Raw genomic sequence first — 57,671 nt, 5'->3', positions numbered from 1 at the left:
CAGGCCGTACTCGGCGGCGCTGCGCGAGCCGACCAGTTGCTCGCCGGCCTTGCCTTCGATGATCAGTTGCAGGTCGCTGCGCGGATAACCTTCGCCGGAAAACGTCGGGCTCAGGGAGTCGCTGACTTTCTCATCGAGGGACACCAGCGGGCTGAACGCCTGATCGCCGGCATAGAGTTTTTGCAGCGGACTGCTCTTGCTGGCAATCGACTGCGCGGAGAACCCGCCCCAGCACAACATGCCCATGATTTCTTCCAGCGCAGCCGGTGCCAGATAGGCGCGGTATTGTCCCGGCGGCAAGGTGCGCAGCGGTCGGCCGAGGAACGCCAGTTGCTCGCGGGCCTGACGGAAGCGCTCGGCGAAACCCTCGCTGCTCCAGTCGTGCCCGGCGTAGCTGGCCTTCACCGCTTCGCCGTTTTCGTGGAACAGGCTGAAATCGAAATTGAAGCTGTTGGCCTGATGCCAGCCGAACGCCCCCGAAGAACTGGCGAAACCCCGGGCGATCGGGCCGGCCGCGTAGATGCCGACCAGATCAAGACCTTCCGCTGCCTGGGCGATCTCGGCGACCACTGCTTCGGTGTCCGGCAGCGGATGGGTCTGCACATCCTTGCTCTGCCAGCCGCTGTGGTTGAGCAGCAGATACGGATCCTGCGGCAGCAGCGGCAGGGTTTCACGCAATTGCTGCAGGCCCTCGGCGAGGCGTTGCAGATCGGTTTCCGGCTCGCCGGACAAGGTGATTTGCAGGTCGGCGTGACGACCGTCGTCGATCAGCTTCAGGCTGATGCCGGCCTGCTGCACTTGCCCGGCCTGACGCACCTTGGCGTGGTTGAAACGCACGAATGCCGAAGACTCGCCGGCATAGCTGACGGTGAACTGTTCCGGCTCGCGGATGCTGTCGCGCAGCCAGTTGACCAGAACCTTGAATGCGTCGCTCTGACTCTTCACGCTAGCCATCAGGCGTCTCCCCCAAATACATCAACATGACTGAACACGCAGGCCGGCGAAGCGTGGCCGACGCGGATCACCTGATTCGGTTCGCCCTTACCGCAGTTCGGCGTGCCCAGCACCCGGGTGGTGCCGGCGTTGCCGACCGCGCGCAGGCTCTTCCAGAAGTGCGCGGAGATGCCCCGGTAGTTGGGATTTTTCACCACGCCCTTGAGTTCACCGTTTTCGATCAACTGGCCCCATTCGCAGCCGAACTGGAATTTGTTGCGCGCGTCGTCGATCGACCACGAGCGGTTGGTGCTCATCAGAATGCCGTTTTCGATGCCCTGGATCAGTTGCTCCAGCGGCTGGTCGCCCGGCTCGATGTTGAGGTTGGCCATGCGGTCGATCGGCGCGCGGTTCCAGCTCGAGGCGCGACTGTTGGCGACGCCGTCGAGGCCGGCGCGGAACTGCGACAGCGCGCCGCCGAGCGGGCGCAGCAGCAGGCCTTCGCGGATCAGGAATTGTTTGCTGGCGGCGCTGCCGTCGTCGTCATGGCCATAACTGGCGAGCTCTTCGGGAATGCCCGGATCGAAGGTCACGTTGAGCAGTTTCGAGCCGTATTGCAGGCTGCCGAAGTCGCTGGTTTTGACGAAACTGGTGCCGGCGTAGTTACGCTCATCGCCGAGAATCCGGTCGAGTTCCAGCGGGTGTCCGATGGACTCGTGGATCTGCAGCATCATCTGATCGGGCATCAGCAGCAGGTCACGCGGGCCTTGCGGGGTGTTGGGTGCGAGCAGCAGTTGCAGCGCCTGATCGGCGACTTGCGGACCGGCGCCAATCAGACCGCAACGGCTGATCACGTCGGCGCCGCCCTGCTGGCCGAAGTTCTCGCGGCCGAGGCTGCGGGTCTGGCTGTCATTGCCGTCGTAGGCGGTGACGTCCAGGCCCGGATAGACAAAGCGCTGGGCCTGGCGCAATTCGGCCCCGGCGCTGCTCAGGTAGATCTGCTCGACGTGGGTGATGCCGATGCTCACTTCCCAGTTCACCAAGCGCTCATCCTTGGGCACCGAGGCGGACTCCGCGCCGAGCAGCTCGAAGCATTCGCTCAGGGACGGGAAAGGTTGTTCGACGTTCGGTGAAAAGTAATCGGCGCGGTCGCTGGAGACGGGCTGGTCGCGCAGGTCGAGCAGGGCGTGGGGCTTGATCCGCCGGGCCTGCTGTTCGGCACGCTCGAGGGCGGCCTGCAGGCCTTGCTGCGACAGGTCATTGGTGGCGGCGTAGGCTTCGACGCCGTTGACCCGCACCGTAAGCATCGCACCTTCGTCGCGGCTCAGGCTCGGAGGTTCGGCGACGTTCTTGCGCACCGACAGATACTGCCCGGACTCGCGCACATACCGCAGGGAAAAAAACTCGGCGCCCGTGCGCAAGGCAGCGAAGCGCTGCTTGAGCTGGGGGTGAAAATCGAACATTCGGGGGAACCTCCTTGTAATGGAGTGGCGGCAGAGCGACAGCGGGGAGAGGTGGAGCGATTGCGCGAGGACTAGAGTAGGCCTGCGTAGGGGTAGGATCAAGTGAAGAGGCGGTGTAGGAAGGTTTACTGCTGAGGGCGGGAAGAGGTGGGCTGATTTCGCTGGCCCGTTCACGAGCAAGCCCGCTCCCCCAAGAGATTCGTGTCGTTCACGAATCAAATGCGGGAGCGGGCTTGCTCGCGAAGGCTGCGCCTCGGTGTTACGACTTACTGAGCAACAGCGCTCACATCACGCAACGCCTTGCCTTTGACCGGTGCATCGCCGGCCACGTAGTAGGCGGCCTTGCTGCGCGGCAGCGGCTGGCGGCCACGGATCTTGTCGGCGATTTTCTCGGCCATCATGATCGTCGGCGCGTTCAGGTTACCGGTGGTGATGATCGGCATGATCGAAGCATCGACCACCCGCAGACCCTGCATGCCATGCACGCGGCCCTGACCATCGACCACGGCCATGTCGTCGGTGCCCATCTTGCACGAGCAGGACGGGTGGAACGCGGTTTCGGCGTGCTCGCGGATGAACTTGTCCAGTTGCTCATCGGTTTGCACTTCGATGCCCGGGCTGATTTCGCGGCCACGGAAAGCGTCCAGTGCCGGCTGCTGCATGATTTCACGGGTCAGGCGGATGCCGTCGCGGAATTCCTGCCAGTCCTGCTCGGTGGCCATGTAGTTGAACAGGATGCTCGGGTGCTGGCGCGGATCCTTCGACTTGACCTGGATGCGGCCACGGCTCGGCGAACGCATGGAACCCATGTGCGCCTGGAAACCGTGTTCCTGCACGCCGTTGCTGCCGTTGTAGTTAATCGCCACCGGCAGGAAGTGGTACTGGATGTTCGGCCATTCGAACTCTTCGCGAGTGCGGATGAAACCGCCGGCTTCGAACTGGTTGCTGGCGCCGATGCCGGTGCCGTTGAACAGCCATTCGGCACCGATGGCCGGCTGGTTGTACCAGAGCAGCGACGGGTACAGCGAGACCGGTTGGGTGCAGGCGTATTGCAGGTACAGCTCAAGGTGGTCCTGCAGGTTTTCGCCGACGCCCGGCAGGTCGTGAACCACCGGAATGTCGAGGCTTTCCAGCAGTTTCGCCGGGCCGACGCCGGAGCGTTGCAGCAGTTGTGGCGAAGCGATCGCGCCGGAGCAGACGATGACTTCCTTGCGTGCCTTGACTTCGACACGCTCTTCGGCCGCGCCCACCAGATAACGCACGCCGACCGCACGCTTGCCTTCGAACAGAACCTTGTCGGTCAGGGCGTGGGTGACGATGGTCAGGGTCGAACGCTTTTTGGCGGTGTCCAGGTAACCCCGGGCGGTGGAAGCACGACGGCCCTTCGGCGTCACGGTGCGGTCCATCGGGCCGAAGCCTTCCTGCTGGTAGCCGTTCAAGTCTTCGGTGCGCGGGTAACCGGCCTGCACGCCGGCTTCGACCATGGCGTGGAACAGCGGGTTGTTGCCGGCTTTCGGCGTGGTCACGCTGACCGGGCCTTCGCCACCGTGGTAGTCGTTCGGGCCGATGTCGCGGGTTTCCGCCTTGCGGAAGTACGGCAGGCAGTCGAGGTAGGTCCAGTCTTCCAGGCCTGGCAGTTTCGCCCAGCCGTCGTAGTCCATCGCGTTGCCACGGATGTAGCACATGCCGTTGATCAGCGAGGAGCCGCCCAGGCCCTTGCCGCGACCGCACTCCATCCGGCGACCGTCCATGTGCGGCTCGGCATCGGTTTCGTAGGCCCAGTTGTAGCGACGGCCTTGCAGCGGGAATGCCAGGGCGGCCGGCATTTGCGTGCGGAAGTCCATGCGGTAGTCCGGGCCACCGGCTTCGAGCAGCAGGACGGTGACGCCTGCGTCTTCGGTCAGACGGGTCGCCAGGGTGTTACCGGCCGAGCCGGCACCGACGATGATGTAATCGAATTCTTGGGACATTGAATGCACCCTCTTTGAAAGTTGGTCAGGTCAGACAGCCGGCGCTTCCCGAGCGGGAGCGGCGATCAGACATGCCCGCGAAGGCGGCTTCGCGGGCAGCGCACGATGGCGGGTCTTAGAACACCGAGACGTAATCGCCCAGTTCGACCTGTACCGATTTGATGCGTGTGTAGTTGGTCAGCGAGCTGATGCCGTTCTCACGACCGACGCCCGACTGCTTGTAACCGCCGACCGGCATTTTCGCGTCGGATTCGCCCCAGGCGTTGATCCAGCAGATACCGGCTTCCAGTTGATGAATCACGCGGTGGGCGCGGTTCAGGTCGCGGGTGACGATACCGGCGGCGAGGCCGAAGTCGGTGTCGTTGGCGCGACGGATCACTTCTTCTTCGGTTTCGTAGGTCAGGATCGCCATGACCGGGCCGAAGATTTCTTCACGCACGATGGTCATGTCGTCGGTGCAGTCGGTGAACACGGTCGGCGCCACGAACGCGCCCTTGGCGAATTCGCCATCGGTCAGACGTTCGCCGCCGCACAGGACGCGGGCGCCTTCTTCTTTACCCTTGGCGATGTAGCCCAGCACGCTTTCCATGTGCGCGAAGCTGACCAGCGGGCCGAAGTTGGTGTTTTCGTCTTCCGGGTTGCCGATGCGGATGCGTGCAACGCGCTCGACGATCTTGGCTTCGAAAGCGGCTTTCAGGTGGCTCGGCACGAACACGCGGGTGCCGTTGGTGCAGACCTGACCGGAGCTGTAGAAGTTGGCCATCATCGCGGTGTCGGCGGCGCGATCCAGGTCGGCGTCGTCGCAGATGATCAGCGGGGACTTGCCGCCCAGTTCCATGGTCACGTCTTTGAGCGAGGACGCCGAAGCGCTGGCCATGACTTTCTTGCCGGTGTCGGTGCCGCCGGTGAACGAGACTTTCTCGATGCGCGGGTGCTCGGTCAGCCAGGTGCCGACTTCACGGCCGCTGCCGGTCAGGACGTTGAACACGCCGTTCGGCAGGCCGGCTTCGGTGTAGATCTCGGCCAGTTTCAGGGTGGTCAGCGAGGTGACTTCGCTTGGCTTGAAGATCATCGCGTTACCGGCGGCCAGGGCCGGTGCGGATTTCCACAGGGCGATCTGGATCGGGTAGTTCCACGCGCCGATACCGGCCACCACACCCAGCGGCTCGCGACGGGTGTAGACGAATGCGGTGTCACGCAGCGGGATCTGCTCGCCTTCGATGGCGGGCACCAGGCCTGCGTAGTATTCCAGCACGTCGGCGCCGGTGACGATGTCGACGTATTTGGTTTCGGAGTAGGCCTTGCCGGTGTCCAGGGTTTCCAGGGCGGCCAGCTCATCGTTGCGCTCGCGCAGGATGTCGACGGCGCGACGCAGGATGCGCGAACGCTCCATGGCGGTCATCGATGCCCAGATTTTCTGGCCCTTTTCGGCGCTGACGACAGCGCGCTCGACGTCTTCCTTGGTCGCACGCTGCACTTGTGCGAGGACTTCACCGTTAGCCGGGTTGATGGCTTCGAAGGTGGCATCGCTGCCAGCGTCGGAGTACGCGCCATCGATGTAGAGTTTTTGCAGTTCGAAACGGGCCATAAAGTCCTCGCAAGTGCATAAGTGGTTGGCGTTTACCACTGAGGGTGAGGCCGTTGCAGCGAAGGCTTCACCGGTCGGTGGCGGTTCAGGGGCCGAGCGTTTTCTGTGTGCTCTAGCTCACCTTCTTGGCCAATTGGAAATCCATGTATTCGTAAGCGATCTGTTGCGCCTGCGCCGTGTCGAAAGCGTCTCCCGACAGCGCGCCACGCAACCACAAGCCATCGATCAAAGCTGCCAGTCCACGGGCGGCGCTGCGCGCTTGTTCGAGCGGCAACACACGGCGGAACTCGCAGCACAGGTTGGAATACAGACGGTGATCGTTGATCCGCTGCAACCTGTGCAAAGACGGCTGGTGCATGCTGGTGGCCCAGAAGGCCAGCCAGGTTTTCATTGCCGGGCCATTGACCTGGCTGGCGTCGAAGTTGCCTTCGATGATCACCTGCAGATGAGCCCGGGGGCTGTTGTCTGCCAGCGCCTGACGGCGCGCGGTGACGTTCTCGCTGAGGACGCTCATCAGATACCGCATCGTGGCGGCGATCAGGCCATTCTTGTCCTGAAAATAGTGACTGATGATGCCATTCGAGACACCGGCCAGACGGGCGATCAGCGCAATGCTGGCGTCCCCCATTCCGACCTGATCGACGGCCAGCAAAGTGGCTTCGATCAGTTGTTGGCGGCGGATGGGTTGCATACCGACCTTGGGCATCTTGCACATCTCCTTAGGCCTTCCGGCAGACGAAAAACGGCTACCGGATTGAGGGCCAGTCTATTTTGTTTTGATTGAACGTTCAATCAACAAAGAATAAGATCTGCGACAAATCGTCGCTGCCTACAGATTTTTCCCACTTGTAGATGGCGATAAACCGACATCCGAAAATGCTCGAAACCTGCGCGGGGCAAGGCGCGGTTCGACGTTCGATGGACGTGTTGAAAGGGCAAGACGCTCGCGGCCAGGTTTCGGATGAACGTCCCGACCTCGGCCACGACGACGATTCGCGACGCCATCTCTGCAGGTTCGGGCTTTTTTCGGGGTGTCTTTATATCACCCGCCGGTCGGCTGCCAACTAACCGATTGGTCGGGTTCCGTGTTGCCTTGTGTTCTTCTCTCGCACTGCCTGGAGCATTTGTGCCATGAGTTCTGCCTCGCTAATAAAGACCCCGCCCGAGAAGGTGACGGTCAACGGTTGGGTGTTTTACACCTCGACCGCGCTGATTCTGTTGTTGACCGCCATTCTGATCATCGCCCCGCAAGAGGCCGGCAGAATGCTGGGAGTGGCCCAGGCCTGGTTGTCCCGCAGCTTCGGCTGGTACTACATGGTGGTGATCGCCGCTTACCTGGTGTTCGTCGTGGGCCTGGCGTTTTCTTCCTACGGCAAGCTCAAGCTGGGCAGCAAGGATGACACCCCGGATTTCAGCTACGGCGCCTGGGCGGGGATGCTGTTCTCGTCGGGTATCGGCATTTCGCTGCTGTACTTCGGCGCTTCCGAGCCGCTTGACCACTACTTCAACCCGCCGGAAGGCGCGTCGGCCACTAACCTGGCGGCACGTCAGGCGGTGCAACTGACTTTCCTGCACTGGGGTCTGCACGGCTGGGCGATCTATGCTCTGGTCGGTCTGGCCGTGGCTTATTTCGCTTACCGTCACAACCAGCCGCTGGCGCTGCGTTCGGCGCTGTATCCGCTGGTCGGCGAGCGTTGGGTCAAGGGCGGTGCCGGTCACGCGGTGGACGGCTTCGGCATGTTCGTGACCCTGCTGGGTCTGGTGACCAACCTGGGGATCGGCTCGCTGCAAGTGTCGTCGGGTCTGGAAAACCTGTTCGGCATGGAGCACAGCAACACCAACCTGCTGATCGTGATCATCGTGATGAGCACCGTGGCGACCATCGCTGCCGTGTCCGGCGTGGAAAACGGCATCCGCCGTCTGTCCAACCTGAACATCATTCTGTTCAGCGGCCTGCTGATTTTCGTCCTGCTGTTCGGCCCGACCCTGCACCTGCTCAACGGCTTCGTGCAGAACATCGGCGACTACCTCAACGGCGTGGTGCTGAAGACGTTCGACCTGTACGTGTATGAAGGCGACAACGCCAAGTCCGACCGCTGGCTGGGCCTGTGGACCCTGTTCTACTGGGCATGGTGGATTTCCTGGGCACCATTCGTGGGCATGTTCATCGCGCGGATTTCCCGTGGTCGCACCGTGCGTGAACTGGTGGCCGGTGTGCTGCTGATTCCGCTGGGCTTCACCCTGGCGTGGCTGTCGATCTTCGGTAACTCGGCGCTGGACCTGGTGATGAACCAGGGCGCGGTGGAACTGGGCAAGACCGCGCTGGAACAGCCGTCGATGGCGATCTACCAGTTGCTTGAGCATTACCCGGCGTCGAAGGTGGTGATCGGTGTTTCGATCTTCGTCGGTTTCGTGCTGTTCCTGACCCCGGCCGACTCCGGCGCGGTGATGATGGCCAACCTTTCGTGCAAGGGCGGCAACGTCGACGAAGACGCCCCGCACTGGCTGCGGATCTTCTGGTCGGTGGTAATCACCCTGGTGACCATCGGTCTGTTGTTCGCCGGTAACTTCGAAGCCATGCAGACCATGGTCGTGCTGGCCGGCCTGCCGTTCTCGGTGGTGCTGGTGTGCTTCATGTTCGGCCTGCACAAGGCGATGCGCCAGGACGTGCAGATCGAACAGGAGCAGGCGCAACTGGCGGAACGCGGTCGTCGTGGTTTCAGCGAGCGTCTGACGCAACTGGATCTGCAACCGAGCCAGTCGGTGGTTCAGCGTTTCATGGACAAGCATGTGACGCCGGCACTGGATGACGCGGCGGCGCAGATGCGTGCGCAGGGGCTGCAAGTGCAGACATTGCTGGGCAAGTCCAAGCGCTGCATGGGTGTGCGGGTGGAGATGGAGGAGGGCAACCCGTTCGTCTACGAAGTGAGCCTGGACGGCTATCTGGCGACCCCGACCGAATCGGCCCAGTCCGATGAAGCGCGCCAGCGTTACTACCGCGCCGAGGTGTATCTGCACAACGGCAGCCAGGATTACGACCTGATGGGCTTCACGCAGGATCAGATCACGCGGGATGTGCTCGATCAGTTCGAAAGCCATCGGCAGCTCCTTGGCCGGGTCTATAGCTAAAGTCAAAAGCCCCCTCACCCCAGCCCTCTCCGGGGGGAGAGGGAGCCGATCGAGGTGTCTGGTGTTGCGCATCGACCTGAAAGATCGAGTCGATTATGGATTCGGTGAAGCAAGATCAGGTCGACGTATATCTGCAGCATCCCCCCAATCAGTTCCCTCTCCCTCCGGGAGAGGGCTAGGCGGGCGGCGTTCCGATGAGGGGCTTTTCCCTGACCCAATAAAAAAGGGATCGCTCACCGCGATCCCTTTTTTTCATCCCGCCTTACCCCAGGTTCTTGCCCAGCAGCGCGTGATACAACTCGCTGTCGCCAAGAATCCCCACCACATGATTGTTGTCGTGCAGCACCAGTTTGTTGCCGGTCTGATAACGGATCTGCAACGCATCGCGCATGCCGATATTCGAATCCACCAGCGTCGGCTTGCGTTCCAGCCCTTCGACGGCCTGGCCCGGTGCCCAGTTCTGCAGGTTCAGCACCGAACCGTTCTGCCGCGCGCCCTTGATGGTGTTGCCTTCGGCCAGGTCCAGCCACGAATCGCCGCCCGGATCCAGGCACACCGAACCGTTGATGCGCTTGCAGTTGTCCAGGGTGCGCATCAGGCTGCGGCCGCACAGCACGTTCAGCGGGTTGGTGTGCGCAACGAAGGTACGCACGTAGTCGTCCGCCGGGTTCAGCACGATCTCTTCCGGCACGCTGTACTGGATGATCCGGCCATCCTTCATGATCGCGATGCGGCTGCCCAGTTTCAGGGCTTCATCGAGGTCGTGGCTAACAAACACGATGGTCTTGCTCAGCTTGCGTTGCAGCTCCAGCAACTCGTCCTGAAGACCCTGACGGATCAGCGGGTCGAGTGCCGAGAACGGTTCGTCCATCAGCAGAATGTCGGCGTCCATCGCCAGTGCGCGAGCCAGGCCGACGCGCTGCTGCATGCCGCCGGACAGTTCGTTGGGTTTCTTGTTACGCCACTGGGTCAGGCCCACCAGTTCAAGCTTGTCGTCCACCAGTTTGCGGCGTTCTTTCTCGGGACGGCCCTGCATTTCCAGACCGAAGCTGATGTTCTCGCGAACGGTCAGCCAGGGCATCAGGGCGAATTTCTGGAACACCATCGCAATGCGCTTGGTGCGCATCATTTTCAGTTCGGCCGGACTGCAGGAAGCGATGTCGATCTGCTTGCCTTCGTGCTCGACGAACAGCTTGCCACGGCTCACGGTGTTGAGGCCGTTGATGCAGCGCAGCAGGCTGGATTTGCCGGAGCCGGACAAACCCATCAGTACGCAGATTTCACCTTTTTCGATATCCAGGCTGGCTTTTTCAACGCCGACAATCTGCCCGGTCTTTTTCAGGATCTCGTTACGGGTCATGCCCTGATCCAGCAGCTTGAGCGCCTCGCGCGGATCCTTGGCGAAGATAACGTCAACGTTATCGAAGCGAATAATGCTCATGCGTCACCCCCTACTTTGGCGTCGGGTTGTTTGCAGATACGGTCGAGCATGATCGCCAGCAGTACGATCGCCAGGCCCGCTTCGAAGCCCAGGGCGATATCAGCAGTGTTCAGTGCGTTGACCACCGGTTTGCCGAGTCCGTCGGCGCCTACCAGTGCCGCGATCACCACCATCGACAGCGACAGCATGATGCACTGGGTGATGCCGGCCGCGATGCTCGGCATGGCGTGGGGCAGTTCGATCCGTGAAAGCAATTGGCGACGCGAGCAGCCGAAGGCCTTGCCGGCGTCCATCAGTTCTTCCGGGACATCGCGGATGCCCAGGTAGGTCAGGCGGATCGGCGCGGCGATGGCGAACACCACCGTGGAGATCAGGCCCGGCACCACACCCAGCCCGAAGAGGGTCAGGGTAGGAATGAGGTAAACGAAGGTCGGTACGGTCTGCATCAGATCGAGTACCGGACGCATTAAAGTGTAGAACACCGGCTTGTGCGCCGCGACGATGCCCAGCGGCACGCCGATGACCACGCAGACCAGGGTCGCGAACATGACCTGGGCGAGGGTTTCCATGGTTTCCTGCCAGTACCCCAGGTTGAGGATCAGCAGGAAGGAGGCGACCACGAACGCGGTCAGGCCCCATTTGCGCTGGATGAAGTGGGCCAGCAGGGCGATGAGGCCGATCAGCACCAGCGGGTTGAACCAGGTCAGCGCAAACGTCACGCCGTGGATCATCGTTTCCAGGGTCACGGCGATTGCGTCGAAGGTGCTGGCGCCATGTTGCGTCAACCATTCAACGAAGCCCGCGATGTACTGGCCTAAAGGGATTTTCTGATCAATCAGCATGGTAGTGAACGTCCGCATGCAAGGTAATAAACAGCCCGGGCGGCCGGAGCCGCCCGGCATAAGCGATTACTGGAGCTTCGCTTTCACGGCCTCCAGGCCAGGTTTACCGTCAATGGTGGTCACGCCAGCGAGCCAGGTATCGAGCACTTGTGGATTCTTTTGCAGCCAGGCCTTGGCGGCCGCCTCAGGCTTCATCTTGTCGTCCAGGATGTTGCCCATCAGGGTACTTTCCATGTCGACGGTGAACTCCAGGTTCTTCAGCAACTGACCGACGTTGCTGCATTCCTCGGCGTAACCCTTGCGGGTGTTGGTGAGGACGGTAGCCGCGCCGAAATCCGGGCCGAAGAAGTCGTCGCCGCCGGTCAGGTATTGAATCTTGAAGCGCTTGTTCATCGGATGCGGCGCCCAGCCGAGGAAGACTACGGCGGTGTCGCGCTTCTGCGCACGATCGACCTGCGAGAGCATGCCCGCTTCGCTGGACTCGACGACCTTGAAGCCGGCGTCTTTCAGGCCGAAGGCGTTCTTGTCGATCATGCTCTGGATCAGGCGGTTGCCGTCGTTGCCAGGCTCGATGCCGTAGATCTTGCCGTCGAGTTCTTTCTTGAATTTGGCGATGTCGGCGAAGTCGTGCAGACCTTTGTCATACAGTGCCTGCGGCACGGCGAGGGTGTACTTGGCGCCCTTGAGGTTGGTGCGCACGGTTTCCACGGTGCCGGCGTCGCGGTAGGCCTTGATGTCGTTTTCCATGGTCGGCATCCAGTTGCCGAGGAACACGTCCATGTTCTTGCCGTCGGCCAGGGACTTGTAGGTCACGGGCACGGAAATCATGGTGGTCTTGGTCTTGTAGCCGAGGGCCTGGAGTACGACGGAGGTGGTGGCGGTGGTGGCGGTGATGTCGGTCCAGCCGACATCGGAGAAGTTCACGGTACTGCACTGCGCCGGTTCTGCGGCTTGAGCCAGTAACGGCAGACTCAGCATGGCGGCCAACAACAACGACGGGGAACCTTTCATGGATGGACTCCTTGGTGTTTTTTTTGGCAGTGTTCCGATTGGACCACCGCACTTATAGGTTGCGGTTGGATGGCGTTCTGGAGACAGCTCAACCACGGCGCCTGCAATCGAGTCATAACGATCATGTACCAGTGAAAATCTGTCGCCTACAGGGTGCGTCGTATCCAGTACAGGGATGGTCGCATCCAGTGTCAGTGACGTCGTTTACAGATTTTTTCCGCCCTTTTCGGCCATCTGAGCCGCATAAAAAACGGCGCAAACACGGGCGAAAACCGCTACGGCGTTAGTGGGCATGAGTGCGTCGGTGTCAGACGCCGGACGCCTCGGCAAAAGCCTGATGATGCGGGCATTCCGGCGGGTTGCAGCTTGAGCGTAGCAGCTCCGCCAGCGGGCGCCCGACGCCCTGAACCGGCATCCTCAGGAGCTCTGCAGCAATGGCTATCAGCGTTTTCGACCTGTTCAAGATCGGCATCGGCCCGTCCAGTTCCCACACCGTCGGCCCGATGCGCGCCGCCGCGCTGTTCGTCGAGTCGCTGCGCGAGCGGCACTTGCTCGAACATGTGCGTCGGGTCGAGGTGCAACTGTACGGTTCGCTGTCGGCCACCGGTGTCGGTCACGGCAGCGACAACGCGGTGATCATGGGGCTGATGGGCGAGTGGCCCGACGCGATCGACCCGTCGCAGATCGGCCCACGGATCCAGGCCCTGCGCGAAACCCACACATTGATGCTCGATGGTCGCCTGTCGGTGCCTTTTGTCTGGTCCCGGGACATGCGCCTGATCGACGAGAACCTGCCGTTCCACCCCAACGCCATGACCCTGATCGCCGAAAGCGATCACGGTGAATTGCATCGCGACACCTACTATTCGGTCGGCGGCGGTTTTGTGGTGGACGAGGCGCAAGCCTCCAGCGGCGTGGTGGATCTGGATCGCACGCAATTGCCGTACGACTTTTCCAGCGCGGTCGAGCTGCTGGAACTGTGCAGGAAAAACAACCTGCGGGTCGCCGAACTGATGATGGCCAACGAAAAGGTCTGGCGCAGCGAGGAAGAAATCCGCGCGGGGCTGATGAAGCTCTGGCGGGCGATGCAGGATTGCGTGGAGCACGGCCTCAAGCACGAAGGGATTCTGCCCGGCGGCCTGAATGTGCGGCGCCGCGCGGCGAAGTTGCACCGCAGCCTGCAGGAATTGAACAAGCCCAACGTGATCGGCTCGACCCTCAGCGCCATGGAGTGGGTCAACCTGTTCGCCCTCGCCGTGAACGAAGAGAACGCGGCGGGCGGGCGCATGGTCACGGCGCCGACCAATGGCGCGGCCGGGATCATTCCGGCGGTGTTGCACTACTTTATGAAGTTCAGCGAGGCGGTGACTGACGCCAACGTCGTCGACTATTTCCTCGGGGCGGCGGCGGTGGGCATCCTGTGCAAGAAAAACGCCTCTATCTCCGGCGCTGAAGTCGGTTGCCAGGGCGAGGTCGGTTCGGCGTGCGCGATGGCGGCGGCGGGGCTGGCGGAGATTCTTGGCGCGACGCCGGAACAATTGTGCAACGCGGCGGAAATCGGCCTGGAGCACAACCTCGGCCTGACCTGCGACCCGGTGGGCGGCCTGGTCCAGGTGCCGTGCATCGAGCGCAACGCGATTGCGGCGGTGAAAGCGATCAACGCGGCGCAGATGGCTTTGCGTGGCGATGGCCAGCACTTCATCTCGCTTGACCGGGTGATCCGCACCATGCGCGATACCGGCGCGGACATGCATGACAAATACAAAGAAACGTCGCGCGGCGGCTTGGCGGTGAGTGCGGTTGAGTGTTGAGTCGCTAAGACCCGGTTGAATGCTTCGCGAGCCGGCCCGCTCCCGCATTGGAATGTTTTGTCCATGTGGGACGGGCCTGCTCGCGAAGGCGCCAACCCGGTCAAAACTGCGCGTAAAGTGAACACCCACGATAAATCGCGCCACCTTTTAGCGCGTCGCAATCAGATAAGAGTCCTTCCCACCTTCAGGGACTTTTACACGGCGGCTACCGTCCGTCCCCTGTGCCAGCGGTGACACTCCCCGCCATCTGCGCGCAGGCCAGTTCCCACAAGTGCTACCGATTTGCTCACACGCAACGGGGCAGGGCTTTCAGCGCCATCGATGGCACTTCGAGACAGCTTTCTTCCAGCGACTTGTATAGACGCATCGCGACGTCGTTTTCAGGAGTTATTGAACACGTATTCAATTTTAGGCATGGCAATTGCTCTGTCATAACAAAGCCCCGTCTCACGCAAGAGAACGATGGCAATAACAAGAGCCTCCGCCTGAGGCCATCACCTGCTTTGTGTGAGGAGATACCGCGATGACGTCGTTCAACTCCGGGGCTCAACCCCAGAACCGTGCGCCTCAATCCATCGGCTTTCTGCTGCTGGACAATTTCACGCTGATTTCCCTGGCTTCCGCAGTCGAACCGCTGCGCATGGCCAACCAGTTGTCCGGTCGCGAGCTGTATCGCTGGAGCACCCTCACCGTCGATGGCGGTCAGGTCTGGGCCAGTGACGGTTTGCAGATCACGCCCGATGCCTCCATGCACAAAGCACCGCCCCTCGATACCGTGATTGTCTGCGGCGGGATCGGCATTCAACGCACCGTTACCCGTGAACACGTTTCCTGGCTGCAAAGCCAGGCGCGCCAGTCCCGTCGCCTTGGCGCCGTGTGCACCGGCAGTTGGGCGCTGGCCTGCGCCGGCCTGCTCGACGGTTTTGACTGCAGCGTCCATTGGGAATGTCTGGCGGCCATGCAGGAAGCTTTCCCGCGCGTGGCCATGAGCACGCGTCTGTTCACCCTCGACCGTAACCGTTTCACCAGCTCCGGCGGCACCGCGCCGCTGGACATGATGCTGCACCTGATCAGCCGCGATCACGGCCGCGAACTGTCCGCCGCGATCTCGGAAATGTTCGTCTACGAACGCATCCGCAACGAGCAGGATCACCAGCGTGTGCCGCTCAAGCACATGCTCGGCACCAACCAGCCGAAGCTGCAGGAAATCGTCGCGCTGATGGAAGCCAACCTCGAAGAGCCGATAGACCTCGACGAACTGGCGGTGTACGTCTCCGTGTCCCGTCGACAGCTGGAGCGGCTGTTCCAGAAGTACCTGCACTGCTCGCCGTCGCGCTACTACCTCAAGCTGCGCCTGATCCGCGCCCGGCAACTGCTCAAGCAGACGCCGATGTCGATCATCGAGGTGGCTTCGGTCTGTGGTTTCGTGTCGACGCCGCACTTCTCCAAGTGCTACCGCGAGTACTTCGGCATTCCGCCGCGTGATGAGCGCGTGGGCTCCAATACCACCCAGCAGGTGGCGATGATGCCGCTGCCGCAGGCGATCGTGCTGTCGCCGCTGTCGGGTCCGATGTCGGCGTTGAGCCAGGCGCGCAACGAGTCGACGTTTGCCAGCGTAAGGCTCTGAAACCTGGGCGCGCTCTTCGCGAGCAAGCCCGCTCCCACAACTGAAAGAGTGCGGGAGCGGACTTGCTCGCGAAGGCGGGTTATCAGGCGCTGCGGCTTTGCTGATATTGCGCCAGGGCCGGCAGCAACTGCTTGTCGAAAGCCTCGCGCACGGCGGGCAGGATGGTTGCGCTGCTGGTGTACATGTCCTTGACCATTCTGCGCAGGTCGTTGGCCCGAACATCATCCAGGCCGCGCACGGCATATTCGCAGGCCTGCTCGGCGGTTGAGCCGTAAGGCACCTCGAAACCCAATGCCTTGAGCTGTCCCAGCAAATCTTCCTGATCGATCAAATCGGCATACATCATTTGGCGAATCCTTGTTTGGCAACGGAGGTCGTGGCTCGATTCTGGTAGGCACGGGAAGTGGCGGCAAGGGTGTTTTGTCGCAGTGTCCACATTGACTATGAGCATGTCGTTTTCGGCTAACTTGCCGTGTGGGGGAGTGGGCACACTGACCCCAGCTCGCTTCACGAAGGTTTGGTCACCCTCGCTTGGCAGCTCCTCAACAGTACCCTCTGCCCCGATCCTGTCACGGCTTGCATCGGGGCTTTTTTTGCCTGTGAATCGAGGGGACTGGGTGGCGGAGCGGGCCTCTTCGCGAGCAAGCCCGCTCTCACGGGCTTAGCGTTGCAGCACCAGAATCCGCGACAACAACTCGTCACGGTCGATGTAGCAGCCCTGGAAGTGCCGTGCCCCGGTGGCGGGGTCGAAGGCATTGCGCGCGTGCAGGGTGCGGCGGTTGTCGAAGCACCAGAGTTCGCCTGGATTGAGCCGTTGCATCAGGCGAAAGCGTGGTTCGCGGGTCATCGCGATGAAGCGCCGGTACGCCTGGTACAGCCGTGGCATTTGCTCCACCGATGTCTCGAACGCTCCGCGCAGGAAGTTGGCCATGCGGATCTCCGTGACCCGCCCCAGCGCATCCATGGCAATGATCGGCGCCAGGCAGCGATAGTCGCTGTGGCGATCCTTGTTGCGAAACTCCACAGGGATTTCGCACAGGGCCTGGAACGACGCCGGGTCCTCGTGGCGCAACGCCTCGGCAATCGCAAAACCGTCGACAAAAATACTCTCGCCACCCTTGGCGTCATTCACCAGGCAATGCAGGAATTGCAGTCCCGGTTGCAGCTCGCGGGTCGGCAGGTCGGTGTGCAGCGGCAGGTTGAATGCGGTGTAGGCATTGCTGTCGGCGTCGGCCTTGGATTGCACGTTGAACAGCACACCGAAATTGCTCTCGCGAATGAACGAAATGCGTTGGGCGACGGTTTTCAGCGATCCGGGCTCGGCAGGCACGCCACGCACCTGGGTCAGGCCGATATCGCGCACCGCCAGCAGCCATTGCAGCAGGGCGGTGTTGTCGTTCATCAGTGCCGTGTAGTCGAACACCGGCAGCTGCAAATCGCTGCGCCACAGATATGCCTTGGGCTTGGCCGCCAACCGTTCATTGCGCGACTCGTCGTCGTAGGCATGGGCGCGCAGCCAACCGGCATCGAAGCGGCTGAGATGGCCGTCCTGCCAGTCAATGCGCAGGCAGCCGTCGGTGTCGATGTGCGCCGCATCGGGATGCAGCTCCGGTGCGGCATCGACGATCTCGAACACCTGCTCGCGGGTGACGTTGTAGACGCATTGCGGGCACGGGCAGTTGTCCCGCAGCCAGACATGGTGGAACGGGCTGATGCGACCATCGGCCCATTTGATCAACACACGGTCCGCCAGGGTCTGCACGCCGCTCAGCGCGCTGATCAACGGATAAGTACGGAAATCGGCAACAGCGGCAGCGGTGTTCATGGCGGCTCCTTGCGATGGATGAGATTTACCGTGCTGGCGGCAGGGCGATGACCCGGCCGATATAAGCGGGAGCGGGCAGGTCGGCCTGCTCGGCGACGATGGCTTGCAGGCGCTCCAGAGTGTCGGGGCTGAACGGCGCCGAACGCGGCCCGGCGAGGTCGACGTGGAGCAGCATCTGTTCGTTGCCCGCCAGTTCCTTGTCGCCGCCGGCCAGGTGCAGGCTGTGGTAGAGGTGCAGGCGTTTCTGGTCGTGGCCGATTACCTGCGTGCGCACTTCGACCTCGGCGTCGAGCTTCACTTCATGCAGGTAGTTGAGGTGCAGTTCGAGGGTGAACAGCGAGTTGCCGCTGGCTTCGCGGTTGTTGCTGTCCATGCCGAGGCGATCCATCAGGGCGTCGGTGGCGTAACTGAAGATCAGCAGGTAGAAGGCGTCGCGCAGGTGGCCGTTGTAGTCGACCCAGTCGGGGATGATGCGGGTTTGGTAGGTGGTGAGGGTGGGCATGGTCGGGTTCCGCCAGATAGTGGTTGAGTGGCTGCAGGATTTACCCCCTCACCCCAGCCCTCTCCCCCGGGGGGGAGAGGGGGAAAGGGAGCCGATCGGGGCTTTCAATGCCTGTGTTCGGCTTGGTGCTTGAGGTCGGCGTCGTTCGGAAGAACAGCACGATCAGTCCCCTCTGTAGGGTGAGGGCAGCGGTTTTCAAGCCAGACACATCACTCGCTGAAACTCATTCCGTGCTTTTCTTTGGTGGTCTTCACCGCTTCCAGCACCGCCAGCAGGCAGTCGTCACGATAGCGCTCCAGCGCCGAAATGCTGTGGCGACCCAACTGTTCGCCGGTGCCGTCCACCACGTCGTCGATCAGCTTGTCGGTCAGTTCCGGCGCCGGCAGATACGTCCAGGGCAACTGCAACGCCGGGCCGAACTGCGACATGAAGTGGCGCATGCCGGCATCCCCCCCGGCCAGGGTGTAGGTCAGGAACGTGCCCATGAACGACCAGCGCAGGCCTGCGCCAAAGCGGATCGCATCGTCGATTTCACCGGTGGTTGCCACGCCGTCGTTGACCAGGTGCAGCGCCTCGCGCCACAGCGCTTCGAGCAGGCGGTCGGCGATGAACCCCGGGACTTCCTTGCGCACATGCAGCGGGCGCATGCCGAGGGATTCGTAGACCTTCATCGCGGCTTGCACCACCTCCGGCGCGGTGTTCTTGCCGCCGACCACTTCCACCAGCGGCAACAGGTAAACCGGGTTGAACGGATGGCCGACCACGCAGCGTTCCGGGTGGGTCGAACTCTCGTAGAACTCGCTGGGCAACAGGCCCGAGGTGCTGGAGCCGATCAGTGCGTCGGGCTTGGCGGCGGCGCTGATTTTGCTGTGCAGATCGAGTTTCAGTTCCAGGCGTTCCGGCGCGCTTTCCTGGATGAAATCCGCGTCGCGTACGCATTCTTCGATTGTTGCGACAAAGCGCAGGCGATCCTGCGAGGCACCCGGCGCCAGGCCGTTTTTCTCCAATGCGCCCCAGGCGTTGGCCACGCGTTTGCGCAGCGCCGCCTCGGCACCCGGCGCGGGGTCCCAGGCCACTACGTCGAGGCCATGGGCGAGGGCGCGCGCGACCCAGCCGCTGCCGATGACACCGCTGCCCAGCGCGGCGAAGGTTTTGATTTCGGTGATAAAGCTCATGGTCACTTCCTGGAATAAGGCAAAAAAACGGTGGGAGCCAATTGCCCTCCCACCGGGGGAAAGGAGGATTTCAGCCGCGCTGGGTCAGGCCCATTTTCTTGCGGCCCTCGGCCGGGGTCAGCACGCGGGCGCCGAGGCGGCTGAGGATTTCGCTGGCGCGTTCGACCAGTTGACCGTTGGTCGCCAGCACGCCCTTGTCGAGCCACAGGTTGTCTTCCAGCCCGACCCGCACGTTGCCGCCCAGCAGCACCGCTTGCGCGGCCATCGGCATTTGCATGCGGCCGATGCCGAAACCGGCCCACACCGCCTCGGCCGGCAGGTTGTCGACCATGGCTTTCATGGTGGTGGTGTCCGCCGGAGCGCCCCACGGGATGCCCAGGCACAACTGGAACAGCGGGTTGTCGAGCAGGCCTTCCTTGATCATCTGCTTGGCGAACCACAGGTGACCGGTGTCGAAAATCTCCAGCTCGGCTTTCACGCCCAGCTCGGTGATGCGCTTGGCGCCGGCCCGCAGCTGCGCCGGGGTGGAGACGTAAATGGTGTCGCCGTCGCCGAAGTTCAGGGTGCCGCAATCGAGGGTGCAGATTTCCGGCAGCAGCTCCTCGACATGGGCCAGCCGGGTCAGCGGGCCGACCAGGTCGGTGTTCGGGCCGAACTCCATCGGCCGCTCGCCCGGGCCGATTTCCAGGTCGCCACCCATGCCGGCGGTGAGGTTGACGATGATGTCGACGTCAGCCTCGCGGATGCGCTCCATCACCTCGCGATACAACGCCACGTCCCGACTGAACTTGCCGGTCTGCGGGTCGCGGACGTGGCAATGCACGACCGTGGCGCCGGCCTTGGCGGCTTCCACCGCAGCGGCGGCGATCTGCTTTGGCGTGACCGGCACGTGGGGGCTCTTGGCGGTCGTGTCGCCAGCACCGGTGAGTGCGCAGGTGATGATGACGTCGTGGTTCATGAGGCGGTTTCCTTCAGGCGTGATGGGTCTGTTCGCAGCCCCGTGCGGGCTGCGAAGTGGTTCATTGGTTGCGGTTTATTTGCTGGTGAGCTGGAGGTTTTCAGCCGCCGGTTTGCCATCAAAGGTCGTTACGCCTTCGAGCCAGCGCTGCTTGTCCTGCGGGTGATCCTTGAGCCACTGTTTGGCCGACTCGAAGGCGTCCTTGTGATCGAGCAGCGGCTGCATCATCCGGCTCTCGTCTTCGGCGGTGAACGTCAGGTTGCTCAGCAGGCGACTGACGTTCGGGCACTGATCGGCGTATTTCGGCGCGGTGACCGTCCAGACGGTGGCCATGCCTTCGTTCGGGCCGAGGGCGTCGTCGCTGCCGGTCAGATAAGTCATCTGCACGTTGACGTTCATCGGGTGCGGTGCCCAGCCGAAGAACACCACGGCTTCCTTGCGGCGCACGGCGCGATCGACGGCGGCGAGCATCCCGGCTTCGCTGGACTCGACCAGTTGGAACTTGCCGAGGCCGAACTGGTTCTTGGCGATCATTGCCTTGATCTGGGTGTTGGCGCCGGACCCCGGCTCGATACCGTAGATCTTGCCGCCCAGTTCCTTCTCGAACTTGGCGATGTCGGCGAAGGTTTTCAGGCCCTTGTCGGCCAGGTAGGTCGGCACGGCGAGGGTGGCGCGGGCGTCCTTCAGGCTTGGGGCTTCGAGGACCTTGAGCTGGTTGGCGTCGACGAACGGGGTGATGGTCTGGGTCATCAGCGGGTTCCAGTAGCCGAGGAACAGATCCAGACGCTGGTCGCGGATCCCGGCGAAGACGATTTGCTGGGAGGCGCTGGTCTGTTTGGTGCTGTAGCCGAGGCCGTCGAGCAGTACCTGGGCCATGGTACTGGTGGCGATCACGTCCGTCCAGTTGACGACGCCCATGCGCACGTTCTGGCACGACGCGGGCTCGGCCGCCATGACGCTGGTGCTCAACAAGGCGGTACCACTGAGTGCAAGAACACAGCTGCTGATCAGTCGTTTCATGTCGGGGTTCCTCGGCAGGTCGTTATTGTGGTTCCGGTCATCTGATGCGCCGGTGGTGCCAAGTTACGCAGCTGCCAGCCTGTGAAAACGCACTGCGGCGACCAGCTCTTGCACTGCAGCGACCTGCGCTCTTGAACCGTGACGACAAACGGCGTATCAACGAGCCACGCTACCCGCCAACCGAGTGCGCGCCATGTCCCAGGATTTCTACTTTCTGTTGCTGCCGGGTTTCTCGGCGATCGGTTTTATCTCGGCGATCGAGCCGCTGCGGGTGGCCAACCGCTTTCGCGGCGAGCTGTACCGCTGGCATGTGCTGAGCGCCGATGGCGGCGCGGTGCTGGCGAGCAATGGCATGTCGGTCAACGCCGACGCTGCGCTGGAACCGCTGAAAAAAGGCGCGACGCTGCTGGTGATCGCCGGTTTCGAACCACTGAAGTTCGCCACCCCGGCGCTGGAACATTGGCTGCGACGACTGGACAAGGAGGGCGTGACCCTCGGCGCCATCGACACCGGCAGCTTCGTTCTCGCCGAAGCCGGCCTGCTCGACGGCCATCGCCTGACCCTGCACTGGGAGGCGATCGACGCCTTCAAGGAATCTTATCCACAGCTCAGCGTCACCCAGGAACTGTTCGAAATCGACCGCCGCCGCATCACCTCGGCCGGCGGCACCGCCTCCATCGATCTGATGCTCGACCTGATCGCCCAGGCCCACGGCCCGCAACTGGCGATCCAGGTCAGCGAACAATTCGTGCTCGGCCGCATCCGCCCGCGCAAGGACCACCAGCGCATGGAAGTCGCCACGCGTTACGGCATCAGCAACAAGAAACTGGTTCATGTGATTGGTGAAATGGAGCAGCACAGCGAACCGCCGCTGACCACCCTGGAACTGGCGGAGTCGATCAAGGTGACGCGACGACAACTGGAGCGCTTGTTTCGCCTGCACCTGAATGACACGCCGAGCAATTTCTACCTGCGGTTGAGGCTGGAGAAGGCGCGGCAGTTGCTGCGCCAGACCGACATGAGCGTGCTGGAAGTCAGCATCGCCTGCGGGTTCGAATCACCGTCGTATTTCACCCGCAGCTACCGGGCGCGGTTTGCGAGGTGTCCACGGGAAGACCGGCGTACCACTCAGGCTTAAAGTCAATGTGGGAGCAAGCCCCGCTCCCACATTGGATGGCGTTACTTCTTGAGCAAAGCCGAGCAGGCCGCTTTGTAAGCCTCATGCTGATACTTGTTCAGCGTCCCCGGCAGCTCGACATTGTGTTTCTTGATCTGGGCGTTGATCGTCTGCGGCGACACCAGCGTCACCTCGCACCCGTCCAGCAACTGAAACACACCCTCGATCTTGAACGTGGTCGGCCCGCCGGCAAACTCGCCTTTCTTGCTGCGCTTCTTGATCGCGATCCGATCAACGGAGTTCTCGCGCACGAATGACGCCACCTGAGCCGCGAACAGTTTGACGTTGGCCGTCTCGTCGTCATCGTCCAGGGCGATCTTCTTGGTGTTGAGCGCAACGTGGCTCAGGCTCGCACCGTCGAGGGACGCCACGGCGATGATCGCTTCGCTGCCTTTTATTTCAATGCCGCAGATGTTCATGAGAATCCCTTGATTGGCTGAATGAGTGCAGCTTACAGCTCAAGCTGATTGGCGGTGATGCCAAATGCCGCTGCAATTTTCTCGCGGGTGGCCTTGCGTGGCTTTGCAATGGTTTCCTGCTGGGCAAAGGCAGGCTGCGAAATGCCCATGCGCCGAGCCACTTCCTCTTGGGTCAGGTTGAGATGCTCGCGCCAGGCGCGAACCGGGAGGGCGCCATCAACGATGCGGCTAACGACCTCGTGGGGAATCATGCTTTCCATCTTCGATTCACTCCTGCCCAATCGACTCCAGAAACTCCGACCGCTCGTCACTCATCCGCGCCACGCAGTCGTTCTGCGCGATCTTGAAGGCCTTGCTGCCTTCGGTCGCGGGGAAGGCTTCTACGGCGCAGTCGGCGTCGCGGGTTTTCAGCCATTGTTGCTGGGCGGTCTTGAGTTTGGTGGTGATGTCGTTCAGTTGCGACGGGTTTTTGCCGTAGGCCGTCTGCATGCGGTCGGCCAGGCTTTTGTAGTTGTCCTTGAGCAGGTCTTCGGCGGTGGTGCGGCTGTAGGTCGAGCATTCCAGAGTCTGGACGTCGTTTTCCACCGCGTCGCACGGGTTGTTGTCGGATTCTTCGGCGGCGTGTACGCCGGTCGCAATCAGGGCCAGGGCCAGGAAGATCGATTTCATTGTTGTCGCCGCTCTAATCCAGTGGTGTTTCCAAGATGCGGAGGATTCTGGCTCAAGCTTGCGGGCTTGAACAGGTGGCTGGTCGGGACGGTTGGCGACCCTTTGTCGCGGATTGACGCTTTCGGCAATTCCCCTGTCGTTTTTGCACCCGGCTGCCCCTGCACCGAGGCATATGCTGGCCCCAAAGCGCCGGCAGACGATTCGGCGCATGAATCGACAATAAGGGGACGCCTGATGAGCCCAGCCGAATTACACGCCGACAGCATCGTTATCGACGGTCTGATCATTGCCAAATGGAACCGCGAGCTGTTCGAAGACATGCGCAAGGGCGGTCTGACGGCAGCCAACTGCACCGTGTCGGTGTGGGAGGGCTTTCAGGCCACGGTCAACAATATTGCCGCCAGTCAGAAACTGATCCGCGAAAACAGCGATCTGGTGATGCCGGTGCGCACCACCGCCGACATCCGTCGCGCCAAGGAGCAGGGCAAGACCGGCATCCTCTTCGGCTTCCAGAACGCCCACGCCTTCGAAGACCAGATCGGCTATGTCGAGGTGTTCAAGCAGCTCGGCGTCGGCATCGTGCAGATGTGCTACAACACCCAGAACCTGGTGGGCACCGGTTGCTACGAGCGTGACGGCGGCCTGTCGGGCTTCGGTCGCGAAATCGTTGCCGAGATGAACCGCGTCGGGGTCATGTGCGACCTGTCCCACGTCGGTTCCAAGACCTCCGAGGAAGTCATCCTCGAATCGAAAAAACCGGTCTGCTATTCCCACTGCCTGCCGTCGGGGCTCAAGGAGCACCCGCGCAACAAGTCCGATGAAGAACTGAAGTTCATCGCCGACCACGGCGGCTTCGTCGGCGTGACCATGTTTGCGCCGTTCCTCGCCAAGGGCATCGACTCGACCATCGACGATTACGCCGAAGCCATCGAGTACACCATGAACATCGTCGGCGAAGACGCCATCGGCATCGGCACCGACTTCACCCAGGGTCACGGTCAGGACTTCTTCGAATACCTGACCCACGACAAGGGCTACGCCCGCCGTCTGACCAGTTTCGGCAAGATCATCAACCCGCTGGGCATCCGCACCGTCGGCGAGTTCCCGAACCTGACCGAAACCCTGCTCAAGCGCGGCCATTCCGAGCGCGTGGTACGCAAGATCATGGGCGAGAACTGGGTCAACGTCTTGAAAGATGTTTGGGGCGAATAAGCCACCGCACTTCTGAATCCTTTCCCCCGGCCGTCCGCGCCGGGGGCAACACAACAAATTTTCTGGAGTTGAGTTTCCATGGCCAAGATCGCCCCGCAATTGCCAATCGAAGTCGACAGCGAGACCGGTATCTGGACGTCCGATGCCCTGCCGATGCTGTACGTGCCACGGCATTTTTTCGTCAACAACCACATCGGCATCGAGGAAGTGCTGGGCGCCGAAGCCTATGCCGAAATCCTCTACAAGGCCGGCTACAAGTCCGCCTGGCACTGGTGTGAAAAGGAAGCCGAATGCCACGGCCTGGAAGGCGTCGCGGTGTTCGAACACTACATGAAACGCCTGTCGCAACGCGGCTGGGGCCTGTTCAAGATCCAGGACATCGACCTCGACAAAGGCACCGCCAGCGTCAAGCTCGAACACTCCGCATTTGTCTACGTCTACGGCAAGGTCGGGCGCAAGGTCGACTACATGTTCACCGGCTGGTTTGCCGGAGCGATGGACCAGATCCTCGCCGCACGCGGCAGCAAGATCCGCACCGTGGCCGAGCAGGTCTACGGTGGCTCCGAAGAAGGCCACGACGACGGCCTGTTCACCGTCAAGCCGTTGTAAGTCGAGGAACCCGCCATGGCTTTCGAAGCAATGTTCCAGCCGATCCAGATCGGCAAACTGACCATCCGCAACCGCGTGCTCAGCACCGCGCACGCCGAGGTCTATGCGACCGACGGCGGCATGACCACCGACCGGTACGTCAAGTATTACGAAGAGAAGGCCAAGGGCGGGATCGGCCTGGCGATCTGCGGCGGTTCGTCCGTGGTCGCCATCGACAGCCCGCAGGAATGGTGGAGCTCGGTGAACCTGTCCACCGACCGCATCATTCCGCATTTCCAGAATCTGGCCGACGCCATGCACAAGCACGGCGCCAAGATCATGATCCAGATTACCCACATGGGCCGCCGCTCGCGCTGGGACGGTTTCAACTGGCCAACCCTGATGTCGCCGTCCGGCGTGCGTGAGCCGGTGCACCGTGCCACCTGCAAGACCATCGAGCCGGAAGAAATCTGGCGGGTGATCGGCAACTACGCGCAAGCGGCCCGTCGTGCCAAGGCCGGCGGTCTGGACGGTGTCGAACTGTCGGCCGTGCACCAGCACATGATCGACCAGTTCTGGAGCCCGCGCGTCAACAAGCGTACCGACGAATGGGGCGGCACCTTCGAAGGCCGGATGAAGTTCGGTCTGGAAGTGTTGAAGGCCGTGCGCGCCGAAGTCGGTGACGATTTCTGCGTGGGCATGCGCATCTGCGGTGACGAATTCCACCCGGATGGCCTGTCCCACGAGGACATGAAGCAGATTGCCAAGTATTACGACGACACCGGCATGCTCGATTTCATCGGCGTCGTGGGGTCGGGTTGTGACACCCACAACACCCTGGCCAACGTGATTCCGAACATGAGTTATCCACCGGAGCCGTTCCTGCACCTGGCGGCCGGGATCAAGGAAGTGGTCAAGGTTCCGGTGCTGCACGCGCAGAACATCAAGGACCCGAACCAGGCTACGCGGATCCTGGAGGGCGGTTACGTCGACATGGTCGGCATGACCCGCGCGCACATCGCCGACCCGCACCTGATCGCCAAGATCAAGATGGGTCAGGTCGACCAGATCAAACAGTGCGTCGGCGCCAACTACTGCATCGACCGTCAGTACCAGGGTCTGGACGTGCTGTGCATTCAGAACGCCGCGACCTCCCGTGAATACATGGGGCTGCCGCACATCATCGAGAAAACCACCGGGGTCAAACGCAAAGTGGTGGTGGTCGGTGCCGGCCCTGCCGGGATGGAGGCTGCCCGTGTAGCCGCCGAGCGGGGCCACGACGTGACCCTGTTCGAGAAGAAAGAGTTCATCGGCGGACAGATCACCACGGCATCGAAAGCGCCGCAGCGTGACCAGATCGCCGGTATCACCCGCTGGTATCAACTGGAACTGGCGCGCCTGAAAGTCGACCTGCGTCTGGGCACCGCCGCCGACGCGCCGACCATTCTGGACCTGCGTCCGGACGTGGTGGTGCTGGCGGTCGGCGGTCATCCGTTCATCGAGCAGAACGAACACTGGGGTGCCGCCGAAGGGCTGGTGGTCAGCAGCTGGGACGTGCTCGACGGCAAGGTCGCGCCGGGCAAAAACGTGCTGGTCTACGACACCATCTGCGAATTCACCGGCATGTCCACCGCTGACTTCATTGCCGACAAGGGCAGCCAGGTCGAGATCGTCACCGACGACATCAAGCCGGGCGTGGCGATCGGCGGTACGTCGTTCCCGACCTACTACCGCAGCATGTACCCCAAAGAAGTGATCATGACCGGCGACATGATGCTGGAGAAGGTCTACCGCGAAGGCGACAAGCTGGTGGCAGTGCTGGAAAACGAATACACCGGCGCCAAAGAGGAGCGGGTGGTGGACCAGGTGGTGATCGAGAACGGCGTGCGCCCGGACGAAGCGATCTACTACGCGATGAAGGAAGGTTCGCGCAACAAGGGCCAGATCGACGTCGAAGCCCTGTTCGCGATCAAGCCGCAGCCATGCCTGGAGCAGAGCGGCGACGGCTACCTGCTGTTCCGCATCGGCGACTGCGTGGCCCAGCGTAACGTCCACGCGGCGATCTACGACGCGCTGCGGTTGTGCAAAGACTTCTAAAGGCTTGCACATGACCCTGTGGGCGCGGGCTTGTGCGCGAAAGCGGTGGGTCAGTCAAGGCAGATGTGACTGACAGCATGCATTCGCGGGCAAGCCCGCTCCCACGGGACCGGACAAGGCATCTCGACCTGCAAGACCCTGCGGTCTTTGGGAGCTTCACCTATGTTGAACACCCTTCTTCCAATCCTGTTGTTTGCCGCCCTGGGCCTGGGTGTCCTCGGCGCGTTGCGGCGGGTGGCCATGTGGCGTCGGGGCCGGGCCTCGAAGGTCGATCTGATCGGCGGTCTGTTCGCCATGCCCAAGCGCTACATGGTCGACCTGCACCATGTCGTGGCGCGGGACAAATACATCGCCAACACCCACGTCGCCACGGCGGGCGGGGCGGTGGCGTCGATTGTGCTGGCGATCCTGGTACACGGTTTCGGCCTGCATAACCGCATTCTCGGCTATGCGCTGCTGCTGATGTCGGCGGTGATGTTCGTTGGCGCCATCTTCGTTTACCTGCGTCGACGCAACCCGCCGTCGCGGCTGTCGAAAGGTCCGTGGATGCGCCTGCCGAAAAGCCTGCTGGCGTTTTCCGCGTCGTTCTTCCTGGTGACCCTGCCGGTGGCCGGGATCCTGCCGGAGAACTTCGGCGGCTGGGTGCTGGCGGTGATTCTCGGGATCGGTGTGCTGTGGGGCGTGTCGGAGCTGTTCTTCGGCATGACCTGGGGCGGGCCGATGAAACACGCCTTCGCCGGTGCCCTGCACCTGGCCTGGCACCGTCGCGCCGAGCGCTTCGGCGGCGGACGCTCCACCGGTTTGAAACCGCTGGATCTCAATGACCCGGCTGCACCGCTGGGGGTGGAAAAACCCAAGGACTTCACCTGGAACCAGTTGCTCGGCTTCGACGCCTGCGTGCAGTGCGGCAAGTGCGAAGCAGCGTGCCCGGCGTTCGCTGCCGGCCAGCCGCTGAACCCGAAAAAACTCATCCAGGACATGGTCGTCGGCCTGGCTGGCGGCAGCGATGCCAAATTTGCCGGCAGCCCGTATCCCGGCAAGCCAATCGGTGAACACTCGGGCAATCCGCATCAACCGATCGTCAATGGTCTGGTCGACGCCGAAACCCTGTGGTCCTGCACCACTTGCCGCGCCTGCGTCGAGGAATGCCCGATGATGATCGAGCACGTCGACGCCATCGTCGACATGCGCCGCCATCTGACGCTGGAAAAGGGCGCGACCCCGAACAAGGGCGCCGAAGTCCTGGAGAACCTGATCGCCACCGACAACCCCGGCGGCTTCGCACCGGGCGGGCGGATGAACTGGGCGGCGGATCTGAACCTCAATCTGCTCAGCGACAAGAAGTCCACCGACGTGCTGTTCTGGGTCGGCGACGGCGCCTTCGACATGCGCAACCAGCGCACCCTGCGCGCCTTCGTCAAAGTGCTGAAAGCGGCAAAAATCGACTTCGCCGTGCTCGGCCTCGAAGAACGCGACAGCGGCGACGTGGCTCGCCGGCTCGGCGATGAGGCGACGTTCCAGTTGCTCGCCAGGCGCAATATCCAGACCCTGGCCAAATACAGCTTCAACCGCATCGTCACCTGCGACCCGCACAGCTTCCATGTGCTGAAAAACGAGTACGGCGCCTTCGACGGCAACTACCTCGTGCAACACCACAGCACCTACATGGCGGAGATCATTCAGGCCGGTGCGCTGAACCTCGGGCAGCACAAAGGCGACAGCGTCACTTATCACGATCCGTGCTACCTCGGCCGCTACAACGGCGAGTACGAGGCGCCGCGTCAGGTACTGCGCGCCCTCGGCATCGAGGTCAAGGAAATGCAACGCTCCGGCTTCCGCTCGCGCTGCTGCGGCGGTGGTGGCGGGGCGCCGATCACCGACATTCCGGGCAAGCAGCGGATCCCCGACATGCGCATGGAAGACATCCGCGAGACCGGTGCCGAACTGGTGGCGGTGGGTTGTCCACAATGCACGGCGATGCTCGAAGGCGTGGTCGAGCCGCGTCCGCTGATCAAGGACATCGCCGAACTGGTGGCCGATGCGTTGCTTGAAGACGAAACGCCGAAGTCCGCCTCGGCGACCAAACGTGAACCTGCGGAGGTGCATTGATGAGCGACATTATCCGCCGCGACCCACGCGCCGAATGGATCGCCCGTAACCGTCTGCATCCGCTGCACGCAGCCATGCAACCGGCGCAACACAGCTGGATGGGGCCTAACGGCATCGTCCGCAAGAATCTGCATGGGATCGGCTTCATCGGCCCCAACGGCATCAAGCGTATCGACCGCAGCGGCGCCCAGCAGGGTGGGGCGGTCAAACGCTCGGCGGCAGTGGAAGTGCAATTGCCGCTGCATCAGGTGCCGGCGCCGGCGTTCTACATCAGCGTGGTGCCGGACATGGTCGGCGGCCGCCTGAGCAGCCACGACCGCGACCTGCTCGGTCTTGCCCATCAACTGGCCGGCAGTGACGGCGCGGTGTTGGCCGTGGTGTTCGGCGAGCACAAGGAAAGCGCTTTCGCCACGGCGGGTGTTGACCGTCTGCTGGTGCTCGACGGTGATGAATTCAGCGGTTATGCCCCGGAACAACGGGTGCAGGGCCTGCGGGCTGTGGATAACCAGTTCAATCCGCGTCACTGGCTGCTGCCGGACAGCCGCAGCGGTGGCGGTGAGTTGGGCCGACGCTTTGCCGCTGCGCTGGGCGAGCGTCCGGCGACGCGGGTCTGGCAGGTCAAGGATCAGGAATGCATCGGCCGTGCTGGCGCCGGGTTGCAAGACCTGGCCCGGCCGTTGGGTCGCTTGATCCTGGCCTCGGCGGAATGTGCGGAACCGGTCAGCGAAACCCGCCACGAAGCGCTGCCGGTGGAGTTGTCCACAAGTGTCGCGCGCAGCCTGTCGCGGATCGAGGATCTGGGCGCGGTGGCGGTGGACCCGGCGGCGATTCCGATGGCCGAGGCGGAGTTCATCTTCTCCGGCGGCAACGGGGTCAAGGACTGGGCGCTGTTCCACGAGACGGCTGCCGCACTCGGCGCCACCGAAGGCGCCTCGCGGGTGGCAGTGGACGATGGCTTCATGGCTCGCGATCGCCAGGTCGGTGCGTCCGGAACCTGGGTCACCGCGCGGGTGTACGTGGCGGTGGGCATCTCCGGGGCGATCCAGCACCTGCAAGGCATCGGCGCCTGCGACAAGGTGGTGGCGATCAACCTCGATGCCGGTTGCGACATGATCAAGCGCGCTGATTTGTCGGTGATCGGCGAGAGCGCGGAGATTCTGCAGGCCTTGATCGCGGCGGTGGCGGCTTACCGCAATGAAGCCAAGCGCGATGCGGCTTAAGGGAAGGACACAGTCATGAATACCAATGTCATCAGCCTCGTCTCCATCGGCGCCCACCCGACCTCCGGTCGGCCACGTCGCGCCGAACAGGATGCGCGCGCCGTGGAACTGGGCCTGCAACTGGCCGGGGATAACCTGCAAGTGCTGCATGCCGGGGATATCGCTGAACCGGCGCTACGCGCCTATCTGGGCATGGGCCTGGAACAGATGCATGTGCTGGAGCAACCGGCCGGCGCCGATGCGTTGCCGGCGTTGACCGCTTATTTGCGCGATGCCGGCGCCCAGGTGGTGCTGACCGGCAGCCAGGCGGAGACCGGCGAAGGTTCGGGCATGTTGCCGTTTCTGCTGGCCGAAGGGCTGGGCTGGCCGCTGGTGGTCGGGCTGGCGCAGGTCGAGTCGATCGGCGACGGTTCGGCGCTGGTGCTGCAAGCGTTGCCTCGTGGGCAACGTCGCCGGCTGAAGGTGCGTCTGCCGTTTCTGGCGACTGTGGATAACGCCGCGCCCAAGCCTCGGCAAAGCGCCTACGGCCCGGCCCGGCGCGGGGTGTTGCAGGCGCAGGAAGTGCAAGTGGTGGACGATGAATTGCTGGCGGTGGCGAGTCTGCAACCGGCCAAGCCACGGCCGAAGCGCTTGAAGGTGATCAAGGCCAAGAGCGGCGCCGACCGAATGAAAGCGGCGACGGCCAAGGCCAGTGGCGGCGGTGGTCAGGTACTCAAGGGCGTGACGGCGCAGGCGGGGGCCGAGGCGATTCTCAAGTTGCTGATTGAAGAAGGCGTCGTCCGCTGACAAAGTGCCTCACCTCAGCCCTCGGGGAGAGGACTGAGGTGAGGGCAGCGGTCTGTTGTCAGGGCCGAATCCGGACCTTACCCACAATCCCTGTTGGCGACTCTGTGGATAACATGTTCGCCTATCCCCCGACCCCACGCCAATCAAGCCCTCCAGCCCTGCGATCAAAAAACAACCAGGCTAACTCGCGGTTTTTCCACCTATTTTCTTCACAGCGACGATCCAAGTTGCCCCCAATCTCTGTTGGCGCTTTTGTGGATAAGATGTTCGCTATCGGCTGTAACCCATACAATCCGTGGCCTACAGGTGTTTGTTCAAAAAACGATCAAATTCCGCTGCGAGGCTCGATAACCTTCCCAGAGCCCTCGATTTTCCCCAGCCGGCGGTGCTTTTCCACAGCGCTGCGAAACTTACCCCCGATCTCTGTTGGCGCTTCTGTGGATAAGGTGTTCGCCATCCTCTACAGCCCTTATAAAACGTGGCGTTCAGGAGAAAGATCAAAAAATAGTCAATCCGTGGGGAAAACCTTGATTCTTGATAAGTCGAGGATTTTCTGAGGCTGGCTCAGTAAAATCTGGACGCAGAATCGGGTTGTTCAGCATTGCTGCGGATCTAAATGTGGATAACTTGAACAGGATCACATTCAGCCTGAGGAGCGCGCCGGCTGACCGGGTTCTTTGCTCATATCTGGCGCCAGGCGGTTCCCGCACAGCGGTTGTTGAACGGCGCGCGGCAGCGTATCCGGATATATAGCAAATACAAATAACTTCAGGTTCCTTTGCGTATATCTGGCGGTTTGACATTACTTTGTTTGCCGACTTTAATCTCCCTCGCGATGAAGTGAACAAGGTTGTTCAACACGTTTTTCTCATGCCTCTGTGCAGGAGTCATGCAATGGATTGTTTCACGCGAATCAACTAATAACGTTGTCCATAAAACGCTTTCCGCTTAATGGCCGCTGATTGAATGGCGCGATATCGCGTATCTGGAAGTTTATATCAGCTACCGATGAGCGAAATGTCGGGAAGGAATGGCGAGCCTGTCCAGGATGTTGGTGCATGCTCGATTATATGGCGAACTGGTAACACCCAATTTACAAGGAGTTATGGAAATGTCTAAAGCAGCCAAGTCCGAAGTAAAGTCCGTTGCCGCCGCAGCGGTCGCACCGTCCAAAGGTGCGTATGTTGAACTGTTGAATGAGATGCGCACCCACGCCAAACAGCGTTCCGCGGGCTCCGCACGTGGTGTGCTGATGGCGTCCCCGCATTTGCAGCAGATTCATTTGCGCAGTCTTTACGTCAGCACCAACAGTTCCAATGATCCGGCGGTGAGGTATCTGGAGCCAAAGGCGCGGGAGGCCGGGGAAGGGCAGGCGGATCAGTCCGAGACTGAATTGACCAAGGCCACGGAGGCCTTTGAGAACTCAGGTTCGACGGATACTTCGGATTACAAGAAAAAGCTTGAAGAACTGCGCAAGCGGGATCAGGAAGCGGCCAATAAGCGTATCGACAAAATGTACGATGAGGCCATTGCGCAAATAGACAAGTTTCCGCAAAGCGGCGATGCGGTGGTCGGCTTCATGGAAACGTTTGGTGGTTTGTTCAATGCCGTTCTGGACAAGATCACCGACTTCTTTGTCGAAGTAGGAAAAAATATCCTTAATTGGCTGAAAAATGTTTGGGAAAAAATTACCAGTACCTTCAATTCGGTGGTCAGCTGGATTACCGGCTGGTTCTCCTGATGAATAAGCCAGTAGGGCCGCCACCGTTCATTAATCCTATTGAAGGTGAGTGGTGTCGCGCATTGAATCTCGAAGAAAACAGAGCGCTTGTAGATAATAAAGCGAAACTGGATGTTCTTCGTCAGCGCGATAAGAAAAGAACCGAAGAACGGATCGATCGTTTATACGATGAGTTATTGATAAAAGTTGACCCCGACTATAAGCGGCCGCCCGACTCTTCCGACATAAACCGCATTTATTCGCTGGCGCAGAGCATTATTAGCTCGTGGAACTGGTGAACCAACGATTCAGGAGTGCTAAAGACCGATGCCCGGTTGCGCAGGGCATCGGTTTTTTTGCGGGATGCAGCGGCGTCATTTTCAATTTATCCCCATAAGCGGTGGATGGACGTGTGGATAACTTGTTCGCCAAACCCGGCAAGCCCTGTCTGTCATAGTCAAAATGGCGATTGCTCACATTTCGTACAGTTCTAAGGGCGTGCCTTGACTTCGAATCCTGCGCTGTCTTCACTGCAATGGCACAAGGACAGCCGTCACTTATCCACATCAGGTTCTGGGAGAACGCATGATGGATAGCCGCCCGCACCGCCATCGCCCCTCGCCGCGCAAGCGCACGTTACGTCGCGCCACCAATCAGCGCGCTCGTCTGTAGCGCCGGATTTCCGCCCAAACCGTTTGCTGCCGCCGGTTCACACCGGAGGCCAGGTGCTCGTTCGCCCATTGATTGCAGGCAACCGCAGAGTTGCCCCATCAGCCTGAGAGAGGAACCCCCTCATGACACGGATATCAACGCCTATCAGCGAGATCAAAGAACACTACGACGTGATCGTCATCGGCTCCGGGTACGGCGGTGGTATTGCCGCGTCGCGGTTGTCCCGGGCCGGGCGACGGGTGTGTCTGCTGGAGCGGGGCCGGGAGATCCAGCCCGGCGAATACCCCAACACCATGATCGCCGCCACCGAGGAATTGCAGGTCCATGACCCGGACGGCCATATCGGTTCACGCACCGGGCTGTTCGACCTGCACGTCAATGCCCAGCAGAACGTGGTGGTCGGCTGCGGCCTCGGCGGCACCTCGTTGATCAATGCCAACGTTTCGCTGGAGCCGGAACCCGGTGTGTTCGACGACCCGCGCTGGCCGCTGGAAGTGCGCGAGCATCGCGACACGCTGCTCAGGGATGGCTACGAACGGGCGCGGGAGATGCTCAAGCCCAACCCCTACCCGAGCAGCGCGCCGAACTTGCCCAAGCTCGATGCCAACAAAAAATCCGCGGATTTCCTCAAGCAAGGCGCGCATTTCTACAAGCCGCCGATCAACGTGACCTTCGACAAACTGCCGAACAACCTCAACCATGTCGGCGTCGAGCAACTGCCGTGCAACCACTGCGGTGACTGCGTCTCGGGCTGTAACAACAAGGCCAAGAACACCACCCTGATGAACTACCTGCCGGACGCCTGGAACCACGGCGCGGAGATTTTCTGCCAGGCCGAGGTGCGGCATCTGGAGCGCAGTGGCGATGGCTGGATCGTGCATTTCCAATACCTGGACAGCGGCCGCGAGAAGTTCTCGGCGCCGACCCTGTTCGTGAAGGCCGACATCGTCGTGGTGTCCGCCGGCACCCTCGGCTCTACCGAAATCCTCCTGCGCTCGCGGGACAAAGGCCTGGCGATGTCCGGCCAGCTCGGCGAGAACATGAGCGGCAACGGCGACATCCTCGGCTTCGGCCACAACTGCGAACAGACCATCAACGGCATCGGTTTTGGTGCGCATTCGGCCAAGGAACTGAGTCCGGTCGGCCCATGCATCACCTCGATCATCGACATGCGCACCGAAGGCGACTGGCGCAGCCGCATGGTCATCGAAGAAGGCTCGATTCCCGGCGCCCTCGGCCGGCCGATGGTGCCGGCAATGGCCGGGTTTGCCGAACTGATCGGCAAGGCCACCGACACCAGCCTCGGCGGCAAGATCAAATACAAGGAGCGTGAAGTCGAAAGCTTCCTGCGCGGCCCGTATCACGGTGCGCTGCACGGCATGCAGACCTACCTGATCATGAGCCACGACAGCGGCAACGGGCGCATGCTGCTCGACAGCAAGGATCAGTTGCGCATCGACTGGCCGGGCGTCGGCGAGCAGGAGAACTTCAAACTCGGCAACGAGCGGCTGTACCAGAGCACCAAGGCCCTGGGCGGCGTCTGGGTGGAGAACCCGATCTGGACCAAACTGCTCAAGCACAGCATCGTCTCGGTGCATCCACTGGGCGGTTGCGTGATGGGCGAGGACGCCGCGCAAGGCGTGGTCAACCACAAGGGTCAAGTCTTCAGCGGGGCCAGCGGCAAGGAGGTGTACGCCGGTCTGTATGTGACCGACGGCGCAGTGATTCCAACGTCGCTGGCAGTCAATCCGCTGTTGACCATCTCCGCCGTGAGCGAGCGCAACATGGGCCTGCTGGCCGCCGATCAGGGCTGGCACATCGACTACAGCCTGCCGTCGGCACCGCGCAAACCGGTGGCGCCGCCGACCCTCGGCGTGCAGTTCACCGAAACCATGAAGGGCTATTTCTCCCGGGCCTTCACCGCTGCGCAAAGTGACGATCTGAAGGTCTACGAGGCCGCCGCCAAACGCGGCGAGGCGGACAATTCGCCGATCGACTTCACCCTGACCATCACCGCCAACGACCTCAACCGGATGATCAAGGAGCCGGAACATGCCGCGACGATTGTCGGCACGGTCAACGCACCGATGCTCTCGCCGCAGCCGCTGACCGCCAGCAATGGCGTGTTCAACCTGTTCGAGCAGTACGAGCAGCAAGTCGATACGCGGCACATGAAATACGACATGAAACTGACCGCCGAGGACGGCAACGACTACTACTTCAGTGCCTTCAAGACCGTGCCTGAAGACAACGGCGTGCTGAATATCTGGCACGACACCAGCACCCTCTACGTGACGCTGTATCGCGGGCCGGACAAGACCGGCGAGGTGATCGGCTCCGGGGTGATGCACATCCTGCCCGCCGATTTCGCCAAGCAGATGACCACCATGAAAGTGCTCAACGCGCGCAACGAGCGTGAGCGCATTGAAGGCCTGGCACGCTTCGGCAAGTTCTTCGCCGGGATCCTCTGGGAAAGCTACGGCGGGGTGTTTGCCGGCGACATTTACTTCAACCCGGACGCGCCGCCACGGTTGAAACGGCCGCTGGATGCGCCGCCGCCGAATGTGCATTTCTTCCCCACCGAGGATGGCGTCGAGCTGCGTCTGACTCGCTATCAGGCCGGCAGCAAAGGGCCGGTGATGCTGGTCCATGGCCTGGGCGTGGGTTCGAACATCTTTTCCACCGACACCATCCATACCAACCTGCTGGAATTCCTCTGCAAGCATGAGTACGACGTGTGGCTGCTGGATTTCCGGGTGAGCATCCTGCTGCCGGCAAGCAAGAAGGAATGGAACGGCGATCAGATCGCCCAGTACGACTTCAAGGCTGCCATCGGGCAGATCCAGCAACAGACCGGCGCCAAAGACGTGCAATGCGTGGTGCATTGCTACGGCGCGACGACGTTCTTCATGTCGCTGCTGGCGGGGCTGCAAGGCGTGCGTTCGGTGGTCTGCTCGCAGATTGCCGCCGACACGGTGGTTGCCACCGCGACCGGTCTGAAGGCCGGCCTGCACCTGCCGGGCATGCTCGACGCCATCGGCATCAAGTCGATGACCGCTTACGCCGACAGCAAGGAAAACTGGTTCAACCGGCTCTACGACAAGGCCCTCAATGGCTACGCACGGATCGAGGCCCAGGGCTACTGCACCAACCCGGTGTGCCACCGCATCACCTTCATGTACGCCTCGCTGTACCGCCACGACACCCTCAACGAAACCCTGCACGACAACCTGCACGAGCTGTTCGGCGAGTCGAACATCGAAACCTTCGAGCACCTGGCGCTGATCGTGCGCAAGGGGCATCTGGTGGATTTCAAGGGCAACGACGTGTACATGCCGCACTTCGACCGGTTGACCATGCCGATCTGCTTCATCAGCGGCGCGGAAAACCAGTGCTACCTGCCGGAAAGCACCCTCAAGACCTATCAGCGGGTCTGTGAAAAACACGGGCCGGAGCGCTACAGCCGGCATGTGGTGCCGGGCTATGGCCACATCGATTGCATGTTCGGCAAGAACGCGGTGGTCGATGTGTATCCACTGATCCTTGAACACCTGGAGAAAACGGCCAACGGCTGACTTCAGACTGAGTCGACTGCTTCGCGAGCAAGCTCGCTCCCACAAGAGCACCGCATTCCAATGTGGGAGCGGGCTTGCTCGCGAAAGCGACAGGTCTGGCGCTGCATCTCTGTGGTCTGCACAAGGAAATGGATGATATGGACAGCTATATCCGCTGGTTTCAACGCTTCATCTGGCTCGGCATTGCCATGAACATGGTGTTTGCGATCCCGGCGCTGTTTGCGCCGGGGTTGCTGACATCGGTGGTCGGCCTGCCGCCGCAACTCTCCGATCCGTGGCTGGAAAACGCCGGGATGCTGCTGGTGGGCATCAGCGTGTTCTACATGCCGTCGGGCTTCAACGCGCCGCGCTACGTGGTGCATTCCTGGCTCTGCGTCCTGACGCGGCTGATCGCCGTGGTGTTCTGGATTTACCTGATCAACACCAGCATCCAGGGTTCGGTGTTCGTGCCGATGCTCATGGGTGACCTGAGCTTTTTCCTGATCCTCGGCATCCTCCTGTACCTGGGCAACACCCCGGAAAACCGGCCGCTGGCGTTGCTGTGCAAGGGCTGGCGCGAGTGGAAGGCCGGTTGGGCGCGACGCTGGCAGAGCCACGGGTTCAAGGTCGGCACATTGGTCGTGGTGGCGGTGCTGGGGTTCATCGGTTACGAGACCTGGTATCAGATGTTGCGGGTGGTGCCGGAGCAGCAATACGCCTCCGACGAAGATCACTACAAATACGCCGCCATCGGCCTGGGTATCGAGGCGCGGATTCCGTATTACCTGTTCTCCGTGTTGCCGCAGATGTGCCCGGAAAAAATGCCCAAACCCGGTGGCTGGGAAGTCTTTGGTTTCCTGTTCGAGAACGGCAACGACCTGCCGATCGGCATGGCCAAGCGGCAGATCGGTTACCCGACCGTCGAGCCGAACTGCGCGCTGTGCCACACCGGCTCCTACCGGGCCAATGCCAGCGACGTGGCGACCAACGTGCCGAGCGCCCCGGCCAATACCCTGCAACTGCAGGCCTTCCAGTGGTTCGCCTACGATTGCGCCAGTGATCCGAAATTCACCACCGATGCGCTGATGACGGCGATCAATGCCAAGTTCCAGCTGGGCTTTTTCGAGCGCATCTACAACCGCTACCTGATCATGCCGATGGCCAAGACTGCGCTGCTCAAGCAGAAACAGGCCTACGCCTGGCAGAAACTGCGGCCGCCACAGGGGCCGGGGCGTACCGACACCTTTAACCCGACGAAAATGGTGGTGTTCGGCTTCCCGGATGACTCGACCATCGGCACCGTCGATCTGCCGCAAGTGTGGAACCAGAAGCCCCGGGAGTCGATGTACCTGCACTGGGACGGCAATAACAACAAGATCCACGAACGCAACTACGCCGCCGCGATGGCCGTGGGCGCGACGCCGGAGTCGGTGCTGCCGCCGAGCTTCAATCGCGTGACCAACTGGCTGCTCGGCCACAAGGCACCGGCCTGGCCGTGGGCGCTGGATCAGGCGAAAGTCGCGCAGGGCAAACCGATCTGGGAAGCCAACTGCGCCGGTTGCCATGACTTCGGTCGCAGCGACACCGGTCAGGTGACCACCCAAATCGACCAGTTAGGCACCGATCAGCACCGGCTGGATTCGTTCACCACCGGGCTGGTGGCGGCGTTCCACACCTTCAAGAAACCGCCGTTCGACTTCGGTGCCTACCGCAAGACCCAGAGCTACAGCAACACCCCCACCGATGGCGTCTGGCTGCGTGCGCCGTACCTGCACAACGGCTCGGTGCCGACCCTGTGGGACTTGCTGCAACCGCCGGAAAAACGTCCGCAGGTGTTCATTACCGGCTCCGACATCTACGACCCGGTCAACGTCGGTTTCGTCACCAGCGGCGCCCAGGCCAAAGCCTCCGCCGACTTCAAGTACGACACGCGCCTGGAGGGCAATCACAACAGCGGTCACCTGTACGGCACGACGCTCTCCGACGTCGATAAACGCGCCCTGATCGAGTTCATGAAAACCCTGTGAGCCCTTACGGATAGAGGATTACGCCATGTCAGCGGTCGGTCATCTGAAACACGAATACGACAAGGTCAAAGTACGTCTGCACGGCTTGCTCACGCGGGTGGAAATGGCCTGGATGAAGCTCATCAGCGATCTGGAGCCCAAGGAGTTCGAAGCGATCATCAAGTTGCTGCAGCGCGGGCACGATCAGGCGCAGTACGTGCTCAAGCACGGCGATCTGCCGGACGACGAACCGGGCGTGCCGTGGGAGCTGGCCCACGGTCTGTCGATCCTGCGCATCGGCAATGCCACGCCGCTGCCGCAGTCCACCGATCAGTTGCAGACCCGGGTGCTGAAGGACGGCACGTTGCTCGGTTGTCGCAAATGGGAACTGCTGGATCTTTTGTGGAGCGAGGCGCTGCTCAAGTGGATCGAGAACCTGCGCCATCACGCGACCTTCGGCACCGACCCGGCGATGGTGACGATGGCGCGCGACGTGACCCTGGCGATTGCCGGCGACTGGGGCACCGGACCGTTCAACAGTCACGCCCCGGCGGTGGCGGTGGCCAACCAGATGCAACTGGCCAATGCCGACTTCACCATCCACCTGGGCGATGTGTATTACGCCGGCACCCACTCCCAGGAAGACACCGACATGGCCGGTTGGCCGATGGGCACCCACGGCTCGTTCACGCTCAATTCCAACCACGAGATGTACAGCGGCGCCCATGGTTACTTCAAGGAACTGGCGCACCGGTTTCCGGGACAGCAGGGCACCAGTTATTTCGCAATGGTCAACGATGACTGGCTGATCGTCGGGCTGGACACGGCGTACGCCTCGGACGTGATGAACCTGTACATGGACGGCACCCTGAACAAACCGCAGATCGAGTGGATGAAGGCGCTGCCCAAACGCAAGAAGCTCATGGTGCTCAGCCATCACCAGGGCTTCGACATCACCGGGCACAACAAGACCGCGCTGTATCAACCGGTGTGCGACGCCCTCGGCCGCGAGCCGGATTACTGGTACTGGGGGCATCTGCACAACGGCATCGTCTACGCGACGCAGGGCGGGTTGCATGCGCGGTGTGCCGGGCATGGTGCCATTCCCTACGGCACCACCAGCCAGTTGAACGGGCATTCGCGGGTGCTGTTTTCGGAAACGAAGAATGCGCAGGATCCGTCGTATCCGGATCGGGTGCTGAACGGCTACGCGAAAATCAGGCTGGTGGGGGAGGAGATTTTCGAGGAGTTCATCGGCGAGGATGGCAGCGTGCGCTGGTCATCCAGATGATGCAGTGAATGTGAGGGGCCTATGCGCGGGCAAGCCCGCTCCCACAGTGGTCGGTGGTGTACACCGTACCCTGTGGGAGCGGGCTTGCCCGCGAAGCTGTTGCTTTTAGCCTTGCACCGGCACGCCTTTGAGATAAGGCGCCGGCTCGGCCCCGAGGTTGTTCAGCATCCGCTCGCTGTACCAGTCGACGAAGTTGACCACGCCGAACTCATAAGTCTTGGAATACGGCCCTGGCTGGTAAGCGGTGGAGTTGATCCCGCGCTGGTTCTCTTCGGCCAGACGACGGTCCTGGTCGTTGGTCGCGTCCCATACCTTGCGCATGCGCTCGACGTCGTAGTCCACGCCCTCGACCGCGTCCTTATGGACCAGCCATTTGGTGGTGACCATGGTTTCCTGAGCGCTGATCGGCCACACGGTGAAGACGATGATGTGGTCGCCCATGCAGTGGTTCCACGAGTGCGGCAGGTGCAGGATGCGCATCGAACCCAGGTCCGGGTTCTTGATCCGGCCCATCAGTTTGGCGCAGCCCTGTTTGCCGTCCATGGTCATCGACACGGTGCCCTTGAGCAGCGGCATGCGCACGATACGGTTACGCAGGCCGAAGCTGGCGTGGGCGTAAGGGATTTTCTCGGCGTCCCAGGCAGCGGCGGAGGCGGCGACGTGATCCTTGAACGCCTGGTCGGCGCGCGGGTCGGTGACGTCGTCCCATTCCAGCAGGGTTTTCAGCAGTTCCGGGTGCGAACCGTTGCAGTGGTAGCACTCGCGGTTGTTTTCCAGCACCAGCTTCCAGTTGGCCTTTTCCATCAAGGTGGTGGTGATCGCCACCTTGGTGTTCTCCATGTCGTAGGGTTCCATGTAGTGGTTCAGGGTCGACAGGAAGTCATCGATGGCCGGTGGGTTCTCCGCCAGGCTGATGAAGATATAGCCACCGGCGGTCTTCACGTTCACCGGTTTGAGGCCGTACTGGTTCATGTCGAAGTCGGCGCCCATTTCGGTGCCGGCGAACAGCAGGCGACCGTCCAGTTCATAGGTCCACTGGTGGTAGTGGCAGACCAGTTTGGCGACCTTGCCCTTGTCGCTGGTACACAGACGCGAGCCACGGTGGCGGCAGACGTTGTGGAACGCATGCACCACGCCTTCGGCGCCACGAATGACAATGATCGGGTTCTTGCCGATCTGCAGGGTCAGGTAGTTGCCCTTGGCCGGGATTTCGCAGGTCATGCCGGCGATCAACCACTCTTTCTGGAAGATCTCCTGCATGTCGATATCGAACAGCCGCTCGTCACTGTAGAACGGTTGCGGCAGCGAGAAGGTGCGCTCGCGCTCTTGCAGCATTTGTGCGGTGGCCTTGCGTGCGGGTTCCAGCGGATCGCCCAGGCTGATTTTTGCGGTGACGTCCATCGATGTATTCCTCAAGGCCATCTGCGTGGCCGCGAAAGTGGCTGATCAGGGTTGCTACGCAAGGTGTAAGGAAAGCGTTTTGTGTTGGGGCGAGTGTGGGGCCGGCGCAGGGTGGAACCTTATCCATGGGCGACATGGTGCAATCTGTTCCCGACGCGCAACCCCCGGTGGTTGGCGGCTGGTCGCGATAAGTATGTCAATGTCGCGGATAGGTAAACGGACGGTCTGCGCTATACGCAAAATCGCCGACATGAGGCCGGCAGTCGGCCGTGGAGAACAGCATGTCCAACAACTTCCTGAATCCGGTCACCACCCAGACCTGGGCCAATGGCCGACACATTGTCCGTTGCGTCAAAGTCATCCAGGAAACCTGGGATGTGCGCACTTTCTGCTTTATGGCCGACCAGCCGATCCTGTTCTTCTTCAAGCCGGGGCAGTTCGTGACCCTGGAGCTGGAAATCGAAGGCCAGCCGATCATGCGTTCGTACACCATTTCCAGCTCGCCGTCGGTGCCGTACAGCTTTTCGGTGACCATCAAGCGCGTGCCGGGAGGCAAGGTCTCCAACTGGTTGCACGACACTCTGCACGAAGGCCAGGAGCTGGCGGTGCACGGTCCGGTCGGGCTGTTCAACGCCATCGACTTCCCGAGCCCGAAAGTGCTGTACCTGAGCGGTGGCGTGGGCATTACGCCGTGCATGTCGATGGCACGCTGGTTCTACGACACCAACGGCAACGTCGACATGACGTTCATCCACAGCGCCCGTTCGCCGAAAGACATCATTTATCACCGCGAGCTGGAACACATGGCGTCGCGGATCGACAACTTCAGCCTGCACCTGATCTGTGAAAAGCATGGCCTGGGCGAGCCGTGGGCCGGGTATCGCGGCTACCTCAATCACAAGATGCTGGAACTGATGGTGCCGGACTTCCTTGAGCGCGAAGTGTTCTGCTGCGGCCCGACGCCGTACATGAACGCGGTCAAGCGCCTGCTGGAAAACGCCGGCTACGACATGAAGCGCTACCACGAGGAATCCTTCGGCGCCACACCACCGGAAGCTCGCGCCGATGCGGTGGAGCAGGCCGAACAGGCGGCGGAAGCACCGGAAGTCGATGCGGCGGACCTGCATCTGGTGGAGTTCACCTCCTCGGACAAGAGCATCCGCGTGGCCCCGGGCGAAACCGTGCATGCGGCGGCGGCCAAGGTCGGCCTGATGATCCCGAAAGCCTGCGGCATGGGGATCTGCGGAACGTGCAAGGTGCTCAAGCTGGGTGGTGAGGTGGAGATGGATCACAACGGCGGGATCACCGAGGACGACGAGGCCGAAGGGTACATTCTGTCGTGCTGCAGCGTGCCTAAAGGGGATGTGCGGATCGAATACTGATCGGCGTTGGGGCGGCCCCTGCGCTAGGTTTACCCCTCTCCCCAGGGAGAGGGAGCCGATTTGTAAGCTTTTCAGATCCTGAGTTCGACTCGGTATTTCACGTCGGCGTACCCCGGATAAACACCTGGGTCAGTTCCCTCTCCCTTTGGGAGAGGGCTAGGGTGAGGGGAGGGGCTCACGGACACACTGATCAATCGACAAACAAATCCGTCATCAACTTCGCATCACTCTCTGGCTCAAAGCGGTAATGATCAAACCCGGTCACGCCGCTCTCCCGCAAAATCTCCTCATCAATCAACAACCGTCCGGTAATCGCCCGCCCGCTGCTGCCCAGAATCACCTGCGCCGCATCCGCCATGATCGCCGGCGTCCGTGCATGCCTGAACGACTCCCGGTTGCCCAGCTGAAACTCGATGGCCGCCGTGGCGATCATGGTCTGCGGCCACAATGAATTGACGCTGATCCCGTAATTGGCGAACTCCTCGCTCATGCCCAGGGTCAGCATGCTCATGCCGTATTTGGTCACGGTGTAGGGGCTGTACTGGGCGAACCATTTGGTCGCCAGGTTCAGTGGCGGCGACAGGTTGAGAATGTGTCCGGCGGATTTTTTCAGATAGGGCAGGGCCGCCTGGCTGCACAGCAGCACCGCGCGGGTGTTGATCTGGTGCATCAGGTCGAAGCGCTTGAGTTCGATGTGTGCCACCCCGGTGAGCTTGATCGCCCCGGCGTTGTTCACCAGCGCATCGATGGCGCCGAAATGTTCATTGGCCTGGGCCAGCGCCTGGCGCACCGCGTCTTCATCGCGCACATCCACTTGCAGGGCCAGGGCCTTGCCACCCGCCGCCTCGACTTCTTCAGCGACACTGTGAATGGTGCCGGGCAGCTTGGGATGCGCTTCGGCGCTCTTGGCGGCGATGACGATATTGGCCCCGTCCCTGGCGGCGCGCAGCGCAATCTCACGGCCGATGCCACGGCTGGCGCCGGTGATGAACAGGGTTTTGCCTTGTAGCGACATGCGGATGCTCCTGCTTATTGTTATGTGAGCGGAGGCTCGACAGACAATGTAGACCAGGGCAAACGAAGCGGGGGGATCGTTCCCTGTGAGTGGGAACGATCCGTGCGGTGCGTCAGGCCGACATGACTTCGCGGATGTCGCGGGCCAGTTCGCGTACGCGCTCTTCCTCGGTGTCCCAGGAGCACATGAAGCGTGCGCCGCCCTTGCCGATGAAGGTGTAGAAGCGCCAGCCGCGTGCCGTCAGGGCGGCGATAGCCGGTTCCGAGAGTTGCAGGAACACACCGTTGGCCTGCACCGGGAACATCAGTTCCACACCCGGAATGTCGCTGACCAGCTCCGCCAGCAGTTGTGCGCAGTGGTTGGCGTGGCGGGCGTATTTGAGCCAGGCGTCGTTTTCCAGGATGCCGACCCACGGCGCCGACAGGAAGCGCATCTTCGAGGCCAGTTGCCCGGCCTGTTTGCAGCGGTAATCGAAGTCTTCCGCCAGTTTGTGGTTGAAGAACAGGATCGCTTCACCCACCGCCATGCCGTTTTTCGTGCCGCCGAAGCACAGCACGTCGACGCCGGCCTTCCAGGTCAGGTCCGCCGGCGAGCAGCCGAGGAAGGCGCAGGCGTTGGAGAATCGCGCGCCGTCCATGTGCAGGTTCAGGCCCAGTTCCTTGCAGGTGTCGCTGATGGCACGAACTTCTTCCGGGGTGTAGACGCTGCCGACTTCGGTGGCCTGGGTCAGGGTGACCACACGGGGTTTCGGGTAGTGGATGTCCTGGCGCTTGAGCGCGACTTCGCGGATCGAGGCCGGGGTGATCTTGCCGTTTTCGGTGCCGGCGATCAGCAGTTTTGAGCCGTTGGAGAAGAATTCCGGGGCGCCGCATTCGTCGGTTTCGACGTGGGCGGTTTCCGAGCAGATCACGCTGTGGTAACTCTGGCACAGCGACGACAGCGCCAGCGAGTTGGCGGCGGTGCCATTGAAGGCGAAGAACACTTCGCAGTCGGTTTCGAACAGTTTGCGGAAATAATCAGAGGCCCGCGCTGTCCATTCATCGTCGCCGTAGGCGCGCTGGTGGCCGTGGTTGGCCTGTTCCATGGCAGCCCAGGCTTCGGGGCAGATACCGGAGTAGTTGTCGCTGGCGAATTGTTGGCTCTTGTCGGTCATGGCCGGCTTCCGTGATCGCGGCGCTTGTGGCGCTGCGTTGGTCAATGATGGTGCGCACTTTACCGAAGATCATCCGGGGAGCACACGGGATGTCGCTGGCAGAACTTTACATGGACGCTGGCCGATTATGCACCTGAGCCGACGCGACGGCGCGCTGGATCTGCTCAAGTGGCTGGCGTTGCTGAGCATGCTGCTCGATCACCTGCGATATGTCGGGATCAGCGCCGATTGGCTGTATGTGCCGGGGCGGCTGGCGTTCCCGTGGTTCTGCCTGGCGATGGCGGCGAACCTGGCGCGAAGCGGCGCGCGCAAGACCGGGTGGCGGTATCCGGGCTGGCTGCTGCTGTTCAGCGCCGTGAGTGAAATACCCTACCGTTTGTACATTCCCGAGCCTGACACCCTGAACGTCATGCCGACTCTGGCGCTGGGCTTGCTGGTGGCGCGGGGCTGGCAGGACCGGGCGCCGGGTTCGCGACTGCTGGCCGCAGTTGCCTTGTTGCTGGCCGTGCTGTTTGCCGAGCGACTGATGTTCGGTCTGTTCGGCGTGCTGCTGCCGCTGGCGTTGCTGCTGGTGACGGGTCGGCCCTGGTATTTCAGCCTGCTGCCGGGGCTGGTGTGTCTGGCGGCGAATCAGTGGCGGGTGCTGCTCGAGTCGGCACAGTTCGGCAACGGCGTGGCGATCTTTGGCCTCGGTGCATGCCTGGTCGCGCCAGGGCTGGGAATGTTCCTGTTGCGACACGCCAGGTCGCTTTCAGTACCGCCCATGCGGCGCTGGGCGTACGCGCTGTATCCGGCGCATTTCCTCCTGTTGCTCGCCCTTCGCCAGGCAATTGCCTGACGCTCAAGAGACTGTCGCTTTCAGGCTATGTCGTAAACGCACCTTTGCGTGGCGTCCGTAGGCATTTGACCTCTTGAAGCCGGTCATACCATCGCATCAAAAGGGCACCGCCGAATTGCCGGTGCCTTACCGAGACGAATGGCGCACAGATGCCGCTGGGAGAGACGCGATGTTCAGCAAGCAAGACCAGATCCAGGGTTACGACGATGCACTGCTGGCGGCGATGAACGCCGAGGAGCAACGTCAGGAAGATCACATCGAGCTGATCGCGTCGGAGAACTACACCAGCAAGCGCGTGATGCAGGCGCAGGGCAGTGGCCTGACCAACAAGTACGCCGAAGGCTATCCGGGCAAGCGCTACTACGGTGGCTGCGAGCACGTCGACAAGGTTGAAGCCCTGGCCATCGAGCGCGCCAAGCAACTGTTCGGTGCTGATTACGCCAACGTCCAGCCGCACTCCGGCTCTTCCGCCAACAGCGCTGTTTATCTGGCGCTGCTGCAAGCGGGCGACACCATTCTCGGCATGAGCCTGGCCCACGGCGGTCACCTGACCCACGGCGCCAAGGTGTCGTCCTCGGGCAAGCTGTACAACGCCGTGCAGTACGGCATCGACACCAGCACCGGGCTGATCGATTACGACGAGGTCGAGCGTCTGGCCTTCGAGTGCAAGCCGAAAATGATCGTGGCCGGTTTCTCCGCCTACTCCAAGACCCTCGACTTCCCGCGCTTCCGCCAGATCGCCGACAAGGTTGGCGCGCTGCTGTTCGTCGACATGGCCCACGTCGCCGGTCTGGTCGCCGCCGGTCTGTACCCGAACCCGATTCCGTTTGCCGACGTGGTCACCACCACCACCCACAAGACCCTGCGCGGTCCGCGTGGTGGCCTGATCCTGGCCAAGTCCAACGAAGAAATCGAGAAGAAGCTCAACGCTGCGGTGTTCCCCGGCGCCCAGGGCGGCCCGCTGATGCACGTCATCGCCGGTAAAGCGGTGTGCTTCAAGGAAGCGCTGGAGCCGGGCTTCAAGGCCTATCAGCAACAAGTGATCGACAACGCCCAGGCGATGGCGAGCGTATTTGTCAAACGTGGCTACGATGTAGTGTCCGGCGGCACCGACAACCACCTGTTCCTGGTCAGCCTGATCCGTCAGGGCCTGACCGGCAAGGATGCGGACGCCGCCCTCGGCCGTGCCCACATCACCGTGAACAAGAACGCGGTGCCGAACGATCCACAGTCGCCGTTCGTCACCTCCGGCCTGCGTATCGGCACCCCGGCGGTGACCACGCGTGGCTTCAAGGTAGCGCAGTGCGTGACCCTGGCCGGCTGGATCTGCGACATCCTCGACAACCTCGGCGATGCCGATGTCGAGGCCAACGTCGCCCAGCAGGTTTCGGCCCTGTGCGCAGACTTCCCGGTTTATCGCTGAGCGTTCTGGAGTAAATGACTATGCAACGCTATTCGGGCTTCGGCCTCTTCAAACACTCCCTCAGCCACCACGAAAACTGGCAGCGCATGTGGCGCACGCCGACCCCGAAAAAGGTCTACGACGTGGTCATCGTCGGCGGTGGCGGGCACGGTCTGGCGACCGCCTACTACCTGGCCAAGGAGCACGGCATCACCAATGTGGCCGTGGTCGAGAAGGGCTGGCTGGGCGGCGGTAACACCGCGCGCAACACCACCATCGTTCGCTCCAACTACCTGTGGGACGAGTCGGCGCACCTGTACGAACACGCGATGAAACTCTGGGAAGGTCTGTCCCAGGACCTGAACTACAACGTGATGTTCTCCCAGCGTGGCGTCTACAACCTGTGCCACACCCTGCAGGACATCCGTGATTCCGAGCGTCGGGTCAGCGCCAACCGCCTCAACGGCGTCGACGGCGAGCTGCTCAATGCCAAGCAAGTCGCGGACGAAATCCCGTACCTCGATTGCTCCAAGAACACCCGCTACCCGGTGATGGGCGCGACCGTCCAGCGTCGCGGCGGCGTGGCCCGTCACGATGCCGTGGCCTGGGGCTTCGCCCGCGCTGCCGACGCCCTCGGCGTGGACTTGATCCAGCAGACCGAAGTGATCGGTTTCCGCAAGGAAAACGGCGTGTGTATCGGCGTTGAAACCAACAAGGGCTTCATCGGCGCCAAGCGCGTCGGTGTGGTCACCGCCGGCAACTCCGGACACATGGCGAAACTTGCCGGTTTCCGTCTGCCGGTCGAATCCCACCCGCTGCAAGCGCTGGTGTCCGAGCCGATCAAACCGATCATCGACAGCGTGATCATGTCCAACGCCGTGCACGGCTACATCAGCCAGTCCGACAAGGGCGACCTGGTGATCGGCGCCGGTATCGACGGCTACAACGGCTACGGCCAGCGGGGTTCGTACCCGGTGATCGAACACACCATCCAGGCCATCGTCGAAATGTTCCCGGTGCTGTCGCGTGTACGCATGAACCGTCAGTGGGGCGGCATCGTCGACACCACCCCGGACGCCTGCCCGATCATTTCGAAAACCCCGGTGCCGAACATGTTCTTCAACTGCGGTTGGGGCACCGGCGGCTTCAAGGCCACCCCCGGCTCGGGCAACGTGTTTGCCGCCAGCCTGGCCAAGGGTGAAATGCACCCGCTGGCCGCACCGTTTTCCATCGACCGTTTCCACAACGGCGCCCTCATCGACGAACACGGCGCTGCGGCTGTCGCCCACTAACAGGAGAAATCCCCATGTTGCATATCTTCTGTCCTCACTGCGGCGAACTGCGCTCCGAAGAGGAATTCCACGCATCCGGCCAGGCGCACATCCCGCGTCCGCTGGATCCTGCAAGCTGCACCGATGAGGAGTGGGGCGACTACATGTTCTTCCGCGACAACCCGCGCGGTCTGCACCACGAGTTGTGGGATCACGTCGCCGGTTGCCGCCAGTACTTCAACGTCACCCGCGACACCGTGACCTACGAGATTCTCGAAACCTACAAGATCGGCACCAAGCCGCAATTCACCGACAAGGCTGACACGGCGAAAACAGCCACGACGGCGCTGGGAGAGAAGGTATGAGCCAGACCAATCGCCTGTCCAACGGTGGACGGATCGACCGCAACAAAGTGCTGAGCTTCACCTTCAACGGTCAGACCTACAAAGGCTTCGAAGGCGACTCGCTGGCCGCTGCACTGCTGGCCAACGGCGTCGACATCATCGGTCGCAGCTTCAAGTACTCCCGTCCGCGCGGGATCTTCGCCGCCGGTGCCGAAGAGCCGAACGCGGTGCTGCAGATCGGCGCCACCGAAGCCACCCAGATTCCTAACGTGCGGGCCACGCAACAGGCGCTGTATCAAGGCCTGGTCGCCACCAGCACCAACGGCTGGCCGAGCGTCAACAACGACATGATGGGGATTCTCGGCAAGGTCGGCGGCAAGCTGATGCCGCCGGGTTTCTACTACAAAACCTTCATGTATCCGCAATCGTTCTGGATGACTTACGAGAAGTACATCCGCAAGGCGGCAGGCCTGGGCCGTTCGCCGACCGAGAACGATCCGGACACCTACGACTACATGAACCAGCACTGCGACGTGCTGATCGTCGGCGCCGGCCCTGCGGGTCTGGCCGCTGCCCTGGCGGCTGCACGCAGCGGCGCCCGGGTGATCCTGGCCGATGAGCAGGAAGAGTTCGGCGGCAGCCTGCTCGACTCCCGCGAAAGCCTCGACGGCAAGCCTGCGGTGGAGTGGGTGGCAAGCGTCGTTGCCGAATTGAAGAACACCCCGGACGTGCTGCTGTTGCCGCGCGCCACGGTCAACGGTTACCACGACCACAACTTCCTGACCATTCACGAACGCCTCACCGATCACCTCGGTGACCGTGCGCCGATCGGCCAGGTGCGTCAGCGCATCCACCGGGTTCGCGCCAAGCGTGTGGTGCTGGCGACCGGTGCGCATGAGCGTCCGCTGGTCTACGGCAACAACGACGTGCCGGGCAACATGCTCGCCGGTGCGGTGTCGACTTACGTACGCCGTTACGGCGTGGCGCCGGGCAAGAAACTGGTGCTGTCGACCAACAACGATCACGCCTATCGCGTGGCGCTGGACTGGCTCGACGCCAGCCTGCAAGTGGTGGCTATCGCCGACGCCCGCAGCAATCCACGCGGTGCACTGGTGGAAGAGGCGCGCGCCAAGGGCATCCGCATCCTCACCGGCAGCGCGGTGATCGAGGCCCGTGGCAGCAAGCACGTCACCGCTGCCCGTGTGGCCGCGATTGATGTCAAAGGTCACAAGGTCACCAGCCCGGGCGAATGGCTCGACTGCGACCTGATCGCCAGCTCCGGCGGCTACAGCCCGGTGGTTCACCTGGCGTCGCACCTGGGCGGCAAGCCGATCTGGCGTGAAGACATCCTCGGTTTCGTACCGGGCGAAGCACCGCAGAAGCGTGTTTGCGTGGGTGGTATCAACGGCGTCTACAGCCTCGGCGATTCCCTGGCCGACGGTTTTGAAGGGGGCGTGCGCGCCGCTTCCGAGGCTGGCTTCCAGACCGTCGAAGCGGTGCTGCCGAAAGCCTTGAGCCGTCTCGAAGAGCCGACCCTGGCGCTGTTCCAGGTGCCGCACGAGAAAGCCACCGCACGGGCGCCGAAGCAATTCGTCGACCTGCAGAACGATGTGACTGCCGCTGCCATTGAACTGGCGACCCGCGAAGGTTTCGAGTCGGTCGAGCACGTCAAGCGCTACACCGCGCTGGGCTTCGGCACCGATCAGGGCAAGCTCGGCAACGTCAACGGCCTGGCCATCGCCGCCCGTTCGCTGAACGTGACCATCCCGCAGATGGGCACCACGATGTTCCGTCCGAACTACACGCCGATCACCTTCGGCGCGGTGGCCGGCCGTCATTGCGGGCACATCTTCGAGCCGGTGCGTTACACCGCGCTGCATCAATGGCACCTGAAACAGGGCGCCGAGTTCGAAGACGTCGGCCAGTGGAAGCGTCCGTGGTACTTCCCGAAAAACGGTGAAGACATGCACGCCGCCGTGAAGCGCGAATGCAAGGCCGTGCGCGACAGCGTTGGTCTGCTGGACGCCTCGACCCTGGGCAAGATCGACATCCAGGGGCCGGACGCCCGCGAGTTCCTCAACCGCGTGTACACCAACGCCTGGACCAAGCTCGATGTGGGCAAGGCCCGTTACGGCCTGATGTGCAAGGAAGACGGCATGGTCTTCGACGACGGCGTGACGGCGTGTCTGGCCGACAACCATTTCGTCATGACCACCACCACCGGCGGCGCGGCTCGCGTGCTGCAATGGCTGGAGCTGTACCACCAGACCGAATGGCCGGAGATGAAGGTCTACTTCACCTCGGTCACCGACCACTGGGCGACCATGACCCTGTCGGGGCCGAACAGCCGCAAGCTGCTCAGCGCCGTCACTGACATCGATCTGAGCAACGAAGCGTTCCCGTTCATGACCTGGAAAGAAGGTCTGGTCGGTGGCGTGCCGGCGCGGGTGTTCCGCATCTCGTTCACCGGTGAGCTGTCTTACGAAGTCAACGTCCAGGCCGACTACGCCATGGGTGTGCTGGAAAAAATCGTCGAGGCCGGCAAGCAGTACAACCTGACCCCGTATGGCACCGAAACCATGCACGTCCTGCGCGCCGAGAAGGGCTTCATCATCGTCGGGCAAGACACCGACGGCTCGATGACCCCGGACGACCTGAACATGGGCTGGTGCGTCGGTCGCACCAAACCGTTCTCGTGGATCGGCCAGCGCGGCATGAACCGTGAAGACTGTGTGCGTGACCAGCGTAAACAGCTGGTTGGCCTGAAACCGATCGATCCGAATGTATGGCTGCCGGAAGGCGCGCAACTGGTGTTCAACACCAAGCAGGCGATCCCGATGACCATGGTCGGCCACGTGACTTCCAGCTACGCGCACAACTCGCTCGGTTATTCGTTTGCCATGGGCGTGGTCAAGGGCGGTCTGAAACGTTTGGGCGAGCGGGTGTTCGCACCGCTGGCCGACGGCAGCGTGATCGAGGCGGAAATCGTTTCTTCGGTGTTCTTCGATCCTAAAGGCGATCGCCAGAACATCTAGCACTGTTCGCTCCCACGCGCGGCGTGGGAGCGATCAATACAGAATTCAGAAAGGGTGCTTTATGACCGCAGCCAATGTGTACCAACAACGCCCGACCACCGGGGCCAAAGGTGAGTCGTCGCTGCATCATGCCGACCTCGCCAGCCTGGTCGGCAAGGGCCGCAAGAACGCCGGCGTGATCGTGCGTGAGAAGAAACTCCTCGGCCACCTGACCATCCGCGGCGACGGCCACGATGCCGCGTTCGCCGCTGGCGTCCACAAGGCCCTGGGCATAGAACTGCCGGGCGCCCTGAGCGTGATCGTCAAGGGTGACACCAGCCTGCAATGGATGGGGCCGGATGAGTGGCTGCTGATCGTGCCGAGCGGCGAAGAGTTCGCGGCCGAGCAGAAACTGCGCGCAGCGCTGGGCGATCTGCACATCGCGATCGTCAACGTCAGCGGCGGCCAGCAGGTGCTTGAACTGAGCGGCCCGAACGTGCGCCAGGTGCTGATGAAGTCCACCAGCTATGACGTCCACCCGAACAACTTCCCGGTCGGCAAGGCCGTGGGCACGGTGTTCGCCAAGTCGCAGCTGATGATTCGCCACACCGCCGAAGACACCTGGGAACTGCTGATTCGTCGCAGCTTCTCGGATTACTGGTGGTTGTGGTTGCAGGATGCGTCCGCCGAGTACGGCCTTAGCGTCCAGGCCTGAAAGATCAAAAACCACCCCCTCACCCCAGACCTCTCCCCAAAGGGGGCGAGGGGAAAGGGAGCAGATCTGTGTTGTTTTCGAACCTGAGTTCGACTCGGTGATTCAGGTCGGTGTAGATCCAAGACCACCTCGGTCAGTCCCCTCTCCCTCCGGGAGAGGGCTAGGGTGAGGGGAAAAAGTCCCCCTGACACCCCGCACAACGAACAGGAGTCACCGCACAATGAGCCGCGCCCCGGATACATGGATTCTCACCGCCGACTGCCCGAGCGTCCTCGGCACCGTGGATGCGGTGACGCGTTTTCTGTTCGAGCAGGGGTGCTACGTCACCGAGCACCACTCGTTCGATGACCGGCTCTCGGGGCGTTTCTTCATTCGTGTGGAATTCCGTCAGCCCGACGGTTTCGACGAGCAGTCCTTCCGCGCCGGCCTCGCCGAGCGCGGTCAGGCGTTCGGCATGATCTTCGAGCTGACCGCGCCGAACTACCGGCCGAAAGTGGTGATCATGGTGTCCAAGGCCGATCACTGCCTCAACGACTTGCTCTACCGCCAGCGCATCGGCCAGTTGTCGATGGACGTGGCGGCAGTGGTGTCCAACCATCCGGATTTGAAGCCGCTGGCCGACTGGCACCAGATTCCCTACTACCATTTCCCGCTCGACCCCAACGACAAACCGGCCCAGGAGCGCCAGGTGTGGCAGGTGATCGAAGACGCCGGTGCCGAACTGGTGATTCTCGCCCGCTACATGCAGGTGTTGTCGCCGGAGTTGTGTCGCAAGCTCGATGGCAAGGCGATCAACATCCATCACTCGCTGCTGCCGGGGTTCAAGGGCGCCAAACCGTATCACCAGGCCTACAACAAGGGCGTGAAACTGGTGGGCGCCACCGCGCACTACATCAACAACGACCTGGACGAAGGCCCGATCATCGCCCAGGGCGTCGAGGCGGTGGATCACAGCCATTACCCCGAAGACCTGATCGCCAAGGGGCGGGATATCGAAGGCCTGACCCTGGCGCGGGCGGTGGGGTATCACATCGAAAGAAGGGTGTTTTTGAACGCCAATCGCACGGTCGTTCTCTAGATCGCCTTCGCGGGCATGCCCGCGAAGAGGCCGCAACAGGCAACACAATATTCAGCATCTGTACCCGAGCACTCAACGCGCTGCCTGCCTGGGCAACGCGGTTCCATAAAAACAACAGCGAGGTGAAAGCATGTCTGGCAATCGTGGTGTGGTGTATCTCGGCAGTGGCAAGGTCGAAGTACAGAAAATCGACTATCCGAAAATGCAGGATCCGCGCGGCAGGAAGATCGAGCACGGTGTCATCCTGCGTGTGGTTTCCACCAACATCTGCGGCTCCGACCAGCACATGGTGCGCGGTCGCACCACCGCCCAGGTCGGGCTGGTACTGGGCCATGAAATCACTGGCGAAGTGATCGAGAAGGGCAGCGACGTCGAGAACCTGAAAATCGGTGATCTGGTGTCCGTGCCGTTCAACGTGGCATGCGGGCGCTGCCGATCCTGCAAGGAACAACACACCGGCGTCTGCCTGACCGTCAACCCGGCCCGTGCCGGTGGTGCCTACGGTTACGTCGACATGGGCGACTGGACCGGCGGTCAGGCCGAGTACGTGCTGGTGCCATACGCCGACTTCAACCTGCTGAAACTGCCGGATCGCGACAAGGCCATGGAAAAAATCCGTGACCTGACCTGCCTCTCCGACATTCTGCCGACCGGTTACCACGGCGCCGTCACGGCCGGTGTCGGCCCTGGCAGCAGCGTGTACATCGCCGGTGCCGGCCCGGTCGGTCTGGCTGCTGCGGCTTCGGCACGTCTGCTGGGCGCGGCGGTGGTGATCGTCGGTGACGTCAACCCGATCCGTCTGGCCCACGCCAAGGCCCAGGGTTTTGAAATCGCCGACCTGTCCAAGGACACCCCGCTGCACGAGCAGATCGCCGCGCTGCTGGGCGAGCCGGAAGTCGATTGCGCTGTGGACTGCGTAGGCTTCGAAGCCCGTGGTCACGGCCACGACGGTGTGAAACACGAAGCGCCGGCCACCGTCCTCAACTCGCTGATGGGCGTGGTGCGCGTGGCGGGCAAGATCGGTATCCCGGGCCTGTACGTGACCGAAGATCCGGGTGCCGTGGACGCCGCCGCGAAAATGGGCAGCCTGAGCATCCGCTTCGGCCTGGGCTGGGCCAAATCCCACAGCTTCCACACCGGCCAGACCCCGGTGATGAAGTACAACCGCCAACTGATGCAGGCGATCATGTGGGACCGCATCAACATCGCCGAAGTGGTGGGCGTGCAAGTCATCAGCCTCGACCAGGCGCCGGAAGGCTACGGCGAGTTCGATGCCGGTGTGCCGAAGAAATTTGTGATCGACCCGCACAAGTTGTTCAGTGCGGCGTAAGTCACCGGCAATAAAAAAGGGCGACCGTGAGGTCGCCCTTTTTTATTGGTCGAAGCGGCGCTCAATGACTGTATGAGCACTTTTTCTCATCGCCATCTTTGGTTGCGCAGTCATCGCCGCTCCAATTGCCGGAGGTCGCTGTAATTGGCTTGCCGACGACCACGGTCAGAATCGCCCCGATATCCGGCTTCGGTTTCCCGTCTTCGTACTGGCAGATCACTCTCGCGTTATTGTTGTTTCGATCCTTGATGCGGGCTGCGGTGAACACCAGCTTCTTCGCTTCGGCCAGCGTCGTGGTCGCTGGGTCTACTTCAACCACACTCTTTCCGGCCATGATTTGTCCGCTGGCATCCTGGGTAAAGGACTGGGGAGACGGGCAAGTGTCGGCATAGGCGGTGCTTGCAAGGAACAGCGAGGTCAGGCAGCAGGCAGCCAGTTTGTTCAGCATGATGTGTACTCCGTTACGGGGCTTTCAAGTGAGGAATGGCTATGGTCTGCAAGTTGTCGGGCGTTTCCTACTGTCAGATCTGACAGTTTTTTTGACCGATTCGGATTGAGCCAAAGGCTGGTTATCAGGTTTGGGAATAAGCCCGCCACTTTCACGATTTATCCACACAGGCACATGGAAAATGCTTTGAGGACACCGGAACATGCCGGCGCTAACCCGGTCAAACCGGCAGTTTGACCGCCCTTCGATCGGGCGGTTTTCATGCCACAAGAGGATGTTCGAATGAAGATTTCACGCGGTTTTGCCCTGGCATCGCTCATGACCCTGGCGGCGAGTCCGGTATTCGCCCAGTTCAGCCTGAGCGACGTGGCTGGCGCGGTGTCGGGCATGCAGGGTGGCGACAAGGCAGCGGCCGCTGCGCCGACCTCGGAAACCGCCGGTCTGCTCAGCGCCCTGAGTGCGCTGAACGTGACGCCACAGCAAGCCGTCGGCGGCACCAGCGCGATGCTCGGGCTGGCGAAGAATCAGTTGAGCAGCACCGATTACTCGCAGCTGGCCAAGGACGTGCCGGGCATCGACAAGTTGTCGGGCGGTGCCGGCAATCTGGCTGCGTTGAGCGGGTTGCTGGGGTCTTCGGGTAAATCCGCCGGGCTGGAAAACGCCCTGGGCAACGTCAAGGACACCAACGACCTGAACAACGCGTTCGGCGCGCTGGGCATGGACAGCGGCATGGTCGGCCAGTTTGCCCCGGTGATCCTGCAATACCTCGGTCAGCAGGGCGTCGGCGGCTCGCTGCTGAGCAGCCTGGGCAATATCTGGGGCACCGGCGCCGGCAGTTGATTCAGCGCTGTTCGCCCTTCAGTTCGGCGATGCGCTGATCTTTCAAGGTCCAGAGCTGGTTGACCCAGTTCTGGATCTTTTCACGAAACGCCGGATCGTTTTCGTAATCACCCTGCCACAGGGCCGGGTCCAGTTCACGGGTCTGGATATCGATGATCACGCGCGGCACGTTACCGCTGATCAAGTCCCAGAATCCCGGAATCCTCTGCTGTGGATACACCACGGTCACGTCGAGAATGGCGTCCAGCTGTTCACCCATCGCCGCCAGCACGAACGCCACGCCGCCGGCCTTGGGCTTGAGCAGATGGCCGAACGGCGATTGCTGCTGAGTGCTTTTGGCAGCGGTGTAGCGCGTGCCTTCCAGGTAGTTGACCACCGTCACCGGCTGGCGCTTGAACAGCTCGCAGGCGGCTTTGGTGATTTCCAGATCCTTGCCCGCCAGTTCCGGGTTCTTCGCCAGGAACGCCTTGGTGTAGCGCTTCATGAACGGGTAATCCAGCGCCCACCAGGCCAGGCCGAGGAACGGCACCCAGATCAGTTCCTTTTTGAGGAAGAACTTGAAGAACGGCGTACGCCGGTTGAGGGTCTGGATCAGGGCCGGGATGTCGACCCACGACTGATGGTT

At 61.9% G+C, this 57,671-nt stretch carries 46 protein-coding genes and 1 pseudogene (2 of these 47 cut by a window edge); 25 read left to right on the top strand and 22 right to left on the bottom strand.

Annotated elements, in window-relative coordinates:
* From N8H74_RS00730 to betI, 5 genes are all read right to left on the bottom strand, one after another.
* Positions 1-954, bottom strand: the 5' portion of a protein-coding gene (locus N8H74_RS00730; RefSeq protein WP_217829490.1) for a TldD/PmbA family protein. The gene continues 384 nt to the left of window position 1, outside the view; the window shows 954 of its 1,338 coding nt (coding positions 1-954); the start codon lies at positions 952-954; the stop codon falls past the left edge of the window.
* Positions 954-2,396, bottom strand: a complete 1,443-nt coding sequence (locus N8H74_RS00725; protein WP_217829491.1) for a TldD/PmbA family protein — start codon at positions 2,394-2,396, stop codon at positions 954-956. Before N8H74_RS00725 ends, N8H74_RS00730 begins: the two co-directional genes overlap by 1 nt.
* A 266-nt stretch (positions 2,397-2,662) precedes the next feature.
* Positions 2,663-4,366 carry a choline dehydrogenase gene (gene betA / locus N8H74_RS00720; RefSeq protein WP_262145837.1) on the bottom strand — a complete coding sequence of 568 codons (1,704 nt, stop codon included), beginning with the start codon at positions 4,364-4,366 and terminating at the stop codon, positions 2,663-2,665.
* Between the two features lie 115 nt (positions 4,367-4,481).
* Positions 4,482-5,954, bottom strand: coding sequence for a betaine-aldehyde dehydrogenase (gene betB, locus N8H74_RS00715; RefSeq protein ID WP_217829493.1), 1,473 nt, complete (start codon positions 5,952-5,954; stop codon positions 4,482-4,484).
* A gap of 112 nt (positions 5,955-6,066) precedes the next feature.
* Positions 6,067-6,660: a transcriptional regulator BetI gene (gene betI, locus N8H74_RS00710; RefSeq protein WP_262145836.1), complete on the bottom strand. Its 594-nt coding sequence runs from the start codon at positions 6,658-6,660 to the stop codon at positions 6,067-6,069.
* A 482-nt stretch (positions 6,661-7,142) separates the two neighbouring features.
* Here betI and N8H74_RS00705 point away from each other — a divergent pair, with 482 nt between their 5' ends.
* Positions 7,143-9,083 carry a BCCT family transporter gene (locus N8H74_RS00705; RefSeq protein WP_262146234.1) on the top strand — a complete coding sequence of 647 codons (1,941 nt, stop codon included), beginning with the start codon at positions 7,143-7,145 and terminating at the stop codon, positions 9,081-9,083.
* 262 nt (positions 9,084-9,345) lie between these two features.
* Here N8H74_RS00705 and choV read toward each other — a convergent pair whose 3' ends face one another.
* The 3 genes from choV to N8H74_RS00690 all read right to left on the bottom strand — a co-directional run bounded on the left by choV (position 9,346) and on the right by N8H74_RS00690 (position 12,377).
* A complete protein-coding gene (gene choV / locus N8H74_RS00700; protein ID WP_207863756.1) occupies positions 9,346-10,524 on the bottom strand; it encodes a choline ABC transporter ATP-binding protein in 1,179 nt (392 codons plus the stop codon).
* Positions 10,521-11,366: a choline ABC transporter permease subunit gene (gene choW / locus N8H74_RS00695; protein WP_217829496.1), complete on the bottom strand. Its 846-nt coding sequence runs from the start codon at positions 11,364-11,366 to the stop codon at positions 10,521-10,523. The genes choV and choW overlap by 4 nt, the downstream gene beginning before the upstream one ends.
* Positions 11,367-11,432: 66 nt before the next feature.
* A complete protein-coding gene (locus tag N8H74_RS00690; protein ID WP_217829497.1) occupies positions 11,433-12,377 on the bottom strand; it encodes a choline ABC transporter substrate-binding protein in 945 nt (314 codons plus the stop codon).
* A 434-nt stretch (positions 12,378-12,811) separates the two neighbouring features.
* Between N8H74_RS00690 and N8H74_RS00685 the strand changes: the two genes are divergently transcribed.
* Entirely contained in the window at positions 12,812-14,188 is a 1,377-nt protein-coding gene (locus N8H74_RS00685) for an L-serine ammonia-lyase (RefSeq protein ID WP_262145834.1), read from the top strand.
* 523 nt (positions 14,189-14,711) lie between these two features.
* Positions 14,712-15,815: a GlxA family transcriptional regulator gene (locus N8H74_RS00680; protein ID WP_217829499.1), complete on the top strand. Its 1,104-nt coding sequence runs from the start codon at positions 14,712-14,714 to the stop codon at positions 15,813-15,815.
* An 82-nt stretch (positions 15,816-15,897) separates the two neighbouring features.
* Here N8H74_RS00680 and N8H74_RS00675 read toward each other — a convergent pair whose 3' ends face one another.
* The 6 genes from N8H74_RS00675 to choX form a co-directional block, all read right to left on the bottom strand.
* Complete coding sequence (locus tag N8H74_RS00675; protein WP_217829500.1) at positions 15,898-16,161, bottom strand: hypothetical protein; 264 nt, start codon at positions 16,159-16,161, stop codon at positions 15,898-15,900.
* A 315-nt stretch (positions 16,162-16,476) separates the two neighbouring features.
* Positions 16,477-17,640 carry a gamma-butyrobetaine dioxygenase gene (locus N8H74_RS00670; RefSeq protein WP_262145833.1) on the bottom strand — a complete coding sequence of 388 codons (1,164 nt, stop codon included), beginning with the start codon at positions 17,638-17,640 and terminating at the stop codon, positions 16,477-16,479.
* Positions 17,641-17,665: 25 nt separating this feature from the next.
* Positions 17,666-18,142: a thioesterase family protein gene (locus tag N8H74_RS00665; RefSeq protein ID WP_217829502.1), complete on the bottom strand. Its 477-nt coding sequence runs from the start codon at positions 18,140-18,142 to the stop codon at positions 17,666-17,668.
* Positions 18,143-18,351: 209 nt separating this feature from the next.
* Positions 18,352-19,317, bottom strand: a complete 966-nt coding sequence (locus tag N8H74_RS00660; RefSeq protein WP_262145832.1) for an L-carnitine dehydrogenase — start codon at positions 19,315-19,317, stop codon at positions 18,352-18,354.
* A gap of 70 nt (positions 19,318-19,387) precedes the next feature.
* On the bottom strand, positions 19,388-20,275 hold the full coding sequence (locus N8H74_RS00655) for a 3-keto-5-aminohexanoate cleavage protein (protein WP_217829504.1): 888 nt from the start codon (positions 20,273-20,275) through the stop codon (positions 19,388-19,390).
* A 75-nt stretch (positions 20,276-20,350) separates the two neighbouring features.
* Complete coding sequence (gene choX, locus N8H74_RS00650; protein WP_262145830.1) at positions 20,351-21,295, bottom strand: choline ABC transporter substrate-binding protein; 945 nt, start codon at positions 21,293-21,295, stop codon at positions 20,351-20,353.
* A 193-nt stretch (positions 21,296-21,488) separates the two neighbouring features.
* Between choX and N8H74_RS00645 the strand changes: the two genes are divergently transcribed.
* Positions 21,489-22,433, top strand: coding sequence for a GlxA family transcriptional regulator (locus tag N8H74_RS00645; RefSeq protein ID WP_262145829.1), 945 nt, complete (start codon positions 21,489-21,491; stop codon positions 22,431-22,433).
* A 41-nt stretch (positions 22,434-22,474) separates the two neighbouring features.
* On the opposite strand, the gene N8H74_RS00640 is transcribed toward N8H74_RS00645, so the two are convergent.
* The 3 genes and pseudogenes from N8H74_RS00640 to N8H74_RS00630 form a co-directional block, all read right to left on the bottom strand.
* Positions 22,475-22,891: a DUF3010 family protein gene (locus N8H74_RS00640; RefSeq protein WP_262145828.1), complete on the bottom strand. Its 417-nt coding sequence runs from the start codon at positions 22,889-22,891 to the stop codon at positions 22,475-22,477.
* A 32-nt stretch (positions 22,892-22,923) separates the two neighbouring features.
* Positions 22,924-23,154: pseudogene (locus N8H74_RS00635) on the bottom strand (helix-turn-helix transcriptional regulator); the annotation flags it as partial.
* A gap of 4 nt (positions 23,155-23,158) precedes the next feature.
* Positions 23,159-23,560 (bottom strand): lysozyme inhibitor LprI family protein, encoded by a 402-nt coding sequence (locus N8H74_RS00630; RefSeq protein WP_217829510.1) that lies wholly within the window; start codon positions 23,558-23,560, stop codon positions 23,159-23,161.
* A 234-nt stretch (positions 23,561-23,794) separates the two neighbouring features.
* On the opposite strand from N8H74_RS00630, the gene N8H74_RS00625 reads away from it, so the two are divergent.
* From N8H74_RS00625 to N8H74_RS00575, 11 genes are all read left to right on the top strand, one after another.
* Positions 23,795-24,772 (top strand): dipeptidase, encoded by a 978-nt coding sequence (locus N8H74_RS00625; protein WP_027610650.1) that lies wholly within the window; start codon positions 23,795-23,797, stop codon positions 24,770-24,772.
* A 78-nt stretch (positions 24,773-24,850) separates the two neighbouring features.
* Positions 24,851-25,381: a DUF5943 domain-containing protein gene (locus N8H74_RS00620; RefSeq protein WP_217829511.1), complete on the top strand. Its 531-nt coding sequence runs from the start codon at positions 24,851-24,853 to the stop codon at positions 25,379-25,381.
* Positions 25,382-25,396: 15 nt separating this feature from the next.
* A complete protein-coding gene (dgcA, locus tag N8H74_RS00615; protein ID WP_217829512.1) occupies positions 25,397-27,457 on the top strand; it encodes a dimethylglycine demethylation protein DgcA in 2,061 nt (686 codons plus the stop codon).
* A 162-nt stretch (positions 27,458-27,619) separates the two neighbouring features.
* The gene (gene dgcB, locus N8H74_RS00610) at positions 27,620-29,566 is read left to right on the top strand and encodes a dimethylglycine demethylation protein DgcB (protein WP_262145826.1); all 1,947 of its coding nucleotides are present in this window, start codon (positions 27,620-27,622) and stop codon (positions 29,564-29,566) included.
* On the top strand, positions 29,566-30,786 hold the full coding sequence (locus tag N8H74_RS00605; protein WP_262145825.1) for an electron transfer flavoprotein subunit alpha/FixB family protein: 1,221 nt from the start codon (positions 29,566-29,568) through the stop codon (positions 30,784-30,786). The genes dgcB and N8H74_RS00605 overlap by 1 nt, the downstream gene beginning before the upstream one ends.
* 15 nt (positions 30,787-30,801) lie before the next feature.
* Positions 30,802-31,572, top strand: a complete 771-nt coding sequence (locus tag N8H74_RS00600; protein ID WP_262145824.1) for an electron transfer flavoprotein subunit beta — start codon at positions 30,802-30,804, stop codon at positions 31,570-31,572.
* Positions 31,573-32,683: 1,111 nt separating this feature from the next.
* Entirely contained in the window at positions 32,684-33,313 is a 630-nt protein-coding gene (locus N8H74_RS00595) for a hypothetical protein (RefSeq protein ID WP_262145823.1), read from the top strand.
* Positions 33,313-33,591, top strand: coding sequence for a hypothetical protein (locus N8H74_RS00590; RefSeq protein ID WP_262145822.1), 279 nt, complete (start codon positions 33,313-33,315; stop codon positions 33,589-33,591). Before N8H74_RS00595 ends, N8H74_RS00590 begins: the two co-directional genes overlap by 1 nt.
* A 495-nt stretch (positions 33,592-34,086) precedes the next feature.
* The gene (locus tag N8H74_RS00585) at positions 34,087-37,539 is read left to right on the top strand and encodes a GMC oxidoreductase (RefSeq protein ID WP_262145821.1); all 3,453 of its coding nucleotides are present in this window, start codon (positions 34,087-34,089) and stop codon (positions 37,537-37,539) included.
* Positions 37,540-37,676: 137 nt separating this feature from the next.
* Positions 37,677-39,545: a hypothetical protein gene (locus N8H74_RS00580; RefSeq protein ID WP_262145820.1), complete on the top strand. Its 1,869-nt coding sequence runs from the start codon at positions 37,677-37,679 to the stop codon at positions 39,543-39,545.
* Positions 39,546-39,570: 25 nt separating this feature from the next.
* Positions 39,571-40,815, top strand: a complete 1,245-nt coding sequence (locus N8H74_RS00575) for a metallophosphoesterase (protein ID WP_217829520.1) — start codon at positions 39,571-39,573, stop codon at positions 40,813-40,815.
* Positions 40,816-40,920: 105 nt separating this feature from the next.
* On the opposite strand, the gene gbcA is transcribed toward N8H74_RS00575, so the two are convergent.
* Complete coding sequence (gene gbcA, locus N8H74_RS00570; RefSeq protein WP_217829521.1) at positions 40,921-42,216, bottom strand: glycine-betaine demethylase subunit GbcA; 1,296 nt, start codon at positions 42,214-42,216, stop codon at positions 40,921-40,923.
* 281 nt (positions 42,217-42,497) lie between these two features.
* Here gbcA and gbcB point away from each other — a divergent pair, with 281 nt between their 5' ends.
* Positions 42,498-43,598, top strand: coding sequence for a glycine-betaine demethylase subunit GbcB (gene gbcB / locus N8H74_RS00565; RefSeq protein ID WP_217829522.1), 1,101 nt, complete (start codon positions 42,498-42,500; stop codon positions 43,596-43,598).
* Positions 43,599-43,788: 190 nt separating this feature from the next.
* Here gbcB and N8H74_RS00560 read toward each other — a convergent pair whose 3' ends face one another.
* Both N8H74_RS00560 and N8H74_RS00555 read right to left on the bottom strand, forming a co-directional pair.
* Positions 43,789-44,613, bottom strand: coding sequence for an NAD(P)-dependent oxidoreductase (locus N8H74_RS00560; protein ID WP_262145819.1), 825 nt, complete (start codon positions 44,611-44,613; stop codon positions 43,789-43,791).
* 112 nt (positions 44,614-44,725) lie between these two features.
* Positions 44,726-45,766: a low specificity L-threonine aldolase gene (locus N8H74_RS00555; RefSeq protein WP_007959802.1), complete on the bottom strand. Its 1,041-nt coding sequence runs from the start codon at positions 45,764-45,766 to the stop codon at positions 44,726-44,728.
* Between the two features lie 127 nt (positions 45,767-45,893).
* On the opposite strand from N8H74_RS00555, the gene N8H74_RS00550 reads away from it, so the two are divergent.
* The 8 genes from N8H74_RS00550 to fdhA all read left to right on the top strand — a co-directional run bounded on the left by N8H74_RS00550 (position 45,894) and on the right by fdhA (position 55,758).
* Positions 45,894-46,604, top strand: a complete 711-nt coding sequence (locus N8H74_RS00550) for a conjugal transfer protein TraX (RefSeq protein ID WP_262145818.1) — start codon at positions 45,894-45,896, stop codon at positions 46,602-46,604.
* Positions 46,605-46,773: 169 nt separating this feature from the next.
* A complete protein-coding gene (glyA, locus tag N8H74_RS00545) occupies positions 46,774-48,027 on the top strand; it encodes a serine hydroxymethyltransferase (RefSeq protein ID WP_262145817.1) in 1,254 nt (417 codons plus the stop codon).
* Positions 48,028-48,047: 20 nt separating this feature from the next.
* Complete coding sequence (locus N8H74_RS00540; protein ID WP_030139293.1) at positions 48,048-49,298, top strand: sarcosine oxidase subunit beta; 1,251 nt, start codon at positions 48,048-48,050, stop codon at positions 49,296-49,298.
* Positions 49,299-49,312: 14 nt separating this feature from the next.
* The gene (locus tag N8H74_RS00535) at positions 49,313-49,642 is read left to right on the top strand and encodes a sarcosine oxidase subunit delta (RefSeq protein WP_007959805.1); all 330 of its coding nucleotides are present in this window, start codon (positions 49,313-49,315) and stop codon (positions 49,640-49,642) included.
* Positions 49,639-52,656, top strand: a complete 3,018-nt coding sequence (locus tag N8H74_RS00530; RefSeq protein WP_262145815.1) for a sarcosine oxidase subunit alpha — start codon at positions 49,639-49,641, stop codon at positions 52,654-52,656. Before N8H74_RS00535 ends, N8H74_RS00530 begins: the two co-directional genes overlap by 4 nt.
* A 61-nt stretch (positions 52,657-52,717) precedes the next feature.
* The gene (gene soxG / locus N8H74_RS00525; protein WP_262145814.1) at positions 52,718-53,350 is read left to right on the top strand and encodes a sarcosine oxidase subunit gamma family protein; all 633 of its coding nucleotides are present in this window, start codon (positions 52,718-52,720) and stop codon (positions 53,348-53,350) included.
* A 220-nt stretch (positions 53,351-53,570) separates the two neighbouring features.
* Complete coding sequence (gene purU / locus N8H74_RS00520; RefSeq protein WP_217829528.1) at positions 53,571-54,428, top strand: formyltetrahydrofolate deformylase; 858 nt, start codon at positions 53,571-53,573, stop codon at positions 54,426-54,428.
* A gap of 130 nt (positions 54,429-54,558) precedes the next feature.
* Positions 54,559-55,758, top strand: coding sequence for a formaldehyde dehydrogenase, glutathione-independent (fdhA, locus tag N8H74_RS00515; protein ID WP_217829529.1), 1,200 nt, complete (start codon positions 54,559-54,561; stop codon positions 55,756-55,758).
* A 61-nt stretch (positions 55,759-55,819) separates the two neighbouring features.
* Here fdhA and N8H74_RS00510 read toward each other — a convergent pair whose 3' ends face one another.
* Complete coding sequence (locus tag N8H74_RS00510; RefSeq protein ID WP_217829530.1) at positions 55,820-56,206, bottom strand: hypothetical protein; 387 nt, start codon at positions 56,204-56,206, stop codon at positions 55,820-55,822.
* Positions 56,207-56,488: 282 nt separating this feature from the next.
* Between N8H74_RS00510 and N8H74_RS00505 the strand changes: the two genes are divergently transcribed.
* Positions 56,489-57,046, top strand: coding sequence for a DUF2780 domain-containing protein (locus N8H74_RS00505; RefSeq protein ID WP_217829531.1), 558 nt, complete (start codon positions 56,489-56,491; stop codon positions 57,044-57,046).
* Position 57,047: 1 nt separating this feature from the next.
* Here N8H74_RS00505 and N8H74_RS00500 read toward each other — a convergent pair whose 3' ends face one another.
* Positions 57,048-57,671 carry the 3' portion of an acyltransferase gene (locus tag N8H74_RS00500; RefSeq protein ID WP_262145808.1) on the bottom strand. It continues 264 nt past the right edge of the window, so 624 of the gene's 888 nt are visible here — the last part of the coding sequence; its start codon lies beyond the right edge, outside the window; its stop codon occupies positions 57,048-57,050.

The sequence above is a fragment of the Pseudomonas sp. B2M1-30 genome (assembly GCF_025447575.1).
Taxonomy (GTDB): domain Bacteria; phylum Pseudomonadota; class Gammaproteobacteria; order Pseudomonadales; family Pseudomonadaceae; genus Aquipseudomonas; species Aquipseudomonas botevensis.
The sequence above is the reverse complement of the archived record's forward strand: the minus strand, read 5'-3'. Positions and strand labels throughout refer to the sequence as shown.

Bases quoted from the DNA above. Each gene is read 5' to 3' on its own strand.
- choV (WP_207863756.1), bottom strand. From the start codon at position 10,524: ATGAGCATTATTCGCTTCGATAACGTTGACGTTATCTTCGCCAAGGAT.
- glyA (WP_262145817.1), top strand. From the start codon at position 46,774: ATGTTCAGCAAGCAAGACCAGATCCAGGGTTACGACGATGCACTGCTG.
- choX (WP_262145830.1), bottom strand. From the start codon at position 21,295: ATGAAACGACTGATCAGCAGCTGTGTTCTTGCACTCAGTGGTACCGCC.
- N8H74_RS00645 (WP_262145829.1), top strand. From the start codon at position 21,489: ATGTCCCAGGATTTCTACTTTCTGTTGCTGCCGGGTTTCTCGGCGATC.
- N8H74_RS00560 (WP_262145819.1), bottom strand. From the start codon at position 44,613: ATGTCGCTACAAGGCAAAACCCTGTTCATCACCGGCGCCAGCCGTGGC.
- choW (WP_217829496.1), bottom strand. From the start codon at position 11,366: ATGCTGATTGATCAGAAAATCCCTTTAGGCCAGTACATCGCGGGCTTC.
- N8H74_RS00620 (WP_217829511.1), top strand. From the start codon at position 24,851: ATGGCCAAGATCGCCCCGCAATTGCCAATCGAAGTCGACAGCGAGACC.
- N8H74_RS00655 (WP_217829504.1), bottom strand. From the start codon at position 20,275: ATGAACCACGACGTCATCATCACCTGCGCACTCACCGGTGCTGGCGAC.
- N8H74_RS00675 (WP_217829500.1), bottom strand. From the start codon at position 16,161: ATGATGTATGCCGATTTGATCGATCAGGAAGATTTGCTGGGACAGCTC.
- N8H74_RS00575 (WP_217829520.1), top strand. From the start codon at position 39,571: ATGTCAGCGGTCGGTCATCTGAAACACGAATACGACAAGGTCAAAGTA.
- N8H74_RS00505 (WP_217829531.1), top strand. From the start codon at position 56,489: ATGAAGATTTCACGCGGTTTTGCCCTGGCATCGCTCATGACCCTGGCG.
- N8H74_RS00640 (WP_262145828.1), bottom strand. From the start codon at position 22,891: ATGAACATCTGCGGCATTGAAATAAAAGGCAGCGAAGCGATCATCGCC.
- gbcA (WP_217829521.1), bottom strand. From the start codon at position 42,216: ATGGACGTCACCGCAAAAATCAGCCTGGGCGATCCGCTGGAACCCGCA.
- soxG (WP_262145814.1), top strand. From the start codon at position 52,718: ATGACCGCAGCCAATGTGTACCAACAACGCCCGACCACCGGGGCCAAA.
- betA (WP_262145837.1), bottom strand. From the start codon at position 4,366: ATGTCCCAAGAATTCGATTACATCATCGTCGGTGCCGGCTCGGCCGGT.
- N8H74_RS00585 (WP_262145821.1), top strand. From the start codon at position 34,087: ATGACACGGATATCAACGCCTATCAGCGAGATCAAAGAACACTACGAC.
- N8H74_RS00605 (WP_262145825.1), top strand. From the start codon at position 29,566: ATGAGCGACATTATCCGCCGCGACCCACGCGCCGAATGGATCGCCCGT.
- fdhA (WP_217829529.1), top strand. From the start codon at position 54,559: ATGTCTGGCAATCGTGGTGTGGTGTATCTCGGCAGTGGCAAGGTCGAA.
- N8H74_RS00685 (WP_262145834.1), top strand. From the start codon at position 12,812: ATGGCTATCAGCGTTTTCGACCTGTTCAAGATCGGCATCGGCCCGTCC.
- dgcB (WP_262145826.1), top strand. From the start codon at position 27,620: ATGTTGAACACCCTTCTTCCAATCCTGTTGTTTGCCGCCCTGGGCCTG.
- N8H74_RS00530 (WP_262145815.1), top strand. From the start codon at position 49,639: ATGAGCCAGACCAATCGCCTGTCCAACGGTGGACGGATCGACCGCAAC.
- N8H74_RS00510 (WP_217829530.1), bottom strand. From the start codon at position 56,206: ATGCTGAACAAACTGGCTGCCTGCTGCCTGACCTCGCTGTTCCTTGCA.
- betB (WP_217829493.1), bottom strand. From the start codon at position 5,954: ATGGCCCGTTTCGAACTGCAAAAACTCTACATCGATGGCGCGTACTCC.
- N8H74_RS00725 (WP_217829491.1), bottom strand. From the start codon at position 2,396: ATGTTCGATTTTCACCCCCAGCTCAAGCAGCGCTTCGCTGCCTTGCGC.
- purU (WP_217829528.1), top strand. From the start codon at position 53,571: ATGAGCCGCGCCCCGGATACATGGATTCTCACCGCCGACTGCCCGAGC.
- N8H74_RS00680 (WP_217829499.1), top strand. From the start codon at position 14,712: ATGACGTCGTTCAACTCCGGGGCTCAACCCCAGAACCGTGCGCCTCAA.
- N8H74_RS00595 (WP_262145823.1), top strand. From the start codon at position 32,684: ATGTCTAAAGCAGCCAAGTCCGAAGTAAAGTCCGTTGCCGCCGCAGCG.
- N8H74_RS00665 (WP_217829502.1), bottom strand. From the start codon at position 18,142: ATGCCCACCCTCACCACCTACCAAACCCGCATCATCCCCGACTGGGTC.
- N8H74_RS00535 (WP_007959805.1), top strand. From the start codon at position 49,313: ATGTTGCATATCTTCTGTCCTCACTGCGGCGAACTGCGCTCCGAAGAG.
- dgcA (WP_217829512.1), top strand. From the start codon at position 25,397: ATGGCTTTCGAAGCAATGTTCCAGCCGATCCAGATCGGCAAACTGACC.
- N8H74_RS00580 (WP_262145820.1), top strand. From the start codon at position 37,677: ATGGACAGCTATATCCGCTGGTTTCAACGCTTCATCTGGCTCGGCATT.
- N8H74_RS00550 (WP_262145818.1), top strand. From the start codon at position 45,894: ATGCACCTGAGCCGACGCGACGGCGCGCTGGATCTGCTCAAGTGGCTG.
- N8H74_RS00660 (WP_262145832.1), bottom strand. From the start codon at position 19,317: ATGAGCTTTATCACCGAAATCAAAACCTTCGCCGCGCTGGGCAGCGGT.
- N8H74_RS00555 (WP_007959802.1), bottom strand. From the start codon at position 45,766: ATGACCGACAAGAGCCAACAATTCGCCAGCGACAACTACTCCGGTATC.
- betI (WP_262145836.1), bottom strand. From the start codon at position 6,660: ATGCCCAAGGTCGGTATGCAACCCATCCGCCGCCAACAACTGATCGAA.
- N8H74_RS00670 (WP_262145833.1), bottom strand. From the start codon at position 17,640: ATGAACACCGCTGCCGCTGTTGCCGATTTCCGTACTTATCCGTTGATC.
- N8H74_RS00625 (WP_027610650.1), top strand. From the start codon at position 23,795: ATGAGCCCAGCCGAATTACACGCCGACAGCATCGTTATCGACGGTCTG.
- N8H74_RS00690 (WP_217829497.1), bottom strand. From the start codon at position 12,377: ATGAAAGGTTCCCCGTCGTTGTTGTTGGCCGCCATGCTGAGTCTGCCG.
- gbcB (WP_217829522.1), top strand. From the start codon at position 42,498: ATGTCCAACAACTTCCTGAATCCGGTCACCACCCAGACCTGGGCCAAT.
- N8H74_RS00600 (WP_262145824.1), top strand. From the start codon at position 30,802: ATGAATACCAATGTCATCAGCCTCGTCTCCATCGGCGCCCACCCGACC.
- N8H74_RS00630 (WP_217829510.1), bottom strand. From the start codon at position 23,560: ATGAAATCGATCTTCCTGGCCCTGGCCCTGATTGCGACCGGCGTACAC.
- N8H74_RS00590 (WP_262145822.1), top strand. From the start codon at position 33,313: ATGAATAAGCCAGTAGGGCCGCCACCGTTCATTAATCCTATTGAAGGT.
- N8H74_RS00540 (WP_030139293.1), top strand. From the start codon at position 48,048: ATGCAACGCTATTCGGGCTTCGGCCTCTTCAAACACTCCCTCAGCCAC.